This window comes from Streptomyces sp. NPDC005402 (assembly GCF_040606575.1).
Lineage (GTDB): Bacteria > Actinomycetota > Actinomycetes > Streptomycetales > Streptomycetaceae > Streptomyces.
Map to the genome: position 1 here is coordinate 170,937 of NZ_JBEXFB010000013.1, position 55,996 is coordinate 226,932.

General features: G+C 70.3%; 50 protein-coding genes and 5 pseudogenes (2 of these 55 only partly in view). 30 read left to right on the forward strand and 25 right to left on the reverse strand.

The window, feature by feature from the left end:
• Both ABZT02_RS25505 and ABZT02_RS25510 read left to right on the forward strand, forming a co-directional pair.
• Positions 1 to 194: the end of a SigE family RNA polymerase sigma factor gene (locus tag ABZT02_RS25505; RefSeq protein ID WP_356021045.1), read on the forward strand. The gene continues 313 nt to the left of window position 1, outside the view; the window shows 194 of its 507 coding nt (coding positions 314-507); its start codon lies off the left edge, out of view; the stop codon is at positions 192 to 194.
• Between the two features lie 65 nt (positions 195 to 259).
• Entirely contained in the window at positions 260 to 1,510 is a 1,251-nt protein-coding gene (locus ABZT02_RS25510; RefSeq protein WP_356021048.1) for a hypothetical protein, read from the forward strand.
• Here the strand turns inward: ABZT02_RS25510 and ABZT02_RS25515 are convergent.
• The 4 genes from ABZT02_RS25515 to ABZT02_RS25530 form a co-directional block, all read right to left on the reverse strand.
• Positions 1,507 to 2,823, reverse strand: coding sequence for an Nramp family divalent metal transporter (locus ABZT02_RS25515; protein ID WP_356021050.1), 1,317 nt, complete (start codon positions 2,821 to 2,823; stop codon positions 1,507 to 1,509). The two genes, ABZT02_RS25510 and ABZT02_RS25515, sit on opposite strands and share 4 nt — an antisense overlap.
• A gap of 57 nt (positions 2,824 to 2,880) precedes the next feature.
• Positions 2,881 to 3,303, reverse strand: coding sequence for an ATP-binding protein (locus ABZT02_RS25520; protein WP_356021221.1), 423 nt, complete (start codon positions 3,301 to 3,303; stop codon positions 2,881 to 2,883).
• A gap of 147 nt (positions 3,304 to 3,450) precedes the next feature.
• On the reverse strand, positions 3,451 to 4,341 hold the full coding sequence (locus tag ABZT02_RS25525) for an MEDS domain-containing protein (protein WP_356021053.1): 891 nt from the start codon (positions 4,339 to 4,341) through the stop codon (positions 3,451 to 3,453).
• Positions 4,342 to 4,384: 43 nt separating this feature from the next.
• Complete coding sequence (locus ABZT02_RS25530) at positions 4,385 to 6,985, reverse strand: LuxR C-terminal-related transcriptional regulator (protein ID WP_356021055.1); 2,601 nt, start codon at positions 6,983 to 6,985, stop codon at positions 4,385 to 4,387.
• A gap of 349 nt (positions 6,986 to 7,334) precedes the next feature.
• Here ABZT02_RS25530 and ABZT02_RS25535 point away from each other — a divergent pair, with 349 nt between their 5' ends.
• The gene (locus ABZT02_RS25535) at positions 7,335 to 8,678 is read left to right on the forward strand and encodes a M14 family zinc carboxypeptidase (RefSeq protein WP_356021057.1); all 1,344 of its coding nucleotides are present in this window, start codon (positions 7,335 to 7,337) and stop codon (positions 8,676 to 8,678) included.
• A gap of 3 nt (positions 8,679 to 8,681) precedes the next feature.
• Here ABZT02_RS25535 and ABZT02_RS25540 read toward each other — a convergent pair whose 3' ends face one another.
• The 5 genes from ABZT02_RS25540 to ABZT02_RS25560 all read right to left on the reverse strand — a co-directional run bounded on the left by ABZT02_RS25540 (position 8,682) and on the right by ABZT02_RS25560 (position 13,224).
• Positions 8,682 to 9,218, reverse strand: a complete 537-nt coding sequence (locus tag ABZT02_RS25540; RefSeq protein WP_356021061.1) for a hypothetical protein — start codon at positions 9,216 to 9,218, stop codon at positions 8,682 to 8,684.
• 83 nt (positions 9,219 to 9,301) lie between these two features.
• Complete coding sequence (locus tag ABZT02_RS25545) at positions 9,302 to 10,780, reverse strand: gluconate:H+ symporter (RefSeq protein ID WP_356021063.1); 1,479 nt, start codon at positions 10,778 to 10,780, stop codon at positions 9,302 to 9,304.
• A gap of 151 nt (positions 10,781 to 10,931) precedes the next feature.
• Positions 10,932 to 11,342: a RidA family protein gene (locus ABZT02_RS25550; protein WP_356021065.1), complete on the reverse strand. Its 411-nt coding sequence runs from the start codon at positions 11,340 to 11,342 to the stop codon at positions 10,932 to 10,934.
• The gene (locus tag ABZT02_RS25555) at positions 11,339 to 12,100 is read right to left on the reverse strand and encodes an IclR family transcriptional regulator (protein ID WP_356021067.1); all 762 of its coding nucleotides are present in this window, start codon (positions 12,098 to 12,100) and stop codon (positions 11,339 to 11,341) included. Before ABZT02_RS25555 ends, ABZT02_RS25550 begins: the two co-directional genes overlap by 4 nt.
• Positions 12,097 to 13,224 (reverse strand): sugar kinase, encoded by a 1,128-nt coding sequence (locus ABZT02_RS25560; RefSeq protein WP_356021069.1) that lies wholly within the window; start codon positions 13,222 to 13,224, stop codon positions 12,097 to 12,099. The genes ABZT02_RS25555 and ABZT02_RS25560 overlap by 4 nt, the downstream gene beginning before the upstream one ends.
• Before the next feature lie 112 nt (positions 13,225 to 13,336).
• Between ABZT02_RS25560 and ABZT02_RS25565 the strand changes: the two genes are divergently transcribed.
• Positions 13,337 to 14,620, forward strand: a complete 1,284-nt coding sequence (locus ABZT02_RS25565) for an amino acid deaminase (protein ID WP_356021073.1) — start codon at positions 13,337 to 13,339, stop codon at positions 14,618 to 14,620.
• Positions 14,621 to 14,640: 20 nt separating this feature from the next.
• A complete protein-coding gene (locus ABZT02_RS25570) occupies positions 14,641 to 16,251 on the forward strand; it encodes a D-aminoacylase (RefSeq protein ID WP_356021075.1) in 1,611 nt (536 codons plus the stop codon).
• 72 nt (positions 16,252 to 16,323) lie between these two features.
• Here ABZT02_RS25570 and ABZT02_RS25575 read toward each other — a convergent pair whose 3' ends face one another.
• Positions 16,324 to 17,256, reverse strand: a complete 933-nt coding sequence (locus ABZT02_RS25575) for a serine protease (RefSeq protein WP_356021077.1) — start codon at positions 17,254 to 17,256, stop codon at positions 16,324 to 16,326.
• 1,528 nt (positions 17,257 to 18,784) lie between these two features.
• Here ABZT02_RS25575 and ABZT02_RS25580 point away from each other — a divergent pair.
• Both ABZT02_RS25580 and ABZT02_RS25585 read left to right on the forward strand, forming a co-directional pair.
• Positions 18,785 to 19,996 carry a pyridoxal phosphate-dependent aminotransferase gene (locus ABZT02_RS25580; RefSeq protein ID WP_356021079.1) on the forward strand — a complete coding sequence of 404 codons (1,212 nt, stop codon included), beginning with the start codon at positions 18,785 to 18,787 and terminating at the stop codon, positions 19,994 to 19,996.
• A gap of 84 nt (positions 19,997 to 20,080) precedes the next feature.
• A complete protein-coding gene (locus ABZT02_RS25585) occupies positions 20,081 to 20,503 on the forward strand; it encodes a hypothetical protein (protein WP_356021081.1) in 423 nt (140 codons plus the stop codon).
• A gap of 332 nt (positions 20,504 to 20,835) precedes the next feature.
• On the opposite strand, the gene ABZT02_RS25590 is transcribed toward ABZT02_RS25585, so the two are convergent.
• A complete protein-coding gene (locus tag ABZT02_RS25590; RefSeq protein ID WP_356021083.1) occupies positions 20,836 to 22,677 on the reverse strand; it encodes a phosphoenolpyruvate carboxykinase (GTP) in 1,842 nt (613 codons plus the stop codon).
• Positions 22,678 to 23,016: 339 nt separating this feature from the next.
• On the opposite strand from ABZT02_RS25590, the gene ABZT02_RS25595 reads away from it, so the two are divergent.
• From ABZT02_RS25595 to ABZT02_RS25610, 4 genes are all read left to right on the forward strand, one after another.
• Positions 23,017 to 23,730 (forward strand): hemolysin III family protein, encoded by a 714-nt coding sequence (locus ABZT02_RS25595; RefSeq protein ID WP_356021085.1) that lies wholly within the window; start codon positions 23,017 to 23,019, stop codon positions 23,728 to 23,730.
• A 100-nt stretch (positions 23,731 to 23,830) separates the two neighbouring features.
• Positions 23,831 to 25,369: an MFS transporter gene (locus ABZT02_RS25600; protein WP_356021087.1), complete on the forward strand. Its 1,539-nt coding sequence runs from the start codon at positions 23,831 to 23,833 to the stop codon at positions 25,367 to 25,369.
• A gap of 11 nt (positions 25,370 to 25,380) precedes the next feature.
• Positions 25,381 to 26,007, forward strand: coding sequence for a TetR family transcriptional regulator (locus ABZT02_RS25605; protein WP_356021089.1), 627 nt, complete (start codon positions 25,381 to 25,383; stop codon positions 26,005 to 26,007).
• Positions 26,008 to 26,040: 33 nt separating this feature from the next.
• Entirely contained in the window at positions 26,041 to 26,799 is a 759-nt protein-coding gene (locus tag ABZT02_RS25610) for a Mut7-C RNAse domain-containing protein (RefSeq protein ID WP_356021091.1), read from the forward strand.
• Here ABZT02_RS25610 and ABZT02_RS25615 read toward each other — a convergent pair.
• Positions 26,756 to 28,786, reverse strand: a complete 2,031-nt coding sequence (locus ABZT02_RS25615) for a thioredoxin domain-containing protein (RefSeq protein WP_356021094.1) — start codon at positions 28,784 to 28,786, stop codon at positions 26,756 to 26,758. The genes ABZT02_RS25610 and ABZT02_RS25615 overlap by 44 nt on opposite strands.
• A gap of 87 nt (positions 28,787 to 28,873) precedes the next feature.
• Positions 28,874 to 30,193 (reverse strand): recombinase family protein, encoded by a 1,320-nt coding sequence (locus ABZT02_RS25620; RefSeq protein ID WP_356021096.1) that lies wholly within the window; start codon positions 30,191 to 30,193, stop codon positions 28,874 to 28,876.
• 129 nt (positions 30,194 to 30,322) lie between these two features.
• On the opposite strand from ABZT02_RS25620, the gene ABZT02_RS25625 reads away from it, so the two are divergent.
• On the forward strand, positions 30,323 to 33,526 hold the full coding sequence (locus ABZT02_RS25625) for a tetratricopeptide repeat protein (protein ID WP_356021098.1): 3,204 nt from the start codon (positions 30,323 to 30,325) through the stop codon (positions 33,524 to 33,526).
• A gap of 354 nt (positions 33,527 to 33,880) precedes the next feature.
• On the opposite strand, the gene ABZT02_RS25630 is transcribed toward ABZT02_RS25625, so the two are convergent.
• Complete coding sequence (locus ABZT02_RS25630) at positions 33,881 to 34,138, reverse strand: hypothetical protein (protein ID WP_356021100.1); 258 nt, start codon at positions 34,136 to 34,138, stop codon at positions 33,881 to 33,883.
• Positions 34,131 to 34,991 (reverse strand): mycothiol conjugate amidase Mca, encoded by an 861-nt coding sequence (mca, locus tag ABZT02_RS25635; protein ID WP_356021223.1) that lies wholly within the window; start codon positions 34,989 to 34,991, stop codon positions 34,131 to 34,133. Before mca ends, ABZT02_RS25630 begins: the two co-directional genes overlap by 8 nt.
• Positions 34,992 to 35,126: 135 nt before the next feature.
• Between mca and ABZT02_RS25640 the strand changes: the two genes are divergently transcribed.
• Together ABZT02_RS25640 and greA are read left to right on the forward strand one after the other, a co-directional pair.
• Positions 35,127 to 35,525, forward strand: a complete 399-nt coding sequence (locus ABZT02_RS25640) for a DUF4307 domain-containing protein (protein ID WP_356021102.1) — start codon at positions 35,127 to 35,129, stop codon at positions 35,523 to 35,525.
• A gap of 168 nt (positions 35,526 to 35,693) precedes the next feature.
• Positions 35,694 to 36,194, forward strand: a complete 501-nt coding sequence (gene greA, locus ABZT02_RS25645) for a transcription elongation factor GreA (protein ID WP_355743820.1) — start codon at positions 35,694 to 35,696, stop codon at positions 36,192 to 36,194.
• A gap of 60 nt (positions 36,195 to 36,254) precedes the next feature.
• On the opposite strand, the gene ABZT02_RS25650 is transcribed toward greA, so the two are convergent.
• From ABZT02_RS25650 to ilvA, 3 genes are all read right to left on the reverse strand, one after another.
• Positions 36,255 to 37,100 carry an ABC transporter permease gene (locus ABZT02_RS25650; RefSeq protein ID WP_356021105.1) on the reverse strand — a complete coding sequence of 282 codons (846 nt, stop codon included), beginning with the start codon at positions 37,098 to 37,100 and terminating at the stop codon, positions 36,255 to 36,257.
• On the reverse strand, positions 37,097 to 38,095 hold the full coding sequence (locus ABZT02_RS25655; RefSeq protein ID WP_356021107.1) for an ATP-binding cassette domain-containing protein: 999 nt from the start codon (positions 38,093 to 38,095) through the stop codon (positions 37,097 to 37,099). Before ABZT02_RS25655 ends, ABZT02_RS25650 begins: the two co-directional genes overlap by 4 nt.
• A 182-nt stretch (positions 38,096 to 38,277) precedes the next feature.
• Complete coding sequence (ilvA, locus tag ABZT02_RS25660) at positions 38,278 to 39,507, reverse strand: threonine ammonia-lyase (RefSeq protein WP_356021109.1); 1,230 nt, start codon at positions 39,505 to 39,507, stop codon at positions 38,278 to 38,280.
• 163 nt (positions 39,508 to 39,670) lie between these two features.
• Between ilvA and ABZT02_RS25665 the strand changes: the two genes are divergently transcribed.
• From ABZT02_RS25665 to ABZT02_RS25675, 3 genes are all read left to right on the forward strand, one after another.
• Positions 39,671 to 40,174, forward strand: coding sequence for a MarR family transcriptional regulator (locus ABZT02_RS25665; RefSeq protein WP_356021226.1), 504 nt, complete (start codon positions 39,671 to 39,673; stop codon positions 40,172 to 40,174).
• A 132-nt stretch (positions 40,175 to 40,306) separates the two neighbouring features.
• Complete coding sequence (locus ABZT02_RS25670; protein WP_356021111.1) at positions 40,307 to 40,810, forward strand: sigma factor-like helix-turn-helix DNA-binding protein; 504 nt, start codon at positions 40,307 to 40,309, stop codon at positions 40,808 to 40,810.
• A gap of 61 nt (positions 40,811 to 40,871) precedes the next feature.
• The gene (locus tag ABZT02_RS25675) at positions 40,872 to 41,120 is read left to right on the forward strand and encodes a hypothetical protein (protein WP_356021113.1); all 249 of its coding nucleotides are present in this window, start codon (positions 40,872 to 40,874) and stop codon (positions 41,118 to 41,120) included.
• Positions 41,121 to 41,127: 7 nt separating this feature from the next.
• On the opposite strand, the gene ABZT02_RS25680 is transcribed toward ABZT02_RS25675, so the two are convergent.
• Positions 41,128 to 42,285, reverse strand: coding sequence for a cystathionine gamma-synthase (locus tag ABZT02_RS25680; RefSeq protein WP_356021117.1), 1,158 nt, complete (start codon positions 42,283 to 42,285; stop codon positions 41,128 to 41,130).
• Positions 42,286 to 42,480: 195 nt separating this feature from the next.
• Here ABZT02_RS25680 and ABZT02_RS25685 point away from each other — a divergent pair, with 195 nt between their 5' ends.
• Both ABZT02_RS25685 and msrA (ABZT02_RS25690) read left to right on the forward strand, forming a co-directional pair.
• Complete coding sequence (locus ABZT02_RS25685) at positions 42,481 to 43,599, forward strand: hypothetical protein (RefSeq protein WP_356021119.1); 1,119 nt, start codon at positions 42,481 to 42,483, stop codon at positions 43,597 to 43,599.
• A 142-nt stretch (positions 43,600 to 43,741) separates the two neighbouring features.
• On the forward strand, positions 43,742 to 44,458 hold the full coding sequence (msrA, locus tag ABZT02_RS25690; RefSeq protein WP_356021122.1) for a peptide-methionine (S)-S-oxide reductase MsrA: 717 nt from the start codon (positions 43,742 to 43,744) through the stop codon (positions 44,456 to 44,458).
• 64 nt (positions 44,459 to 44,522) lie between these two features.
• On the opposite strand, the gene ABZT02_RS25695 is transcribed toward msrA (ABZT02_RS25690), so the two are convergent.
• Positions 44,523 to 45,185 carry a hypothetical protein gene (locus ABZT02_RS25695; protein ID WP_356021124.1) on the reverse strand — a complete coding sequence of 221 codons (663 nt, stop codon included), beginning with the start codon at positions 45,183 to 45,185 and terminating at the stop codon, positions 44,523 to 44,525.
• A 106-nt stretch (positions 45,186 to 45,291) separates the two neighbouring features.
• On the opposite strand from ABZT02_RS25695, the pseudogene ABZT02_RS25700 reads away from it, so the two are divergent.
• A pseudogene (locus ABZT02_RS25700) lies at positions 45,292 to 45,437 on the forward strand (DUF4291 family protein); the annotation flags it as partial.
• Positions 45,438 to 45,511: 74 nt separating this feature from the next.
• On the opposite strand, the gene ABZT02_RS25705 reads toward ABZT02_RS25700, so the two are convergent.
• Complete coding sequence (locus ABZT02_RS25705; RefSeq protein WP_356021126.1) at positions 45,512 to 46,105, reverse strand: DUF4291 domain-containing protein; 594 nt, start codon at positions 46,103 to 46,105, stop codon at positions 45,512 to 45,514.
• 125 nt (positions 46,106 to 46,230) lie between these two features.
• Here ABZT02_RS25705 and ABZT02_RS25710 point away from each other — a divergent pair, with 125 nt between their 5' ends.
• Both ABZT02_RS25710 and ABZT02_RS25715 read left to right on the forward strand, forming a co-directional pair.
• On the forward strand, positions 46,231 to 46,932 hold the full coding sequence (locus ABZT02_RS25710) for a hypothetical protein (RefSeq protein WP_356021129.1): 702 nt from the start codon (positions 46,231 to 46,233) through the stop codon (positions 46,930 to 46,932).
• On the forward strand, positions 46,863 to 47,387 hold the full coding sequence (locus ABZT02_RS25715) for a DUF4291 domain-containing protein (protein ID WP_356021229.1): 525 nt from the start codon (positions 46,863 to 46,865) through the stop codon (positions 47,385 to 47,387). Before ABZT02_RS25710 ends, ABZT02_RS25715 begins: the two co-directional genes overlap by 70 nt.
• 292 nt (positions 47,388 to 47,679) lie before the next feature.
• Here ABZT02_RS25715 and ABZT02_RS25720 read toward each other — a convergent pair whose 3' ends face one another.
• Positions 47,680 to 48,027, reverse strand: a complete 348-nt coding sequence (locus tag ABZT02_RS25720; RefSeq protein WP_352388994.1) for a hypothetical protein — start codon at positions 48,025 to 48,027, stop codon at positions 47,680 to 47,682.
• Between the two features lie 330 nt (positions 48,028 to 48,357).
• Here ABZT02_RS25720 and ABZT02_RS25725 point away from each other — a divergent pair.
• From ABZT02_RS25725 to ABZT02_RS25740, 4 genes and pseudogenes are all read left to right on the forward strand, one after another.
• Positions 48,358 to 48,453, forward strand: a pseudogene (locus ABZT02_RS25725) (DUF4839 domain-containing protein); the annotation flags it as partial.
• A gap of 269 nt (positions 48,454 to 48,722) precedes the next feature.
• Positions 48,723 to 49,015: pseudogene (locus ABZT02_RS25730) on the forward strand (SDR family NAD(P)-dependent oxidoreductase); the annotation flags it as partial.
• A 34-nt stretch (positions 49,016 to 49,049) separates the two neighbouring features.
• Entirely contained in the window at positions 49,050 to 49,643 is a 594-nt protein-coding gene (locus tag ABZT02_RS25735) for a hypothetical protein (protein WP_356021132.1), read from the forward strand.
• Between the two features lie 159 nt (positions 49,644 to 49,802).
• A pseudogene (locus tag ABZT02_RS25740) lies at positions 49,803 to 50,096 on the forward strand (SRPBCC domain-containing protein); the annotation flags it as partial.
• Between the two features lie 60 nt (positions 50,097 to 50,156).
• Here ABZT02_RS25740 and msrA (ABZT02_RS25745) read toward each other — a convergent pair.
• Complete coding sequence (msrA, locus tag ABZT02_RS25745; protein WP_007384349.1) at positions 50,157 to 50,669, reverse strand: peptide-methionine (S)-S-oxide reductase MsrA; 513 nt, start codon at positions 50,667 to 50,669, stop codon at positions 50,157 to 50,159.
• Positions 50,670 to 50,840: 171 nt separating this feature from the next.
• Here msrA (ABZT02_RS25745) and ABZT02_RS25750 point away from each other — a divergent pair, with 171 nt between their 5' ends.
• From ABZT02_RS25750 to ABZT02_RS25760, 3 genes are all read left to right on the forward strand, one after another.
• Positions 50,841 to 51,956, forward strand: a complete 1,116-nt coding sequence (locus ABZT02_RS25750) for an AI-2E family transporter (RefSeq protein ID WP_356021136.1) — start codon at positions 50,841 to 50,843, stop codon at positions 51,954 to 51,956.
• Positions 51,957 to 52,082: 126 nt separating this feature from the next.
• Entirely contained in the window at positions 52,083 to 53,003 is a 921-nt protein-coding gene (locus ABZT02_RS25755; protein ID WP_356021231.1) for a DUF5829 family protein, read from the forward strand.
• A 185-nt stretch (positions 53,004 to 53,188) separates the two neighbouring features.
• Positions 53,189 to 53,782, forward strand: coding sequence for a hypothetical protein (locus ABZT02_RS25760; RefSeq protein ID WP_356021138.1), 594 nt, complete (start codon positions 53,189 to 53,191; stop codon positions 53,780 to 53,782).
• A 47-nt stretch (positions 53,783 to 53,829) separates the two neighbouring features.
• Here the strand turns inward: ABZT02_RS25760 and ABZT02_RS25765 are convergent.
• Positions 53,830 to 54,113 (reverse strand): annotated as a pseudogene (locus ABZT02_RS25765) (hypothetical protein).
• A gap of 42 nt (positions 54,114 to 54,155) precedes the next feature.
• On the reverse strand, positions 54,156 to 55,196 hold the full coding sequence (locus tag ABZT02_RS25770) for an NAD(P)-dependent alcohol dehydrogenase (RefSeq protein ID WP_356021141.1): 1,041 nt from the start codon (positions 55,194 to 55,196) through the stop codon (positions 54,156 to 54,158).
• Positions 55,197 to 55,374: 178 nt separating this feature from the next.
• Between ABZT02_RS25770 and ABZT02_RS25775 the strand changes: the two genes are divergently transcribed.
• Positions 55,375 to 55,996, forward strand: the 5' portion of a protein-coding gene (locus ABZT02_RS25775) for a helix-turn-helix transcriptional regulator (protein WP_356021143.1). Its footprint extends 281 nt past the window's final position; 622 of the gene's 903 nt are visible here — the first part of the coding sequence; the start codon lies at positions 55,375 to 55,377; its stop codon lies beyond the right edge, outside the window.

The window sequence follows — 55,996 nt, forward strand, 5'->3', positions numbered from 1 at the left end:
TCGACGCCCTCGCGCGGCTGCCCGCCAAGGACCGGGCCGTGGTCGTCCTGCGCTACTGGGAGGACCGCTCCATCGAGGAGACCGCCGGTGTCCTGAACGCCAGCGCGGCAGCCGTCCGCACGCGCTGCACCCGAGCCCTCAAGCAGCTGCGTGGGCTCCTCGGCGAGGACATCGGCGCCTACGCCCGTCCCTGACCGGCGCCCTGACTTTCCCTTTCGTCCAACCAACCGACCGACCGACCCGGAACGGTGGCTGCCCCATGTTCGCAGACCAGCACAACGACCCCTTCGAGGAGCGGCTCGCCGCCGCCCTGCACGAGACGGGCGGCGGCTTCGACACCGACCGCACGGCCCTCGCCGCGCGCGGCGCGGTGCGGGGCCGGCGCAAGCGGTTCGTGCGGCGGGCCGCCGTCGCCGGGGGCACCGCGAGCGTCGTGCTCGCTTGCGTGGGCGGGGCGCTGGTCCTGCGGCCGGACGGTACGGCGACCGAGGCCGTGCCGTCGTCCGTGACGGCCTCCGCCAAGCCGAAGCCGAAGCCGAGCGCCACGGCCACGCCCGCGACCGACGAGCAGATGATCGAGACCCTCAAGAGCCTGTTGCCCCAGGGCGACTTCAGCGAGGAGCGCGGGCAGGGCACCGAGCCGACCAACGACCTGAAGGTGCCCGCGCCGTCCGCCGGGCTCGTCTTCGACGACGGCGACGGCGCCGCGGCCATCGGGGTCAGCGTGGGCCGGGTGCAGCCGGGCGGTACGCAGGCCCGGCAGGCGGCCCAGTGCCCGGACCGGGTGTACATCCCGTACGACGCCTGCAAAACGAGTCGGCTCGCCGACGGCTCCGTGGTCACCGTGCTCCAGGGGTACGAGTATCCCGACCGCCGGGTGGACACCAAGCTCTGGTCCGCCGAGCTGGTCACCCCGACCGGGCAGCACATCACCGTGAGCGAGTGGAACGCGGCCGCCGAGAAGGACAAGCCCGTCACCCGGACCGATCCTCCGCTGAGCCCGGCTCAGTTGACGCGGCTGGCGGCGGCGAAGGAGTGGCGCACCGTGGCGAACGCCCTGCCCGATCCCCTCCCCGAGCCGGAGGTCCCCGGCTCCGACCTGCACGCCCGCACCAACCTGCTGGCCCTGCTGCCGAAGGGGCTGAAGGTGACCGACAAGAGCAGCGACGACGGCGACTTCGCCTACGCCGTGGTCGACGACGGCAAGGGCAAAAGCATGGTCCAGGTCAATGTGCAGCCCGACATGCTGGACGTGGCCGACGACCTCTTCGACTCGAGCTCCGAGACCCTTCCCGACGGCACCCGGGTCGCCGTCAAGCAGGGCCCCGGGGACAGGAGCGACCAGATCATGTGGACCGTCGACACCATGCGCGCCGACGGCAGGCGCGTGGTGATCAGCGCCTTCAACGCCGGCACCCAGAACGAGCCCGCGACCCGCGAGACCCCCGCGCTGACCATCGCCCAGATGCGGGCGATGGCACTCGACGCCCGGTGGTGGAGCGGCAGTTAGAAGAACTCCGACCACGGCTGGTCCCAGATCTGCTTCACGCACAGGACCAGGAACAGCAGGCCCGCGATCGCCAGCATGGCGTTGCTCAGATGGCCGTTGCGCCACTGCGCGGGCGTGCGGGAGGTGTTCAGCAGCCACATCAGCGTGCCGGCCAGGAAGGGGAGGAAGGCCGCGCCGAGGACGCCGTAGATGATGACCAGGCGGAAGGGCTGGCCCTGGAAGAGGAGGACCATCGGCGGGAAGGTCAGCCAGAGCAGATACGCGCGGAAGGGCCAGGAGCGCTCGCGCGAGCCGGACGCGACCTGCTGACCGGAGGCCCCCGCACCCTCACGGTCGCGGTACCGCGCCACGAAGTCCGCGAACATCAGGCTCACCCCGTGCCAGACGCCGATCAGCGAGGTGAACGACGTGGCGAAGAAACCGATGAGGAAGAACTTGGCGGTCGCCGAGCCGTATTCGTCCTCCAGGATGTCGCTCAGCTGGATGAGCCCCTTGTCGCCGCTCGCGATCGCCACGTTGGCGGAGTGCAGCATCTCCGCGCCGACGAAGAGCATGGCGACGACGAAGATGCCGGTGGTGATGTAGGCGACCCGGTTGTCGAGGCGCATCACCTTCATCCAGCCGGTGTTGGTCCATCCCTTGGCGTTGACCCAGTAGCCGTACGCCGCGAGCGTGATCGTGCCGCCGACGCCGCCGATCAGGCCCAGGGTGTTGAGGATCGAGTCCTTCTCGTCGGGCAGGACGGGGAGCAGGCCCGCGAAGGCGTCGCCCAGGTTCGGGGTGACCCTGATCGCCAAATACACCGTCACCACGAACATGACGCCCACGAGGACCGTCATGACCTTCTCGAAGACCTCGTACTTGTTGAACCAGACGAAGACCAGGCCGACCAGGCCGCAGGCGATGGCCCACCATTCGAGGTCCATCACGTCCGGGAACAGCGCCTGGAGCGGGAGCGCGCTGGACGACATCGCCGCCGCGCCGTACACGAAGCCCCAGATCACCACGTAGACGGCGAAGAACCAGGTGGTCCAGCGGCCCAGGCTCGCCCAGCCGTCGAACAGGGTGCTGCCGGTGGACAGATGCCAGCGGCCCGCCGCCTCCGCGAGGGAGATCTTGACGAGGCAGCCGATCACCGCGGCCCACAGCAGGGTGTAGCCGAAGTTGCTGCCCGCGATGAGCGTGGCGACCAGGTCGCCGGCGCCGACGCCGGTCGCTGCGACGACGATCCCCGGGCCGATGTACCGCCAACTGGACTTGCGCGGTACGGAGTTCGTCTCACCGGTCACTGTGTTGTCCGTGGTGTCCGCCATGAAGGTCAAGAAACCCTAAAGATCGCGGCCCGGCAAGAGGGCGTGCGGTGAAGGAAGTCAGAGCTCGCCGGGGAGGCGTCCACCGCAGCCGCCGGCCCCGCAGGTGCCCAGTTCGAACCAGACCGTCTTACCGGCCCCGTCCTGGTGACAGCCCCAGCGCAGGGCGAGCGCCGCCACCAGGAACATCCCGCGGCCGCTCTCCGCGACCCCGGCGTCCAGCACCTGCGGGGTGTGGCGGCCGGAGTCGGCGACCTCGCAGCGCAGCACGCCGTGCGCGGCGGACAGGGTGAGCGTGAAGCGGCCGGCCGAGTGCAGGAGGGCGTTGGTGGCCAGTTCGCTGACGAGGAGTTCGGCGGTGTCCACCAGGTCGTCCCGTTCCGCGAGCCCCCACCCCTCCAACTGCTTGCGCACCTCGGCGCGGGCCTCGCGGACGGCGGACGGGCGGGGGTCGTACTCGACACTCAAGTGACCTGCTCCCATGGGGGGTTGGGGATAGGCGGCGTATCGAGGGTCGGGGTCCGGGAGGTGGCCCCCGGAGAGTTGCAGCATGGTCTCAGGGTGGCCCCTGCGGGGTCGGGGCACACGGGGAGTACTACCTGATTCCATACCTGCACCACACCTGTACGGCTACGCGTACCGCAGTCGTACGGTCGCCCCGTCCTGGTGGTCGCGTACGTCGACGTACGCACACACCTGACGCGCGTACCAGAGTCCCTGTCCGGGCTCCAGGTCGGTGGTGTCCGGCGGGACGAACCCGGCGAGGGGGTCGTCCACGCGCCGCTGCGCGCGCAGTTCGCAGACGCAGTGCGTGTCCTGGCCCCACAGCAGCGCGGTACCGCTCCGCTGTCCCACGGCCTCCGCCGCCTCGGCGACGGCCGTCGCGAACAGCTCCGCGTCGGCGGGCGGCAGACCACGGGCCTGCGCTTTGAGCCGTACGGCGTCGGCGGTCAGGTCGGTGAGGAGTTCCGCGTCCGCCGGGGGCGGCGCGAGGGGTACGGCGTCCAGCTCGGCGGCGAGGCGTACGGGGTCCTCGTACACGCCCGTGCCGGGGTGGGCCCTGCGGACCGCGTCGATGATCGCGGGGCCCGCGGTGCGGAGGTCGTAGGCGCACAGGGCGGTGGTGGCGAGCGGCGCGAAGAGGAGGTTGGCGAGGGCTTCGTAACGGATCCACTCGGTGGTCTCGCGCGGGGTGCTGCCGGCCCTGCCGTTCCAGACGGGCTCCATGAGCAGGTGGATACGGCCCCCGGGCCCGGCGTGCGCCGCGAGGTAGCCGGCTCCCTGCGCGACAGCGTTGGCGGCGGAGCCGGTGTACCAGTCGGTGTGGTCGATGAGGGTGACGCGCTCGGCGTCCGCGCCGAGGGTGTCCCGGAGCAGGGCGAGGTTGTGGGGGGAGGCGATGGCCGCGGGCGGGGGTTCCTCAGGGGCGTCGAGGGCTTCCGTGAGGAAGGGGAGGGCGGCGGCGAGGAATTCCTCGTCGGTGCCGTAGGCGGCCATGCGGTGGTCGAAGGCGGTGGTCATGGAGGGTCCTTCGGTGGGGTGGATGGTCGGGCGACGTACGTCCTCAGCGCTGAGCCGTCACCCATGTCGCGATCTGCGTTCTCGTGTGGAAGCCGAGCTTGTTGAGGATCCGTTCGACATGGCCCTCGGCGGTGCGGCGGGCGATGACGAGCCGATCGGCGATCTGCTGGTTGGCGAGCCCTTCGGCGACGAGCTCGGCGACCTGGGCCTCCCGGGGGGTGAGGCGGACCTGGGGCCGGTCCGGTGTCGTGGGGGGCGTCACGCAGGGAAGCCCCGGTTCCTGGAGCGCGTACCCGACGAGTTCGGTGAGGGTGAGGCCCGCGCCCCGGTCGTACCCGGCGCTGAACGCGCTCGCGCCCAGGGCGCGCCCCGCCCGGCCCTCCGTGTCCCGCCGCACGGCGGTGAGCGCCTCGGAACCCCACCTCCCCGCGTCGACGGCGGCCCAGGCCCGGTCGGCCCCGCCGAGGAGAACGGCCGCCCGCTCGTGCGCGGAGCGCTCGGTGGCGATACGCGCCGTGAGGTCCAGCGTGAGGGCGAGGCCGATGAGGTCGTTGACGGCGAGCTTGAGCCGCAGGGCCTCGCGGGCGTACTGCTCGGCGCGCGGCCAGTCCTGCTTGACGGTGTGGGCGAGGGCGAGCATGCGCAGCACGTAGGAGCGGACCCATTCCTCGCCGTGTTCCTCGCAGAGCCGCAGGGTCCTCTCGCAGACCTCGACGGCCCGGTCGGCGTGGCCCAGGAAGCCGAGGGCGCAGGCGAGTTCGACCTGGTCGAGGCCGACGAGACTGAGGTGCTGGCCGGGTACGGGGCCGCGGGCGACACCGGCCTCGAAGTGGGCGAGGGCGGCGGGGAGTTCACCGGCGAAGAGCCGGATGACGCCGATGACGTACTCGGCGTGGGCGGCTTCGGCGGCGTCCCCGAGACCGCGGGCCAGCTCGCGGGCGTCCTCGGCCCGGCGCAGCCCCCGGGTGAGGTCCTCGGGACACCCGGCCAGCAGCCCGGCCACCCACAGCCCGCGGGCCCGCTCGGAGGTCGGCTCCGGATTCGCCTCCAGGGCCCGTTCGACCCAGTGACGGCCCTCGCGGGGAGCACCGCAGGCGTGCCAGTAGAACCAGAGGGTGCCGGCGAGCCGCAGTCCGGCGAGGGCGTCGGCCGGAGTCGGCGTGCCGCACTCACGGGGCTCGAAAGGGGCGCCCGGCGCGGCGGGGTGGGCCGCGGGGCCGGACGCGGAGCAGGACGCTGAGCGAACTTCCGCGACGGGTGTTCCGGCGAGCCGTGGCCCGGCGAGGGCGTCGGTAAGGGGGCGGCGCACCGCGGCGGAGTGAGCCGTGGGGCCGGGCGCGGAGCAGGACTCGGAGACCTCGGAGGGAGCGTACGAGGCGGGCTCTGCTGTCGTGCGGGCCGTTCCGGCCGGCGCGTCCTCGTCGTGAGCTGCTCCGAGGCCCGACGCGGCGGCCCCCCGCAGGCTGAAGTCCAGTGCCGCCCGCAGATTGTCCTGGTCCGCGCGGAGCCGGGCGACGATCTCCCGCTGGCCGGGACCGAACCAGGCCCGTTCGCAGGCGGCGGCCCGCCGCAGTATCCAGTCCCGGTGCCGGCGCCGGGTGGCGAGCTCCTCGCCCGCCATGCCCCGCAGCCGCTCCAGGCCGTACTGCCGCAAGGTGTCCAGGAGCCGGTACCGCACCCCTTCCGGCCCGGGCTCCCGGGACAGTACGGACTTGTCCACGAGCCCGGCGACCGCTTCGAGGACGTCGGCGCCGTGGACGAGGTCGCCGTCCGCGCACACCGCCTCCGCCGTCTCGAGGTCGAAGCCGCCGGCCGGGACGGAGAGACGGGCCCAGACCACCTGTTCGCGTCCGGTGCACAGTTCATGGCTCCAGTCGACGGCGGCCCGCAGGGTCCGGTGGCGCGGGAGGGCCGCGGGGCTGCCGGAGGTGAGGAGGCGGTAGCGGTCGTCGAGGCGTGCCAGGAGCTGTTCCGCACCGAGCACGCGCATGCGTACCGCGGCGAGTTCGATGGCGAGCGGCAGTCCGTCGAGCCGCCGGCACAGACGGGCGACAGCGGCCCGATTGTCGGCGGTGAGCGCGAAACCGGGGACGACCGCGGCCGCCCGGTCGGCGAACAGGGCCAGCGCCGGGTAGCCGTCGGCCGCGGACAGGTCGCCGTCCGGATCGGGGACCGGCAGCGGTCGTACGTCGAGGAGGTTCTCCTCGGTGAGACCGAGCCGGTGCCGACTGGTCGCGAGGATCCGGACCCCCGTGGTGCCGTGCAGCAGCGCCGCCGCGAGGTGGGCGCAGGCGCGCAGCAGGTGTTCGCAGTTGTCGAGGACCAACAGCACTCTGCGGTCCCGTACATGGGCGACGAGGGCCTCGGACGGCGGCCTCGCGGAGTGGTCGTGGAGTCCGAGCGCGTCGGCGACGGCGAGCGGGACCAGTTCGGGCTCACGCAGCCCGGCGAGGTGGACGAAGCGGACGCCGTCGGGGAAGGTGCGTTCCGCGCGGGCCGCGATGCGGGCGGCGAGGCGGGTCTTGCCGACGCCGCCGGGGCCGGTCAGCGTGACCAGGCGGGCGCGGGTGAGGAGTTCGCGGCCCGCGGCCTGCTCATGGCGCCGGTCGACGAAACTGGTCGTCTCGACCGGCAGGTGCCGCATGATCAGCCAGTCCTCCGGGGGTGGGGTCGGAGCTCCCACTGTGGTCCCGGCTCTCACATATATGCACGCACGGCTCACACCCGCGGGTGCACTTCTTGCGGGATCACGCCGTGGCACACCGATCCGCGTACACTGCGCGGCCTTCGCGGCCCGTCAAGGCCCCACAGCGGACGCACAGTTCACGCCATCACGTCTTTATTCGCTCTTGACCTGCTCATGCCACAAGCCCACGATGAGCAAGCCCTCGCTGAGCGGCACACCCGCACCGGCAGCACGTCGCAGAACCACCCCCCGCTCCACTCCCCCACTTCCGGAGATCCCGGAAACCCCGGAGAACACAGGAGACTTCATGCGACTTCGCACACGCGGTTCCGGCGCCCGCGGCGGCCCCCGCTACGCCGCCCTCGCCGCCGTCGCCTCCCTCATGGCCTTCGCCCTCGCGGCCCCGCTCTCCGCGAACGCCGACAGCGCCCCGAAGGCGGTACCGAGCGCCGAGGACGTCCGCCAGTACGAGATCCATCAGCACTCGACACCCGTGACCCGTACGGCGATCCAGCAGACGGGCGTGACGGTGGACGAGGCCGACGAGGAGACCGTCGTGGTCTCGGGGCGCGCCGACCAGATCAGGAGACTGCGTCAACTCGGGTACGAGGTCACCTCGTTGGGGTCCGCCCCGGCACGGGCCGCGGAGGGCGGGGCCCGGCTCTACGACTTCCCCTCGGCCGACGCGCGCTACCACAACTACGCCGAGATGAACGCCGAGATCGACCAGCGCCTCGCCGCCTACCCGAACATCATGAGCAAGCGGGTCATCGGCACGTCGTACCAGGGCCGGGACATCGTCGCCATCAAGATCAGCGACAACGTGGCGACCGACGAGGCCGAGCCCGAGGTGCTGTTCACCCACCACCAGCACGCCCGCGAACACCTCACGGTGGAGATGGCCCTGTACCTGCTGCGTGAACTCGGCGCGGGCTACGGCTCCGACTCCCGGGTCACGAACATGGTGAACAGCCGCGAGATCTGGATCATCCCCGACCTCAACCCGGACGGCGGCGAGTACGACATCGCCACCGGCTCCTACCGCTCCTGGCGCAAGAACCGGCAACCCAACTCCGGTTCCTCGGCCGTCGGCACCGACCTCAACCGCAACTGGGCCTACCGCTGGGGCTGCTGCGGCGGCTCGTCCGGCTCCACGTCCTCCGAGACCTACCGGGGTCCGGCCGCCGAGTCGGCGCCCGAGGTCAAGGTGGTCGCGAACTTCGTGCGCAGTCGGGTCGTCGGCGGGGTCCAGCAGATCAAAACGAACATCGACTTCCACACGTACAGCGAACTGGTGCTGTGGCCCTTCGGGTACACGTACTCCGACACGGCGACCGGGATGACGGCGGACGACAACGCCGTGTTCAGGGCGGTCGGGCAGAAGATGGCCGCGAGCAACGGGTACACGGCGGAGCAGGCGAGCGATCTGTACATCACCGACGGGTCGATCGACGACTACCTCTGGGGCACGCACAAGATCTTCTCGTACACCTTCGAGATGTACCCGTCGTCGAGTTCCGGTGGCGGTTTCTACCCGCCCGACGAGGTCATCGAGCGGGAGACGTCGCGCAACCGGGACGCGGTGCTGCAACTGCTGGAGAACTCGGACTGCATGTACCGGTCCATCGGGAAGCAGGCGCAGTACTGCTAGGGGCTAGAGGTCGGACTCCTCTTCCACCGTCTGAGGGGATTCGTCCTCGAAGTACTTGTCCATGACCGCGTCGAGCTGTTCGTCCCACTCGGCGAAACTCGCCCTCGACGTGGCCTCGATCTCGATGGGGTACCAGCGGCGGTCGGGCGTGTGCACCGTGATGGTGAACCGCTTGCCGAAGCGCGGGGACTCCGTCTCCACGGCGCCGATCTCGTCCCAGCGGAACTCGCAGGCCTGGTCGTCGAGGGAGAGCCGGACGCCCCGGTGGTCGGCGACGATCCTCGCGCGCCGGTCGGACGCCTCGAAGACGGGACCGTCGGGGATTTCCTCCCCGGCGGTCTCCTCGGCCTCCTCGGCCTCTTCGGCCTCTTCGGAAGCCTCCGCCGGGACCGTGGGCTCGTCGGCGTCGGCGGCCTCGACGTCCGCCGGCTTGGCGTCCTCCGCCTCGCCTGACCCGGGTGAGGTGAGCCCGGGGACGTAGGCCGGGTCGAATCCGGCGCCTTCCAGGGGCTGGCTGCTCGAACCTATGCGCTGCTCCACAGCGGGCAGTATGGTCGACGATCCTGTGCCCGGCACAGTCGGCCCCTACATCGTTATCGGACGCCTACATGGGGCTACAACGCCTACAGGAAGACACTCAGTACCGCGGCCATCACGAACCCCGCGACCGACAGCACCGTCTCCAGCACGGTCCACGTCTTCAGCGTGTCCCGCTCGCTGATGCCGAAGTACTTGGCCACCATCCAGAAGCCCCCGTCGTTGACGTGCGAGGCGAAGATGGAACCGGCCGAGATCGCCATGATGACGAGCGCGACGAAGGCCTGGGAGTGGTGCCCCTCCGACAGCAGAGGCGCCACGATGCCCGCCGTGGTGACGATGGCGACCGTCGCCGAGCCCTGGGCCACCCGCAGGACCACCGAGATCAGGTACGACAGCACGATCACCGGCAGGCCGACGTCGTTGAAGGTGTCGGAGAGCGCCTGGGCGACCCCGCTGGCCTTGAGGATGGCGCCGAAGACCCCGCCCGCGCCGACGACGAGGAGGATGTTGCCGACCGGCTTGAGGGACGCGGTCGACACCGTCTCCAGGGATTTGCGGGACCAGCCGCGGCGGATGCCGAGCAGGTAGTACGCGAGGACCAGCGCGATGGTCAGCGCCACGAAGGGGCTGCCGAAGAACTCGATCACCGAGCGGCCCGTGGAGGGGTCGAGCGCGATCGAGGAGAAGGTGGCGGCGAGGATCAGGACCAGGGGCGTACCGATGATGCCGAGGACCGTGCCGAGGGGGACGGGGTCCTCGCGCGGCTCGACGCCCTGCGACCGCTGCTCGTCGATCACCGCCTGCTTGGCCTCCGCGGCCGCCTCCACCATGTCCTGCGGCACGGCGACGAAGATGCGGCGGCCGACCCACGCGGAGTACGCCCACGCGGCCAGCACCGCGGGGATGCCGCAGACGATGCCCATAAGGATCACCCAGCCGAGGTCCACGTGGAGCAGTCCTGCGGCCGCGACCGGGCCGGGGTGCGGGGGCAGGAAGGCGTGGGTCATGGAGAGGCCCGCCAGCAGCGGCAGACAGTAGAGCAGGATCGACTTGCCGCTGCGCTTGGCCGCCGCGTACACGATCGGCGCGAGCACGAAGATGCCGACGTCGAAGAAGACCGGGACACCGAAGATCAGGCCGGTCAGGCCCATGGCGAGGGGCGCCCGCTTCTCCCCGAAGAGATGGAGCAGCCGGGATGCCAACACCTCGGCCCCGCCGCTGACTTCGAGGATGGCCCCGAGCATGGTGCCCAGGCCGATGATGATCGCGACATGGCCGAGGATGCCGCCCATGCCGGACTCGATGGTCGACACCGCGTCCGACCGCTGGACCGTGCCGAAGAGTTCGGTGACCGACAGGCCGGCGAGCAGGCCGACGGCTATGGAGACGCCGAGCAGGGCGACGAAGGGCTGGAGTCTCGCCTTGATGATCAGGAAGAGCAGCAGGGCGATACCGATGGCGGCGACGGTCAGCAGACCCCCGGTGCCGTCGATCAGGAGGAGCAGGCCACCGGTGTGGGGTGGGGCCTCGGGAGCGGTGGCGGCGAGCGGAAAGGACGACATGGGGGTCCTCTGGGTAGGTGCATCCGGCTTTCGGGCAGGGGAGATCGCGGCATGACCGCCCGTGAGGGGGCCATGCCGGTTACGTCGTACGGGAGTTGCGGGATTGCGGAGTTGTGGAGTTGCGGGAGCCGAAGAGCCGTCGGCCGCTGTGTCAGCCGAGCACGGCCAGCGCGTCGATCTCGATGAGGAGCCCGGCGGGCAGGCCGACGTAGACCGTCGTGCGGGCGGCCGGGGGCGCGGTGAGGCCCTGCTCCTCGAAGTAGGTGTTGTAGATCGAGTTCATCTCGGCGAAGTGGTCCACGTCCGTCAGATAGACGCGGATCATCATCACGTCGTCCCAGGAGGCGCCGCCCTCCTCCAGGATCGCCTTGACGTTGGCGAGGGTCTGGAGGGTCTGCTCGCGCAGGGTGGGCCCGGCGGGCGTGGGCGGCTTGCCCTCCTCGGCCGGCAGGAAGCCGACCTGCCCGGCGACCTGGAGCAGGTTGCCCTTCTTCACGCCGTGGGAGAACTTCGCGGGCGGGGTGGTGTGGGTGCTGGGGGTGAGCGCGATCTTGTCCGTCATACGGGGTCCTTTGCTGTGGTTCTGCCGGAGTACTCGCCGCTGATGGCATCGGCCGTACGGCGGACCTGCGGGAGGAGGGTGAGGAGTTCCTCGGCGGTGACGACGACGTTGGGCGCGGAGACCGACATCGCGGCGACGACCCTCCCGTCGGCGCCGCGGACGGGGGCCGCGACGCAGTTGATGGACTCCTCGTGGCCACCGAGGTCGGTGGCCCAGCCCTGTTCGCGCACCCGCTCCAACTCCTGGAGGAACGCGGGGGCGTTGGGTGTCGAACGGGCCGTGTACAGGGGGTATTCGAGCTTGTCCGCGAGGGCCTGCCGCTCGGCCTCGGGAAGGTCGGCGAGCAGCAGCTTCGCGACCGCGGCGACGGTGATGGCGACCGGTTTGCCGATCCGCGAGTACATCCGGACCGGGTAGCGGCTCTCGACCTTGTCGATGTACAGCACCTCGTCCTCCTCGTACACGGCGAGGTGGACGGTGTGACCGCACTGCTCGTTCAGCCGTACGAGGTGGGGGTGGGCGATCTCGCGGATGTCGAGGTTCTCCATCGCCTCCTGGGCGAGGGCGATGAGGCGGGCGCCGAGGCGGTAGCGCTGGTCGGACTGCCGGTAGACCATGCCGTGTTCGTGGAGGGTGCGCAGCAGTCGCAGCGCGGTGGACTTGTGGACACCGAGGCGCTCGGCGACCTGGCCGAGGTCGGCGGGGCCCTCGGCGAGCAGCGGCAGGATGCTCAGTGCGCGGTCGACGGTCTGGCTCATGGGGTGCGTACCTCCTCCGGGGCCGTGTCGGCTTGCGTCCAGCCGGGGCCGAGTCGAAGTCTCCCCCACGTGTCGTCCCCGACGGCGGCGAGGCGGTCGGCGTGTGGGCGGGAGGGGGGTACCGCCAGGTCACCGGGGGCGGTGAGGGCGGCGGCGGCCCAGAGGTGGCCGTGGCGGAGGCGGTCACGGAGGGGCAGGTCCCGGAGGGTCGCGGAGAGGAACCCCGCGGCGAAGGCGTCACCGGCGCCGGTGGTCGCCACGACGTCGACCGCGAGGGCGGGGACGAAGGTGCTCGACGGCCGCGTATCGGCCGGCGGCGACTGGGACCTCCCCAGGGGCGCGGGGCTGCATCGATATGCGGCTCCGCCGCGGGGCGCGCCCAGCCCACGGCTGCCCGCACCCGACACCCATGCGGTAGCCCCTTTCCCTCCTTGCTTCACCACCAGCACCGAAGGCTCGGGCAGCACCGCACGAACAGCCGCCGGACCGCCCACGACCCCCCACGCCTCCTCCGCCTCGTCCTCCCCCACGAACACGATGTCGGCCTCGCGGGCCAGCTCGAGGAGCACCCGCGGACCATCCGCGTCCCGCCACAACCCGGCCCGGTGATTGACGTCGAAGGACACGAGCGGCCGATCCGCACCAGGAGCCGTCAACTCCCTCAGCAACTCGAGACAGGTGTCCGACAACGCCGCCGTGATCCCCGAAAGGTGCAGCACCCGCCCCGCCCGCACCGCCGCCATGTCCACCGTCTCGACCGACATCGCCGACGCGGCCGACCCCTCCCGGTAGTAAGCGACCTCGTGCGCATCCGTGGCCCGGTCCCCCGCCGTACGGAAGTACACCCCCGTGGGCCGCGAAGGATCACGCCCCACCGAGGAGACATCGACCCCGTACCCCCCGATCGCCTCGACCAGGTGATCCCCGAACCCATCGGCCCCGACCCGGCTGACCCACCGGACCGCGAAGCCGGCGGCAGCCAACCCGCACACCACGTTCGACTCCGCCCCACCGATCGCCCGGTCGAAAGACGGCACGTCGGCGAGCCGCCCGGGCCGGCTGGGCAGGAACGTGACCATGGACTCGCCGAGCGCGACGACGTCCACGGCGTCGGGGGCATTCACGATGGTCCTGGCTCCTTCGTTGACCCGGCGTTGGCCTGGATGTTAGACAGCAGTAAGCGACATACGCAATGGCTGTTGCAGATACTGCAACCGACCTGATCAGGGAGGTCCCGTGTCCCTCGGCACAGGCACCGAAGCGCTCGCCCGCCTCGCGGAGGACCGCGTCGACCACCGCTTCAAGGGCCTCCCCCCGGACGCGGACGGCCTGACCGTCGCCGAGCTGACCGCCCAGCGCCGCAACCTCTTCACCGACGGCTTCACGACCCCCGTGCTCGCCCTCTCCGCCGAGCGCCTGGAGCACAACCTCGCGCTCATGGAGACGTACGCCGCCCGCCACGGTCTGGCCTTCGCCCCGCACGGCAAGACGACCATGGCCCCCCAGCTCTTCCAGCGGCAGATCGAGCACGGCGCCTGGGGCATCACCCTGGCCGTCCCCCACCAGGTGCGGGTCGCGCGGGCGTACGGCGTCCAGCGGGTCTTCCTCGCGAACGAACTGGTGGACCCGGCGGCCCTGAGGTGGATCGCCGGCGAGCTGGCGAGTGACGAGACCTTCCGCTTCGTCTGCTACGTCGACTCCGTCCGCGGGGTCGAGCTGATGGACGCGGCCCTCCGGGGCACCACCCGCCCTCTGGACGTGGTCGTCGAACTCGCCGCCGGGGAGGGCGCCCGCACCGGCGCCCGCACGGAGGCGGAGTGCGCGGCCGTCGCCGAAGCGGTCGCGGCCACCGGGACGCTACGGCTCGTCGGCGTCGCCGGCTACGAGGGCGAGGTGCCCGGGGCCGACCCGGAGCGCGTCCGCACCTGGCTGCGCCGACTCGTCGCGCTGGCCGCCGACTTCGACAAGGCGGGACGGTTCGCCGCGGCGGCACCGGACGAGATCGTGATCAGCGCCGGCGGCAGCGCCTGGTTCGACGCGGTCGCCGACGTCTTCGCCGAGATCCCCGAACTCTCCCGCCCCGTGCTGAAGTTGCTCCGCTCCGGTGCCTACGTCTCGCACGACGACGGCCACTACCGCAGGGTGACCCCCTTCAACCGGATCCCCGAGGAGGGCGCCCTGGAGCCCGCGTTCCGGCTGTGGACGCAGATCGTCTCCCGCCCCTCCCCCGACCAGGCCTTCGCCAACGCGGGCAAGCGCGACGCGGCCCACGACCTCGACCTCCCCTTCCCCCAGGTGGTCCGCCGGGGCGGCACCGAGCGCCCGGCCACCGGCATCGAGGTGACCTCGCTCTCCGACCAGCACGCCTGGCTGGCCACGGCCCCCGGCGCCGACCTGGAGATCGGCGACTGGCTGGGTCTCGGCCTCTCCCACCCGTGCACGTCCTTCGACAAGTGGCAGCTGATCCCGGTGGCCGAGGCCGACGGCACGGTCGTCGCATACATCCGCACGTTCTTCTGAGACCCGAAGGGAGCCCGGCGATGGAAGAGCTCGTCATCCGGGACGCGGACGTCGTCGACGGCAGCGGCGCCCCCTGGTACCGCGCCGACGTGGTGGTCGACCGCGGCCGGATCGTGTCGATCGTCAAGGAGGCGGCCGACGCCGGCTGCCAACGCCCCAAGGCCCGTCGGGAGTTGGACGCCGAGGGACTGGTCCTGGCCCCCGGTTTCATCGACATGCACGCCCACAGCGACCTGGCCCTGCTCCGCGACCCCGATCACAGCGCCAAGGCCGCGCAAGGCGTCACGCTCGAAGTGCTGGGCCAGGACGGGCTGTCGTACGCCCCGGTCGACGACCGCACCCTGGAGGAGGTGCGCCGCGCCATCACCGGGTGGAACGGCCACGGCGACGACATCGACTTCGACTGGCGGTCGGTGGGCGAGTACCTGGACCGCCTGGACCGCGGGATCGCCGTCAACGCGGCCTATCTGATCCCCCAGGGCACGCTCCGCGCGCTCGTCGTCGGCTGGGAGGACCGCGAGGCGACTCCGCAAGAGCTCGACCGCATGCGCGAGTTGGTCGCACAGGGCATGGAACAGGGCGCGCTCGGCATGTCCTCGGGGCTGACCTACACCCCCGGCATGTACGCCGAGGACGCCGAACTCACCGAGCTGTGCCGCGTGGTGGCCGAGTACGGCGGCTACTACTGCCCGCACCACCGCTCGTACGGGGCGGGCGCCCTTGAGGCGTACGAGGAGATGATCGCCCTGGCCCGGGAGGCCGGCTGCGCCCTCCATCTCGCCCACGCCACCATGAACTTCGGCGTGAACAAGGGCCGGGCCCCCGAGCTGCTCGCCCTCCTGGACGAGGCGCTGGCCGCGGGCGCCGACATCAGCCTGGACACCTACCCCTACACGCCCGGCGCCACGACCCTCGCGGCCCTGCTGCCGAGCTGGGCGAGCGAGGGCGGTCCGGAGGCGGTGCTGAAACGGCTGGCGGACGACGACACGGCCGAGCGGATCCGGCACCACATGGAGGTCGTGGGGGCGGACGGCTGCCACGGCGTGCCGGTCGAGTGGGACACCATCGAGATCTCGGGCGTCGGCGACGCGGCCCTCACGGACTTCGTCGGCCGTACGGTCGCGGAGTCGGCCCGGTCGCGCGGCGAGAGCCCCTGGACGACCGCCCGCGGGCTTCTGCTCGCCGACCGGCTCGCCCCGTCGATCCTCCAGCACGTCGGCCACGAGGAGAACGTCCGCACGATCATGCGGCACCCGGTGCACACCGGCGGCTCCGACGGGATCCTGCAGGGCGCCAAGCCGCATCCGCGGGCGTACGGCACGTTCCCGCGGTATCTCGGCACGTACGTGCGGGAGTTGGGGGTCCTGTCCCTGGAGGAGTGCGTCGCGCATCTCACCTCGCGCCCGGCGTCCCGGCTGCGCCTGCCGGACCGCGGTCTGGTCCGCGAGGGGTACCGGGCGGACCTCGTGCTGTTCGACCCCGCCACCGTGGCGGCGGGTTCGACCTTCGCCGACCCGCGCCGGCTGCCGACCGGCATCCCGCACGTCCTGGTCGACGGCCGCTTCGTGATCGAGGACGGCCGGCGCACGGACGTGCTGGCGGGGCGGGCGGTCCGTCGCAGTCCCATGTGACGGAACGCCTCGCGCCTTACTGGTCGCGCCTTACGGAAGGGGCCTTACGGACGGTGCCCTACGGCTTGGGCCCTACGGCTTGGGCAGGGTGCACGTGCTCGCGTTCAGGTTGAGCTGGTTGCCGGTCGCGAAGCAGGCCGGGATGTTGTAGATCTCCTGGGCGTAGTTGATGCCCTCGCGGACGGTGACGTTGCCGTTCGCGTCGACCTCGCACGGGTTGTTCTCCGTGCAGCGCTCGCCGTCCTCGTTGCCGGTGTTGTTGACGGCGACGACCTTGCCGGTGGCCTGGTCGATGACCGGCGAGCCCGAGGTGCCGCCGATGGTCTGGCAGGCGGAGGTGTAGCGGACCGAGTCCTTCCAGGTCCAGTCGCCCTCCTTCAGGCGGTACGCGAACCCGTCGATGTTGCAGCTGTAGAGCCGCTTCCAGTAGCCGGAGGCCACGGTGATGGCGGTCCCGGCGGTCGGGTGCGTGTCCTGCACGGTGAGCGCGGAGATGCCGTACGAGCTCTTGATCGACGCGTACGTGCTGGTGAGCTGGTAGATCGAGACGTCCGTGTCGGTCATCGTCCCGTAGGCGAGCTTGCTGGCGCGCAGCGTGGCGACCCGGGTGCCGGAGGAGTTGAGCAGCCCGAAGGTCCGGCTGGAGGCCTGGTTGGTGAGCACCTCGCCCGGCTCGGGGAAGCCGGTGGTGAGGCAGTGCCCGTTGCTGAGCACCAGCGCCGGGTCGGTGTCCTTGGAGTTCGGGAACCGGATGACCGAGCCGGAGCAGTTGCTGAGCGAGACGGTCCCGGCGAGGGTCACGGCCTTGAGCTTCGGCGACGGTGACGTGAGCTGGGACAGGGTGGACGTGGCGGACGTGACCACGTCGTGGACCACGGAGACGGGGGTGTCCGTGTCCACGCTCTTGCCGACACCCGATGCGGTGGGCTCGGCGGCGACCGCGGGTGCCGCGCCCATCCCGGCCAGGGCCAGGACGCTGACTGCGGCGACGAGAGGCTTTCTCATGTGGGGGTCCCCTCTTGCGACTTGGGCGACCGGAAATCTTCCGGCCGCCCGTGAGTTTGACATGGACATTGTGAAGAAGGGTGGTCACTTGGGCAAGAAGTTGTGCCGAGCCCGCACCTCTCGACGGACGACACCTGCACATCCGGGACAGCAGGAACACCCCACTTCCCGTTCAGCGAGGTCAACTTACCCAGCCCTACGGCTACTTGCGCGTCTTGGCGCCACCCTGCGCGCGCCGCTTTCCGTGGGGCTTCCCCGACCGTCGGCGGTGGCCGTGGCGGCGCTCGCGAAAGGGGCGTCGGAGAAGGTCCGGGCTGCCGCAATTGCCGCCCGGGCCGGTTGTGAGGGAGTCCACCACGTTGCCGGTGGCGTCAAGGAGCGTCCCGCGCGCGTCCTCACAGGACCACCGCCACCGGCCCGTACGGCTCCGCGCCGCTCACGACTTCGACCGCCGCGAGGGCCTCCTGGGAAGCCCGGACGGTGACGGGGAGCGCGGGTGCGCCGACGGGGAGGGTGTGTACTCCCCCGCGACCAGTTCGGTGACGGCGCGGACTCGCCCGCGGGCCTGCGGACGCGTCCGCGGGACTGTCAGCGCAGGATGGCGCCGCCGCCGGGTCGCCGACCCACCGGAGGCCGTCACGGCCGAGGCCGCCGGGCGAGCAGACGCCGTCACGGCCGAGGCCGCCGGGCGAGCAGACGCCGTCACGACCGAGGCCGCCGGGCGAGCAGACGCCGTCACGACCGAGGCCGCCGGGCGAGCAGACGCCGTCACGACCGAGGCCGCCGGGCGAGCGGAGGGGAGACCCCGGGGGGCGGTAGCACCGCTCTCTCCGCGGAGGCCGCGGCGGCACCGCACCCCGGGCGCCGCTCGGGTGCGGAGGAGGAGCCCGACAGGAGCAGCCCTGCGATGCACCTCGCCCCTACAGCCCCGACGGCCACGACGACCCGATGCGAGCGCCGACCGCTCCCGTCGACGGGCAGCCCCTCGGCAGGCATCCCCTCGCCAGACACCCAGCCCCGCAAGGCGGCCCGTCGGCAGACGGCCCGTCACAGGGCGGCACCGTCGCAGACACCCGCCGCGGAGCGGCCCGTCGTCAGACAGGCCCTCACAGCGCGCCACCGTCGCCAGACACCTGGCCGCAAGACCGCCCCACGGCAGACAGCCCGTCACAGGGCGCCCCTCGGCAGACGGCCCGTCACCGGGTGACCCGGCCGACGCAGTCCGGGTCGCGCTCGGCCTCCGTCGCCGGACTCTGGGCCAGTGGGTTCGGTCCGTGGCAGTTCGGCCGTCGCGTCGTACGTGTTCCGTCAGCCGCGCCTGGCCGCCGGATCCGTGCACTCCCCGTACGCCGCGGCCGACAATCGTTCAGCGCCCCGAACTCGTACCGAACGGCCTCGACCGGACGAGGGATCGCAGGGACGGAAGAGGCAGGTGGGACAGCTGCCGGCGATAACAGCCCAAACCCCCGCGTCTCAAGTGGCGGAAAACACGAGCCACCCGCCGTTACCGGGCCGTAAGCTCCCAGACATGCAGGTGATCCAGTCGACCAAGCTCGCCAATGTCTGTTACGAGATCCGGGGCCCGGTGCTCGAGGAGGCAATGCGCCTGGAAGCGGCCGGGCACCGCATCCTCAAGCTGAACACGGGCAACCCCGCGGCCTTCGGGTTCGAGGCGCCGCCGGAGATTCTCGAGGACGTCCTCAGGAACGTCTCGACGGCCCATGGATACGGCGACGCGAAGGGACTGCTCGCCGCGCGCCGGGCCGTCGTCATGCACAACCAGACCATAGGCATCGAGACCGACGTCGAGCACGTCTTCATCGGCAACGGCGTCTCCGAGCTGATCGTGATGGCGATGCAGGGCCTGCTCGACGACGGCGACGAGGTCCTCGTACCCGCTCCCGACTACCCGCTGTGGACCGCCGCCGTCTCGCTCTCGGGCGGCACCGCCGTGCACTACCGGTGCGACGAGCAGTCGGACTGGATGCCCGACCTCGCGGACGTCGAGCGCAAGGTCACCGACCGCACCAAGGCGATCGTCATCATCAACCCCAACAACCCCACCGGCGCGGTCTACGACGAGACCATGCTCAAGGGGCTGACCGACATCGCCCGCCGGCACAACCTGCTGGTCTGCTCGGACGAGATCTACGACAAGATCCTCTACGACGGCGCCACGCACACGCCGACGGCGTCGATCGCCCCGGATCTGCTCACCCTCACCTTCAACGGCATGTCGAAGGCGTACCGGGTGGCCGGCTACCGAGTGGGCTGGATGGCCATCTCCGGTCCGCGCGCGCACGCCGACTCCTACATCGAGGGCCTGACCATCCTGGCCAACATGCGCCTGTGCGCGAACATGCCGGGCCAGCACGGGGTGGTCGCCGCGCTCAGCGGACGGCAGTCGATCAAGGACCTGGTGCTGCCGGGCGGCCGGCTCGTCGAGCAGCGGGACGTGGCGTACGAGCTGCTGACCCAGATCCCCGGGGTGAGCTGCGTGAAGCCGAAGGGGGCGCTGTATCTCTTCCCGCGCCTCGACCCCAAGGTCTTCAAGATCAAGGACGACCGGCGGATGGTCCTGGACCTGCTGCGCCAGGAGAAGATCATGGTCGTCCAGGGCTCCGGCTTCAACTGGCCCGAGCCCGACCACTTCCGGGTGGTGACGCTGCCCACGGTCGGCGACCTGCGGGACGCGGTGGGGCGGATCGGGAACTTCCTGGACGGGTACGGGCAGCCGTAAGCCCTGGATACGGTGTTTCGACCCGCTCAACTTTAGACGGAATCCAAGCTAGGATGGTTTCCTGACAGCACAGGAGGCCATCCCATGTACGAGCCGATCCGCACCAAGTCGGTCCACTCCACGATGGCCGACGCCCCCACCGACTTCCCCCACCGCTCCCGTGAGGAAGAGCTGGACATCCAGCTCGCGGGCCATCTCGCCGCACTGCTCGCCGTCACGGACGAGCTGCGTGCGCTGGCACCGTCCGCCGACCTGGACACCGCGGCCGAGCGACTCGCCGAGCAGGTGGCCCGACTGCGGGGCGGAGGCGCGCCGGCCCGCGCGTCGCTGACCTCGGTCACCTCGGAACCGCACCTCACCGACCTGCACCGCCGCGCCCACGCGGTGGCCGGGCGCGCGCTGCTCGTGGCGGCGTCCCGTGCGGACACGGCGGCGGCGATCCTGGCGGCGGAGCGGATGGACGCCCACGCGGCGGCCCTGGAGCCCCGCGAACTCGCCACCCACTGAGCCGCACGGCTCCTTGAACGGCCCCGGTCCGCGCGCACCCAAGCGACGTGCGGACCGGGTGCCACACACTGCGTTCGCTTGAGCCGGACGCCTGTTCGCCGAGCGGGTTCTTGTCTTCTTTGCGGGTGCGGGTTCGTTGTGGCTTGTCGCGCCGTTCCCCGCGCCCTGGCGGGGACAAAAGGCAGCACGCCCCGCACGCCGTTGTGCGGGGCCGGTTCGTGACTCAGGGCCTGTCCGGTGGACATGCCCTCGTGCCGCCACCCGCGGCCGGCCCGTGACGATCACGGGTCAGGGCTCCCATCGGGGCCGGCCGCGGGGGTTCTCGGGGGACCTCAGCCCAGGCGCTGCACCAGCGCCCGGTACTCGTCCCACAGCTCCTTCGGCGTGTGGTCGCCGAAGGTGTTGAGGTGCTCGGGAATCAGGGACGCCTCCTCCCGCCACACCTCCTTGTCGACCGTGAGCAGGAACTCCAGGTCGGAGTCGGCCAGTTCGAGGCCCTTGGTGTCGAGGGCGTCCTTGGTCGGCAGGACACCGATCGGCGTCTCGACGCCCTCGGCCCTGCCTTCGAGCCGCTCCACGATCCACTTCAGGACGCGGCTGTTCTCGCCGAAGCCGGGCCAGACGAACTTGCCGTCGTCGTTCTTGCGGAACCAGTTGACGTAGTAGATCTTCGGCAGCTTCGACTGGTCCTTGTCCTTGGCCACGTCGATCCAGTGCCCCATGTAGTCGCCCATGTTGTAGCCGCAGAACGGCAGCATGGCGAAGGGGTCGCGGCGCAGCTCGCCGACCTTGCCCTCGGCGGCGGCGGTCTTCTCGGAGGCCACGTTGGCGCCGAGGAAGACGCCGTGGTTCCAGTCGAAGGACTCGGTGACCAGGGGTACGGCGCTGGCGCGGCGTCCGCCGAAGAGGATCGCCGAGATCGGCACGCCCTTGGGGTCCTCCCACTCGGGCGCGATGATCGGGCACTGCGCGGCGGGGGTGGTGAAGCGGGCGTTGGGGTGGGCGGCCGGACGGTATCCATTAGCTTCGCGGGCGGACTCGGGCGTCCAGTCGTTGCCCTTCCAGTCGGTGAGGTGGGCCGGGGTCTCCTCCGTCATGCCCTCCCACCAGATGTCGTTGTCGTCGGTGAGGGCGACGTTGGTGAAGACGGAGTTGCCCCACAGCGTCTTCATCGCGTTGGCGTTGGTGTGCTCACCGGTGCCGGGCGCGACGCCGAAGAAGCCGGCCTCGGGGTTGATCGCGTAGAGGCGGCCGTCCTCGCCGAACCGCATCCAGGCGATGTCGTCGCCGATGGTCTCGACGGTCCAGCCGGAGATCGTGGGCTCCAGCATGGCGAGGTTGGTCTTGCCGCAGGCGGACGGGAACGCGGCGGCGACGTACTTGGACTCGCCCTGCGGCGGCGTGAGTTTGAGGATCAGCATGTGTTCGGCGAGCCAGCCCTCGTCGCGGGCCATCACCGACGCGATGCGCAGGGCGTAGCACTTCTTGCCGAGCAGGGCGTTGCCGCCGTAGCCGGAGCCGTAGGACCAGATCTCGCGGGCCTCCGGGAAGTGCGAGATGTACTTGGTGGAGTTGCACGGCCAGGGAACGTCCTGCTGGCCCTCCTCCAACGGCGCCCCGAGGGTGTGGACGGCCTTGACGAAGAAGCCGTCGTCACCGAGCTCGTCGAGGACGGGCTGTCCCATGCGGGTCATGGTGCGCATGGAGACCGCGACGTAGGCGGAGTCGGTGATCTCGACGCCGATCGCGGAAAGGTCCGAGCCGAGCGGGCCCATGCAGAAGGGGACGACGTACATCGTCCGGCCCTTCATCGAACCGCGGAAGACGCCCTTTTCCCCGGTGAAGATGTCCCGCATCTCCCCCGGTGCCTTCCAGTGGTTCGTCGGCCCCGCGTCCTCCTCCTTCTCCGAGCAGATGAAGGTGCGGTCCTCGACACGCGCGACGTCGGTCGGGTGGGAGGCCGCGTAGTAGGAGTTGGGGCGCTTGATGGGGTCGAGCTTCTTGAAGGTGCCCTTCGCGACGAGCTCCCCGCACAGGCGCTCGTACTCCGCTTCGGATCCGTCACACCAGACCACGCTGTCCGGCTGGGTCAGTTCGGCGATCTCGTTCACCCACGAGATCAGTTCCTTGTGCTGGGTGGGGATGACCGGGGGAGCCGCGATGTCGCGCGCCACGATTGCTCCTAGATGAGGGATTTTTTGTTTGGAGGCCCCGTGGGGGCTGCGACCCGGATGCTTTTCGTGCCTTTTCGGTGGTGACCTTGGCGCTCATCCGGTGCCGACCGCACTCATTTGATCATCCGACTTGAGCGCCCATCTGTCCAGAGGTCATCACAGGTGAGCGGAGTGAGGATCGCCACGCTTTCTCTGTACACAGTGCGTTTATTTGCGTGCACATAGCGTTCAGCCAACCGTTTCTTTACTGGTCAACACCCGTGAGATGATGGCCACTCCGGACCGTGGCGCCCGCTGTACTCATGCGTAACTTACGGGTCCGTAGGTACGATGCCGGGCATGACGCCGCCCGCCCACGACGCCGATGCGCCCTCCCTGCCCCACCAGATCAAGCAGCACGCCCACGACCTGGCCGAGCCCATCAAGCCGAAACTGCGCGGCTGGCTGCACCTCGGCATGTTCCCGGCCGCCCTGGTCGCGGGACTGGTGCTCACCGCCCTCGCGGACTCCACCAGAGGCCGGATCGCCTGCGGGATCTTCGCCCTGACCGCCTGCCTGCTGTTCGGCGTCAGCGCGCTGTACCACCGCGGCACCTGGAGCCCCCGCATGGACGGCGTCCTGCGACGACTGGACCACGCCAACATCTTCCTGATCATCGCGGGCACCTACACCCCACTGACCATGCTGCTCCTGCCGGACAGCAAGGGGCGGTGGCTGCTGTGGGGCATCTGGGGCGCCGCCGTGGCCGGCATCCTCTTCCGGGTCTTCTGGGTCGGCGCCCCGCGCTGGCTCTACACCCCCTGCTACATCGCGATGGGCTGGGCCGCCGTCTTCTTCCTGCCCGACTTCATGCGGGCCGGCGGCGTCGCGGTCCTGGTCCTGGTCGTCGTCGGCGGTCTGCTCTACAGCGCGGGCGGCGTGATCTACGGCATCAAGCGGCCGAACCCGTCACCGCGCTGGTTCGGCTTCCACGAGGTCTTCCACTCCCTCACCGTGGCGGCGTTCGTCGTCCACTACATCGGCATCTCGCTGGTGGCGTACCAGCACACGTAGACCGCCCCCGCCTTCGAGGGCCACGGCTGCCGAGCCGTGGCCCTTTTTGCATGCCTGATTCGATTGACAGTAGCTGGCTTTTGAGAGCTACTCTCATTTCATGGAAACTCTCACACCGGATCCCCGCCGCTGGTGGGCCCTGGCCGCCCTCGTCGCGAGCATGCTGACGCTCGGCTTCGACCTGACGATCCTCAACGTGGCGCTGCCGACGATGGCCGCCGATCTCGACGCCGGCACCGGCGCCCAACAGTGGATGGCGGACGCCTACGTCGTCGTCTTCGCGGCCCTGATGCTCCCCGCGGGCCTCCTCGGCGACCGGTTCGGGCGGCGCCGGATGCTGATCACCGGACTCGGCATCTTCCTCGCCGGCTCCCTGGTCGGCGCACTGGCCGGTGAGGTGAACGCGGTGATCGCCGCACGCGCGGTGATGGGAATCGGCGGCGCCCTCGTCACCCCGCTCGCGCTCTCCGTGCTGCCCACGCTCTTCGCCCCCGACGAGCGCACCAAGGCCGTCGGCATCGTCTCCGCCGCCTCCGCGCTCGGCCTGCCGCTCGGCCCGATCATCGGCGGCTGGCTGCTGAACCACTTCTGGTGGGGCTCGGTCTTCCTGGTCAACGTCCCGATGGCCGCCATCGGCATCGCCGCCTGCGTCTTCCTGCTCCCCGAAACCCGCGACCCCTCCTCCCCCAAGGTCGACACCCTCTCCACCGCACTCACCGTCACCGGCCTCGGCGCCCTGGTCTACGCGATCATCGAGGCACCCACCCGCGGCTGGGGCGACCCGCTCGTACTCGGCACGCTCGCGGCGTCCGTCCTCCTGATCGCCACGCTGGTACTGCGCGAACGCCAGGTCGAAGCCCCGATGCTCGACATGACCCTGCTCACCCACCGCGGCTTCCTCCTCAACACGATCGCCGCGACCCTGGTGAACTTCATCCTCACCGGCCTGCTCTTCGTGCTCCCGCCCTACCTCCAGGCCGTCCTCGGCCACGACGCCCTCGGCACCGGCGTCCGGCTGCTGCCGATGATGGGCGGACTACTGCTCGCCTCCCGCCTCGCCCCCAAGGTCGTCACCCGCTTCGGCCCACGCGCCACGGTCAGCGCCGGCCTGGTGGTGCTGGCCTTCGCCGGGCTCCTGGGCAGCCGTACGACGGTCGAGTCCGGCTACGGATTCGTCGCCCTGTGGCTCACCCTCACCGGCTTCGGCTTCGGCCTCTCCCTCATCCCCGCCATGAACGGCGGCCTCAGCGCCCTGCCCCGCGACCGCGCCGGCATCGGCTCCGGACTCCTGATGACCATGCGCCAGGTCGGCGGCGCCATCGGCATCGCCCTCCTCGGCAGCCTGCTCGCCGGCACCTTCCGGGACCGCCTCGACGTCACCGGACTGCCCGCCCGGGCCGCCGACACCGCCGGGGAATCCGTGGTCGCCGCGCACATGGTCGCCCAGCACACCGGCTCCGCCGACCTCCTGGCCTCCGCCAACAGCGCCTACGTCCACGGCATGGGCGTCGTCCTGCTGGTCTGCGGAATCGCGGCCCTCGTCGCCGCCCTGCTCGCCGCCGCCTTCCTGCCGGGCACGCCCCGCCCGACCAAGACCTCCACGGACCCGGACATGGCTGCCGAGGATGCCCATGCCTGAGAATGGCACCCATGACGCCCGTACACTCCTCTCCCCCCGCTGACGTCTCCCAGCTGGGACTTCGCGAGCGGAAGAAGATCAAGACCCGGACGGCGATCCGCGACGCCACCTACGCGCTGATCGAGGAGCAGGGCTACGACGCCACCACGGTCGAGCAGATCGCCGAGCGCGCCGAGGTGTCGCCGTCCACGGTCTTCCGCTACTTCCCCACGAAGGAGGACATCGTCCTCACGGACGAGTACGACGCCGTCATGCTGGACGAACTGCGGGCCCGGCCGACGGACGAGCCGTGGATGGAGTCCGTGCGGCACATCCTGCACCGCGCCCTCGATTTCTCCGACGTGGACTACGAGGTCACCCGGCTGCGCGCCCATCTGATGATCCAGGTGCCCGCGGTGCGCGCCCGCATGATGGAGAGCATGTCCGTCACCGGCCGGCTGCTCGCCGGCGCCATCGCGGAACGCACCGGCCGGGACGCGGACGACCTGGAGGTCCGGGTCCACACCATGTCCCTGATCGGCGGTCTCACCGAGGTCTACCAGTACTGGGCGGAGAACGGCATGCAGGACGACCTGCACCGCCTAGTCGACCGCGCCCTGCCCGTCCTGGAACACGGGCTCCCGGCGAAAAAGCCCTGAGCCCACCACCCGCCCGCATGCCATCCTGACCCGGTGAGCGCACCCGAGATCCACGTCGAATTCGCCCCCGAACTGGCCCTGTTCGTCCCGCAGGGACGCCGCCTCGGCGCCACCCCGGTCACCACCGACGGCGCCTCCTCCCTCGGCCATGTCGTGGAGTCCCTCGGCGTCCCGCTCACCGAGGTCGGGGCACTGCGCGTCGGCGGCCACGAGGTGCCGAGGTCGTACGTCCCCGCCGCGGGCGACACCGTGCACGTCCTCCCGGTCGCCCGCCCCCAACAGGTCCCCGGCGCCCCGCTCCGCTTCCTCCTCGACGTCCACCTCGGCACCCTCGCCCGCCGCCTGCGCCTGCTCGGCGTGGACACGGCGTACGAGTCGACGGACATCGGCGACCCCGCCCTCGCCACCCGCTCGGCCACCGAGAAACGGGTCCTGCTCAGCCGCGACCGGGGCCTGCTGCACCGCAGGGAGCTCTGGGCCGGCGCCTTCGTCTACAGCACCCGCCCCGAGGACCAGCTCCGCGACATCCTGGACCGCTTCCGCCCCGCCCTGAAGCCCTGGACCCGCTGCACGGCCTGCAACGGCCTGCTGCGCGAGGCCACCAAGGAACAGGTGGCCGACCGGCTGGAGGGCGGCACGGAACGGTCGTACGACGTCTTCGCCCAGTGCGAGGAGTGCGGCCGCGCCTACTGGAAGGGCGCCCACCACGAACAGCTGGAGGCGATCGTGGCGAACGCCCTCGCGGAGACTAACCGCCCAACGCCACCCGCAACGCCTCCGCGTCCGTCGTAGGCGCGTCACAGGTGAAGTGCCGGCAGACGTACGCGGTGGGTTCGCCGTCGACGAGGATCCGGTCGGCCAGCAGCGGAAGCTCGTCACTGTCCGGGGTCCCGAAGGCGACGACCGCCCCCGGCGCGGTACCCAGAAGCGCCGTCCGGTGCAACGCCTTCGTGGCCTCGTCGGTCAGCGCGGGCCCCACGACCGCGACCTCCCTCGGACCGTCGAGCTGCGCCTCCGCCACCGCGAGCCCCCACCCGACGAACCGCGGCACCCGGGGCCCGAGCGCCTTCACCACCCCGAGCGCCTTCTCCGCAGCGGCACGATGGGGCTCGGCCCCGGTCTGCGCGGCGTAGGACAACAGCGCCCCCGCAGCGGCCGTCCACCCGGAGGGCACCGCGTTGTCGGTCGGATCCTGCGGCCGCCGGATCAGCCGCTCGGCGTCGGCGGCCGTGTCGAACAGCGCCCCCTCGGGCCCGGTGAACCGCGTCAGCACATGGTCGAGCAGGAACCCGGCGAAGTCGAGCCAGACCCCCTCGCCGGTCACCGACGCCAGCGCGAGGAAACCCTCCGCCACATCGGCGTAGTCCTCCAGCACACCGGCGTTGGCCCCGACCTGACCGTCCTTGCTGGTACGGGACAGACGGGCCTGCTCGTCCAGATGCAGCCGTACGAGCAGATCAGCGGCCCCGAGCGCGGCCTCGACCAGGTCGGGCCGGTCGAAGTAGGCGCCCGTCTCGGCGAGCGCGGCGATCGCCAGCCCGTTCCACGCGGCGACGACCTTGTCGTCCCGGCCGGGGGCGGGCCGCTCCGCGCGGGCGTCGAGGAGCCGCCGCCTGATCGGCTCGATCCTCTCGGCGTCGAACACGGTGTCCTGCTGCGGCAGTTGCAGCACGGACTGCCCGTGCTCGAAGGTGCCCTCCTCGGTAACGCCGAAGTACTGCGCGGCCAGCTCGGCGTCCTGCTCCCCGAGCACCTCACGCAACTGCTCCGGCGTCCACACGTAGTACGCGCCCTCGACGTGCTTCCCCGTCCCGTCGTCACTGTCGGCGTCCAACGCGGAGGCGAACCCGCCCTCGGCGGTACGCAGTTCACGGACCATGAAGTCGGCGGTGTCGAGCGCGACCCGGCGGGCGAGATCGGAGCCGGTGGCGCGCCAGAGGTGGGCGTAGACGCGGCACAGCAGTGCGTTGTCATAGAGCATCTTCTCGAAGTGCGGCACGATCCAGTCGCGGTCCACGGAGTAGCGGGCGAAGCCGCCGCCGAGCTGGTCGTGGATGCCGCCGCGGGCCATGCGCTCGCAGGTGTCCTGGGCCATCTGGAGAGCGCCCTCGGCGCCGGTGCGGGCGTGGTGCCGCAGCAGGAACTCCACGACCATGGACGGCGGGAACTTCGGCGCCCCGCCAAAGCCACCGCGCTGCGCGTCGTACTCCCTCGTCAGCCCGAGCAGGGCCGCGGCGAGCTGCTCCTCGCCGGGGGCCTGCGAGTCGCCGTAGGAGATCTCCCGCCCGGCAAGGTCCCGCACGATCTTCCCGGCGACCTCGGCGACCTCGTCCCGCCGGTCGGTCCAGGCGGCCCGGACCCCCTCCAGGACCTGCCGGAAGGAAGGCATGCCCTGGCGGGGCGAGGGCGGGAAGTAGGTGCCGAAGTAGAAGGGCTCGGCGTCCGGGGTCAGGAACACGGTCATGGGCCAGCCGCCCTGCCCGGTGGCGGCCTGCACGGCCTCCATGTAGACGGCGTCGACGTCGGGGCGTTCCTCGCGGTCGACCTTGATGTTGACGAAGTGCTCGTTCATGAAGGCGGCGACCACTTCGTCCTCAAAGCTTTCCCGGGCGAGGACATGGCACCAGTGGCAGCTCGAATACCCGACGCTCAGCAGCACGGGTTTGTTCGACTTCCGCGCCTCCTCGAAGGCCTCGGCCGACCAGGGCCACCAGTCGACGGGGTTGTCCGCGTGCTGAAGGAGGTAGGGGGACGTCTCGTGGGCCAGTCGGTTCGGCATATCCCCATCGTGCCCGACCGGCACCGACAGGGGCCATCGCGGCCTACCACTCAGGTTGTGCCGCCTTCGCGCGGCCACCCGATCCGCTCAACGCCAGACAGGCTTGATACGTGAGAAGTCCCAGGAGTGATCCGCCTTCACACCGGGGTGGACGAGACAGTGAACGACGGCCGATGCCACGATCTTCCGCTTCTCCTCGAGGGACATGTCGCCGCTCTGCCAGTGCTGCCGCGTGTCCTCAAGTAGCCGGCCGTGGCTTCGCCCATCGGCCAAGAGCAGGTTCTCGAGGGCCATGTCGGCCAGTGGTCCACTCATGCTGCACCGTCCGCAGTCACGGCATGAGTACACATACGGGCTCTGTTTGCTCCGCCCCTTCTGAGCACACATGGCGCCGCGGCACACCGTGCCGTCAGGGCTCTGCGCCCCGCATCGGAGGAAACCCGTTCCGAGATGACGAGGTGCCGGTCGAGGCGTGCCGGTGCGTCTCGGGGCACCGCTGCCTCGATGCATGAACAGACTCCCCGGTGAGAATGTCGCACACACCGCCTGCCAGTCCTCGGGGGTTGCGATGGGTTCCCACCGCCCGAGCACCGGCGCTCCTGTCCCGGGATCAAGCAGCAGGGCGCCTCTGTTTGCCCGGTAGCCGCACACCCTGGGCGCGGTGATGATCTGCGTGACCGTCTGCCCGTTGGGTCTGCCGCCACGAGTGCCGGTGACCCCGAGCTCACACCAATTGCGCGCAATGGCCCGGACCGCCTTCCCGGAGACCCGCTCACCGATTGCCCGTGCGACGAGCTCCGCCTCCTCGGGGTGGAGGCTGATTCGGTCCTCCAGCCAGCCGAAGGGCCGGGGTCCACTGTGAGGCACGCCCTCGACAGCACGGGCCCAATGCCAGTTCGTCAGCCGTCGGCTCCTGACCCGTGTCTCGGTGACGGCCGCGTTCAACGACCGCACAGCCTGCACCAACCCTTCCTGCGAGTACGGATCCCGAACTCCTTCCTGATCAAGGTGGATCCGTCCCGGCGAACTGGTCAGGGCGGCCAGGAACCGAGTCAGATCCTCGGCCCTGCGGTACAGCCGGTCGTCCGCGACACAGACGACGCCAGCGATGCGCTGCCCGCCATCGGTGCGCCCGCGCACCAGGTCCGTGATCAGACGCTCGAACCCGGGCCTCACCACTCCCTCCTTGGATGCGCTGCGGCCGTTGTCGCTGTGTGCGGCGACCACCGCGCAGCCGTGGCCCTGCGCGGTCCGTTCGTTGATCCGTAGCTGGAAACGCACCCCGTGTCCGTCGCGTTGCCGGTCGTCCTCCGACGTACGCGCGTAGGACAGAACCGGAATCAGCTCGCGCGGATCGTCCGCTTCACAACCAGTCACGACGGCCCCCAATTCGACTACCAGCGCCACATCCGTGAAAACGAGCGAATGATCCGAAGGTCACATCGGCCGAACCGGATGATCGCCGCCCCCTCGCGCTCACGCCCGCCTCGAAGGACACTCATAGGCGAAGCCGTTGCCGCCGGAGGGGGACGTGACATGCGGGACAGCCATCGGGCGGAAGCCGAACGGCTGTTGGGGCGGGCCGTGGAGGAGGAGGTGCGGCGGTCGGGCGGGCGGGTCGACGGTGCCGTACTGCTCACGCGGGCCCGTGGATCGCTGGACGCGATGGCGCGGACGGCCGTCGAGGAGTACGAGGCCTACACGCGCGCGCTGGACGAGGCGCAGGCGGGGCAGCTCACCTTCGGGCAGCGGTATGCCAAGGAGGCGTCCGGGACTCCCCTGCTGGTGGCCGCGGTCGCCGCCCTGGCCGCCGCCGTCGCCGACCTGGCGCTCGGCACCGGCACGGGCACCGCGCTGGGCGCGGGCGTGGTCGTGGGGGTCGTGGGTGCGGCGGCGACCGTCGTGAAGGTGGCGGGCTCGCATCTGCCGGCCGCGCACCACCGGGCGGGTGCCATCGGCCAGCCCGGCGGCCCGGAGCAGCTCCGGCTGCAGTGGCTGACAGCGCTCGAGGTTCGGGGGATCCGGCCCTTCCTCGACCAGCAGCGGGTGCTGAGCGCGTCGACGGGCCCGAAGAAAGGGGGCCCGCGACTGCGCGGGACGGACAAGAGCGCGGCGGCCCGCGGCCGGAGTGTGCTGGAGCAGTCGTTCGGTCAACTGCCCGAGCCGATCAGTGAGTTCGCGGACCGGCGGACGGAGATGGGGCGCATCCGGCAGTGGGTGCAGGCCTCGCGCGCCACCACCGAGACCCGTCCCACGGTGGTCGTCCTGCACGGACCGCCCGGCAGCGGCCGTACGGCACTGGCCGTACGGGCGGCGCACGACCTCAAGGACTACTTCCGCGGCGCCTGCGTCGTGGACCTGCGCGGCGACAACCCGCAGGAGTCCCCGCTCTCCACCCGGGACGCGCTGCTGCATCTGCTGAACCGGCTCGGTGCCCCGCGCGAACAGCTGCTGTTCCGTGAGCGTTCCTCACCGGACCAGCAGGTCAAGCGGCTGAGCGAGCTGTACCACCAGCATCTGACCGGCCTGCCGGTGACGATCGTGCTGGACGACGCCTCGGACCCCGAGCAGGTCCGCGCCCTCGTCCCCGAGCGTTCTGACAGCCTGATCCTGGTCACCGCGTGCGAGCCGCTCCGCCTGCCGCCGGACCTCGCGGCCCAGGTGCACGAACTCCCGGTCGACGCCCTGGACGCGGCGGGCGCCGAGGAGCTCCTGGACGCGGCCGCGCAGTCCGCCACCGGCCCCTACGACGCCCAGTCGGCCGATCGGATCAGGGAACTGTGCGGCGGTCTGCCCCTGGCCCTGCGCATCGCGGGTTCCTCCCTCGGCCCCCGCTCGCCGCGCCAACTCGCCGCGGATCTGGGCGCGTACGGTCCGGTCGGGCCCGTCGAGCGCGCCCTGTGGCTGCGCTACACCGACCAGTCGGAGCCGGCCCGCCGGCTGCTGCGCCGGCTCGCGCTGGCCGGCCGGTCCTCGCTCGGCGCCGCCGCGGCCGCCGCGCTGCTGGCCACCGACGAGACGGAGGCGACCCGGCACCTGACGGCGCTGGCCCGCGCGGGCCTGATCGACCACGTCCGCGGCAGTCGTTACCGCGTCCACGACGTGGTCCGTGCCTTCGCCCAGGCCAGACTGCTGGACGAGGAGGAGCCGGCCGAGCGCACGGCCGCGCAGGAACGCCTCATCGTCAACTACGCCGACCTCGCCGACTCCGTGCTGCGTCTGGTCGACGGCAACATGTCGACCCGCTCGGACCGCTTCAGCCCGCACGGTTTCACCTCCCTCGACGAGGCGCTGCGCTGGCTGGACGACGAGTCGAGCTTCATCACGGCGGCGCTGCGGCACGCGGAGGGCGTCAACCAGGGGGCGGTCCTCAACCTGCTGGGCGCGCTGTGCGACTACTGCCTGCTGCGCGGTGACCTCTACCGGCTGGGCGAGATCAGCGAGTTGGCGCAGGCGGTGGACCAGGGGCTGCTGGTCCGCTCGGTGCAGTGGCGCACGGGTATCGCCGCCCGCCAGCTGGGCGAGCTGGACAAGGCGCGTGCGACCCTGACGTCGGTGGTCGACCTCTACAGGGAGGCCCATCACGACGCGGGCGCCGCGCGCGCCCTGTGTTCGCTGGGCATCACCCTCCATCATCAGGGCCATCTGACCGAGGCGGCGGCGAAGCTCCAGGAGGCACTGGCCCTGCAGTCACCTCCCGAACTGGCCACGGACCGTGCCTGGACCATGCACGCCCTGGCGGCGGTCGAGCGCGATCGCGGCCGCGTGGCCGAGTCCCTGGACCTCCTCACGCGCTCCCTGGTCCTGCACCGGGCGGGCGAGTCCGTGCACGGCGAGGCCTGGGCGCACTTCCAGCTCGGCCAGCTGGCCCTGCGTATGGGTGACGTGCCGCGCGCGGAGTCGGAGCTCAGAACGGCCCTCGACCTGTACGGCCGTACCCGTGACGCCCGTGGCGAGGCGTGGGCGCTGACCCAGTTGGCGCGGGCCCGGCTGGTGGCCGGGGATCCGTCGGCCGCGGTGGACGGTCTGCGCCAGGCGGCCTCCCGCCATCGCGACAACGAGGACGCGCGCGGTGAGGCGTGGACGGTGTACTACCTGGGCCAGGCGTTGGAGGAGACGGGCAACCTGGACCTCGCGGTCCGGGAGCTGGAACGCTCGCGGACGATGTTCTCCCGGATGCGGGACGTCTACGGTCTGGCCTGCGCCCGCCATCACTCGGCTCGCGCCACCCGCGACCAGCGTGCCGCGCAGACCGGCTCGTTGCGCAACTCGGGCTTCGCCCGCCAGCTTCTGGTCGACGCCCGCGCCGACTTCCAGCGCATCGGCGTCGCGCACGGCGAGGCGTGGACCTGCCTCGAACTGGCGGTGGTGGACGCGGGCAACGGCCGTACCCCGCAGGCACTCGCCCTGTGCGACGAGGCGGTGGCGCTGTTCGACTCCTACGGTGACCAGCGCGGCGAGGACTGGGCCCGCTTCCTGCGCTGCACGCTGCTGCCGTACGCGGCACCGGGCGGCGTGGAGATCGGCGCGGCGGTGGCCCAGGAGGAGCTGGCGGAACTGGGCCGCCGGGAGCACGGGACGCGGGACGACAAGCTGGACGACTACGTGGGGGCGTACGGGCTGCTCCTGGAGCGGGGCGTGAACCTGGACGCGGGCTGGCAGGCGTGGCGCCTGGGCATGGTCCCGAACCGTCATGCCCGTGAGGTGATGGGGGTGGGGGTGGCTCCGGCGCGGGGGTGAGGTGCGGGGCGTCTGGCCGACAGCTGATCGGGGACGGCATCGAGGGCCCGTGCCGCTACGGGTCGGTGCCGGTGTGAGGCGGTGCGGTCGGCCGCCGACCGGCCGCCCAGGACGGGCCGCTCCTGCGCGGGCCGTCCTGGGCGGGGCGGTGTGCTGGGTCGGATACGTCGCTGTGGGCACGGCGCCCGCAGCGGTGTCGGCAATCGGGAAGCCGGACCGAGCCGGGGCGCGTCCGGCCGGCCGTCGACGCCTTTGCGTGCGGACACGACGTACGAGGTCTCTGCTGCCGTCCCCGACCGGGCAGGGCGACGTCGATGACGGGAAGGACCCCCCTCCCGTCATCGACCGTGGGGCTCAGCCCTTGGCCGGTGAGGCCTTGCCGGACGGGCTCTCGGCGGTGTCCTTGCCGGAGGTCTCGTCCGGGGACTCCTTGAAGTCGACCTTGTTCATGTGCTTGCTCATGGACTTCATCAGGGCCCACACCGCCAGGGCCATCGCCGCGAAGACGATGAAGCCGAGGACGCCGGGGGTGACCTTGTCCTCGTCGACCTCCTTGGCGAAGGTCACGAGGTGCGTCATTGCCAGGCTTGCGCTTGCGCTCATGTCAGGCATTGTCGCGGATGCCCGCAAAGAGGTCGTCCTCGGGGAGGGAGGTATCGACGAGGGACTTCGCGAGCTCGTACTCCTCGGTCGGCCAGACCTCCTTCTGGAGCTCCAGCGGAACGCGGAACCAGCCGCCGTCGGGGTCGATCTGGGTGGCGTGCGCGATCAGGGCCTTGTCGCGGATCTCGAAGAACTCCGCGCACGGGATGTGCGTGGTCAGGGTGCGGTCGCGCATCGGCGAGTCGTCCCAGCGCTTGAGCCAGTCCCCGTACGGCGACTCCATGCCCCGCTCGAGCAGCGCGTGGTGCAGCGCCTCGGTGCGGGGGCGGTTGAAGCCCTGGTTGTAGTACAGCTTGAGCGGCTGGTACGCCGGGCCGAACTCGGACTCGGGGAACTTCTCGGCGTCCGCCGCGCCCTCGAACGCCACCATCGAGATCTTGTGGGTCATGATGTGGTCGGGGTGCGGGTAGCCGCCGTTCTCGTCGTAGGTGGTGATCACCTGGGGACGGAAGGTGCGGATCTGCCTCACCAGCTCGCCGGCCGCCTTGTCGACGTCCTCCAGGGCGAAGCAGCCCTCGGGCAGCGGCGGCAGCGGATCGCCCTCGGGCAGGCCGGAGTCGACGAAGCCGAGCCACTCCTGGCGGACGCCGAGGATCTCGCGGGCCTCGTCCATCTCCTTCTTGCGTACCTCGTGGATGTGCTCCTCGATGTACGTGTCGCCCTGGAGCTTCGGGTTGAGGATGGAGCCGCGCTCCCCGCCCGTGCAGGTCACGACCAGCACGTCCACCCCCTCGGACACGTACTTCGCCATGGTGGCCGCGCCCTTGCTCGACTCGTCGTCGGGGTGGGCGTGCACGGCCATCAGTCGCAGCTGGTCAGTCAAGACTCAATCCTCGTAAGTCGGCGCCCCCGGTGTCTTCGGGTGCGAACGGCGGCTTCTATAGTGACCGAATCGGGGGGCGATTAATTCCGCGGCCTGGTTTCCAGGGAGACGATCATGAGCACGGCGAGCACACGGCTGCCCGAGGGCCGCTACGGCCGCTCCTCGGACGAGCGTGCCGACCACAAGCTCAAGATCGCCGGTGCCGTGCTCGGAGCCTTCCTGCTCGCATTGATCGGTTACTTCGCGTATCACTACGTCTTCGAGAACAAGATCAGCGCCGAGGTGATCACGTTCGACGCGCAGAAGTCCGCGGTGCAGGTGCATCTGGAGGTCCGCAAGGACTCCGGCACCTCCGGTTACTGCACGATCCGCTCCCAGGCGGCGAACGGCTCCGAGGTGGGCCGGGCCGACTTCCGCTTCGGCGGTGACGCCACCCGCATCGACAAGGTCGTCACGCTCCGTACGACGGCCCCGGGCACCACGGCCGAGCTGCTGGGCTGTCACGCCGACTGACGTCACCCTCGATACGTGACCGCTGACCTGCGTCGACGTATTTCTGATGGCTTATGTCCTCCCCCTTCGGCTCCTGAATTGTTAGGCTCGTGGTTTCGCCCTTCCGTGGAGGAACATTCTTCTGGGTAGGGCGATGCTTTGTATTCCCAGTACCTACGAGGAGCACCTGTGACCCAGACCAGCGAAGACGTCACCTGGCTGACCCAGGAGGCGTACACCAAGCTCAAGGAAGAGCTGGCGTACCTGTCTGGTCCCGCGCGCGAGGAAGTCACCGCGAAGATCGCGGCAGCGCGCGAGGAGGGCGACCTGCGCGAGAACGGCGGGTACCACGCGGCCAAGGAAGAGCAGGGCAAGCAGGAGCTCCGCATCCGCCAGCTGACCCAGCTCCTGGAGAAGGCCAAGGTCGGCGAGGCTCCGGTGTCCGCGGACGGAACCGTGGCGCCCGGCATGGTGGTGACCATCGCCTTCGACGGTGACGAGGACGACACCATGACGTTCCTGCTCGCCTCGCGCGAGTACGCGAGCGCGGACGTCGAGACCTACTCGCCGCAGTCCCCGCTGGGCTCCGGTGTGATCGGCCACAAGGTCGGCGAGGACGCGCAGTACGAACTGCCGAACGGCAAGAAGGCCTCCGTGACCATCCTCAAGGCCGAGCCCTACAACGGCTGAGCCCGGCCGGCCCCCTGTTCTTGGCGGGCCCCCGGCGTCCTCGCGGCGCCGGGGGCTCTGTCATGCCGCGGCCGAGCGGTACTTGCGGACCGCGAGGGTTCTGAACACGACGACGATCAGGACCGAGTAGATCAGCGACGCCCAGACCGGGTGTTGCATGGGCCAGGCGTCCGAGGGCGACACACCGGGGTTGCCGAACAGCTTGCGGCAGGCCTGGACCGTGGCACTGAACGGGTTCCAGTCGGCGACGTGCCGCAGCCAGGGGGTCATGCGGCTGGAGTCCACGAAGGCGTTCGAGATGAACGTCACCGGGAAGAGCCAGATCAGCCCTCCCGAGGTGGCCGCCTCCGGTGTGCGCACGGACAGGCCGATCAGGGCGCCGACCCAGGTGAACGCGTACCCGAGCAGGAGCAGCAGGCCGAAGGCGCCGAGGACCTCGCCGATGGTGGTGTGGGTGCGCCAGCCGACCAGCAGGGCGACCATGGCCAGCACGAACAGGGTCAGGGCCGTCTGCACCAGGTCGGCGAGCGTGCGTCCGGTGAGCACCGCGCCGCGGGCCATGGGCAGTGAGCGGAAGCGGTCGATGAGCCCTTTGTGCATGTCGTCGGCGATCCCCGCACCGGCGCCCGCGGTGGCGAAGGTGACGGTCTGCGCGAAGATGCCGGCCATCAGGAACTCGCGGTAGACGGAGGAGTCCGTGGTGCCGCCGATGTTCATGGAGCCGCCGAAGACGTAGCTGAACAGCACCACGAACATGATCGGCTGGATGAGGCCGAAGATGACCATCTCCGGGATCCGGGACATCCGGATCAGGTTGCGCTTGGCGACGACCAGCGAGTCCCGGACGGACTGGCTGAGGGGGTTGCCGGGAGCCGCGACCCGCGCGGTGTCGGTGACGGCGCTCACTTGGCGGCCTCCTTCTTGTCGGTCTTGTCGGTCTTGTCGTTGTCCTCGTCCTTCGCTTCGGCCACGTGTCCCGTCAAGGACAGGAAGACGTCGTCGAGGGTGGGGCGGCGCAGGCCGATGTCGTCTATCTCGATGCCCCGGGTGTCGAGCTCGCGGATGACCTCGGCGAGCAGCTTGGCGCCGCCGGTGACGGGCACGGTGAGCTTGCGCATGTGGTCCTCGACCGTGGTGTCGCCCTTGCCGAAGCCGCGCAGGATCTCCGAGGCGGTCTGGATGTGCTCGCGCTCGTGCACGACGACCTCGACACGCTCGCCGCCGGTGCGGGCCTTGAGCTGGTCGGAGGTGCCCGTGGCGATGACATGGCCGTGGTCGACGACGGCGATGTCGTGGGCGAGGTGGTCGGCCTCTTCCAGGTACTGGGTGGTCAGCAGGAGGGTCGTGCCCCCGGAGACCAGCTGTTTGATGACCTCCCACAGCATTTGGCGGTTGCGCGGGTCGAGGCCGGTCGTCGGCTCGTCCATGAACATCACGGGCGGTGAGACCACCAGGGCGGCCGCGAGGTCGAGGCGGCGGCGCATCCCGCCGGAGTAGGTCTTGGTGGGGCGGTCGGCCGCGTCGGCGAGGTCGAACTGCTCCAGCAGTTCGGTCGCGCGGGCCTTCGCCGGCTTGGCCTTCATCTGGTAGAGCTGGCCGACCATCTGGAGGTTCTCGCGGCCGGTGAGGTATTCGTCGACCGCCGCGAACTGGCCGGAGAGACCGATGGAGCGGCGCACGGCGTCGGGGTGCTTGAGGACGTCGATGCCGGCGACGACCGCCGAACCGCGGTCGGGCTTGAGCAGGGTCGTCAGGCAGCGGACGGTCGTCGTCTTGCCCGCGCCGTTCGGTCCGAGGAGGCCCAGGACGGTGCCTTCCGGGACATCGAGGTCGACGCCGTCCAGAGCCGTTACGTCTCCGAAGGTCTTGACCAGGCCTTCGGCATAGATGGCGCCTGGCATATCAGTCTCCACGTCGTCGGGGATTCTTGGGAAAGCCTAGGTTTGTACGGTTTCTTGCGCCCTTTGTTTTCTTCCGCGGGCGCCCTGAGCAGCGGCACGAGACACACCATAACGCGATGTATCGCGTCTCTCAATGGACTTACCCGAAAGAGTGACGCCGGTGTCCTGAAGGGGTCCTGACCTCAGTCGATGACCGTGTAGCCCGCCTCGCGCAGCGCTCGGCCGACCTCGGCGCAGTGCTCGGGCCCCTTCGTCTCCAGGTGCAGCTCGACCTCCGCCTCCGCGAGCCCGAGCCGTGGATCGGTCCGGACGTGGCTCACGTCCAGGACATTAGCGTCGACCACTGACAACACCCCGAGAAGCGTCGCGAGGGCACCGGGCCGGTCCGTCAGCCGCAGCCGGACGGCCAGGTAACGGCCCTGCGCGGCCATGCCGTGCCGCAGGACCCGCTGGAGCAGCACCGGGTCGACGTTGCCGCCGGACAGCACGGCGACGACCGGCCCCTCGAAGGCGCCCGGGTCGCTCAACAGGGCGGCGACCGGGCTCGCCCCGGCGGGCTCGACGACCAGCTTGGCCCGCTCCAGACACAGCAGCAGCGCGGCGGACAGTTCGTCCTCGGTCACCGTGCGGACCTCGTCCACGAGTTCGCCCACGATCCCGAACGGCACGTCCCCGGGCCGCCCCACCTTCATGCCGTCGGCCATGGTCGCCGGATTCTCGATCGACACCGGGTGCCCGGCCGCCAGCGAGGGCGGATACGCGGCCGCGCCCGCCGCCTGCACACCCACGATCCGCACGTCGGGCCGCAGGGTCTTCACCGCGATCGCGACGCCGGCCGCGAGTCCGCCGCCGCCGATCCCGAGGACGACCGTGCGCACCTCCGGGCACTGCTCCAGGATCTCCAGGCCGACCGTGCCCTGGCCCGCGATGACGTCCGGGTGGTCGAAGGGGTGGATGAACACCGCGCCCGTCTCGGCCGCGTACTCCTGCGCGGCGGCCAGCGTCTCGTCGACCACCTGGCCGTGCAGGCGCACCTCGGCTCCGTAGTGCCTGGTGGCGCTGATCTTCGGCAGCGGGGCGCCCTTGGGCATGAACACCGTGGAGCGCACACCGAGCAGCGTCGACGCCAGCGCGACGCCCTGCGCGTGGTTTCCGGCGCTCGCGGCCACGACGCCCGCGGCCCGCTCCTCGGGCAGCAGTCCGGCGATCCGGACGTAGGCGCCGCGGAGTTTGAACGACCCCGTCCGCTGGAGGTTCTCGCACTTGAAGTGCACCGGCGCACCCACCAGCCGGGTCAGATGGCGGCTGCCCTCCATGGCGGTCGTCCGCGCCACGCCCGACAGCATCTTCTGCGCGCCGCGCACGTCGTCCAGCGTCACCGGCGGCACGGGGTGGGCCTTGCGGTAGTTCATGGCTCAAGTCTCGCAGTTCACACGCGCGTGCTCGCGCTGTGACCAACGTCCGAGACGGGTTTGCGCAGCGCTGGTACGGCCTGCCTCCCAGCCGCGTACTCTGTCCCCCAATCCAGCTCCCCCTTCATGAAGTGAGCCTCCGGCCATGCCCACAACACCTGGAATGTCGATGGACATGACGACCGTCGGTGACACCGGTCTTCTCGACAGCCTGCAGCACGAGGTGGCGGTCTTCGCCCGTCGTGCCGAACAGACCCGGCTCGGCGGGGTGGGGCAGGTGCGCAACTCCATGGACCGCGCCGCGTACCTGCTGCTCAACCGGCTCGACAAGGAAGGCCCGATGGGCGTCAAGGCGCTCGCGGCGAGCATGGGTATCGACTCGTCGACGGTCACCCGGCAGGTGGCGCCGCTCGTCGACACCGGCCTGGTCAAGCGCACCTCGCATCCCGAGGACGGACGCGCGGTGGTCCTCCAGCTGTCCCCGCGCGGACAGGCCCGGCTGGAGGAAGTGCGCTCCTCCCGGCGTCAGTTGATGGCCGAGCTCACACACGACTGGGCGCCGGAGGAGCGCGAGGCGTTCTGCACGCTCCTCACGCGCTTCAACACCGCGCTCTCCTCCCGGATGGCGCCCCAGGGCGTTCCTGGACCGGAGGCGCAGCCCTCCTAGGCACGCGCACACGCGTGTACCGCCCCGCCTCTTGACCGGACGGCCGCGCCGGGCCTCATATGAGAGCGGGTCCTCTGGGTCCTCGTGGTCGTACGAAGCCGTCGTACGGCCATCCGCAGGCGGGGAGGTGCGGTGCGGCAACGGCAGGCGTCCCAGGGCATGCGTCGGGCTCGGGAGTTCGAGGCGTTCGTCGCGGGCGCGGCCGGGCGGCTGCTGCACACCGCGACACTCCTCACGGCGGAGTCGCCGGACGACAACCCGCGGGCGCGACGCCTGCTGACGCTGGCGCTCGCCCACACGTACGCGTGCTGGGACCGACTGCGCGGTGAGGACCCCTACGACCGGGCCCGCCAGTACCTCGCCCTGCGCTTCGCACACGGGGCGTGGCGCCGTCACGGCGTCCTGCTCCGCGGCCGCACGCATCCCTCCAGCCCGTTGTCCCGGCTGGCCCCGCAGGAGCGGCTGATCCTGGTGCTGCGCCTCTACGAGGGTGTGGCCGAGGAACAGGCGGCGGCCCTGCTCGGCCTGCCGACGGAACGCGTCCGCACGATCTGCGACCGGGCCACGGCAACGCTGCTGCACCCCCCGCGTGAGCTCGCACCGCCCGTGGTGAAGGCGAAGGTGGTGGCGTCATGAGAGGGCGGGCCGGAAGTGGTGGCCGGGTCATGGGACATCCGGATCGTCCCGGGAGGTGCGCGTGAACCGGACCCAGCGCGAGGCCGCCGTGCGGCAGCTCATGGAGCGGGGGGCGCCCCAGGTGCCGGCGGATCTGTACGGAGACGCCGTGCGGCGGGGGTCGCGCATGCTGCGGCGCAGGTCCATTGCGCGCCGGCTCATGTGGCTGCTGTTGTTCGCCGCGAGTGTGGCGTTCGTGGTCTGGGCGCTGACCGCGCGCCCCTGGGTGGAGCCGCCGTCCACGACGACTCCACCGATGACGGGCTGGTGAGCCCGGACTACTTGCCCAGCGCCTGCTGGAGGTCCTCCAGCAGGTCGTCGACGTTCTCGATGCCCACGGACAGGCGTACGAGGTCGGCGGGGACCTCGAGAGCCGAGCCCGCCACGGACGCGTGCGTCATCCGGCCGGGGTGCTCGATCAGCGACTCGACGCCGCCCAGGGACTCCCCCAGCGTGAAGATTTTGGCCCGGTTGCAGACCTCGACGGCCGCCTCCTCGCCGCCTTCCACACGGAAGGAGACCATGCCGCCGAAGGACCGCATCTGCTTGGCCGCGACCTCGTGGCCGGGGTGCTCCGCCAGGCCCGGGTAGAGCACCTGCGTCACGCGCGCGTGCCGGGTCAGCATGTCGGCGACCTTCGTGGCGTTCTCGCTGTGCCGGTCCATCCGCACGGACAGTGTCTTCGCGCCGCGCAGCACCAGCCAGGAGTCGAAGGGCCCGGCGACCGCGCCCATCGCGTTCTGGTGGTACGCCAGCTCCTCGCCGAGCGTCTCGTCGGCGGTGACCAGTGCGCCGCCCACGACGTCGGAGTGGCCGCCCATGTACTTGGTCAGGGAGTGCACCACGACGTCGGCGCCGAGCGCCAGCGGCTGCTGGAGGTAGGGCGTCGCGAAGGTGTTGTCGACGACGAGCTTGGCGCCCGCGTCCCGGGAGACCTGGGCGACGGCGGCGATGTCGGTGATGCCGAGCAGCGGGTTGGAGGGGGTCTCCACCCACACGGCCTTGGTCTTCGGGGTGATCGCGGCCCGTACGGCGGCCGGGTCGCTGGTGTCGGCGACCGACCACTCGACGCCCCAGCGGGCGACGACCTTCGCGAAGAGGCGGAACGTGCCGCCGTACGCGTCGTTGGGGATGACCACGTGGTCGCCGGGGCTGAGCAGCGTACGCAGCAGGCAGTCCTCGGCCGCCAGTCCGGACGCGAACGCGAGGCCCCGGCGGCCGCCTTCGAGGGCGGCGAGGTTCTCCTCCAGGGCGGTGCGGGTCGGGTTGGCGCTGCGGCTGTACTCGTAGCCGCCGCGCAGACCGCCCACGCCGTCCTGCTTGTAGGTCGAGACCTGGTAGATCGGCGGGACCACCGCCCCGGTGAGGGGGTCCGCGGTGTTGCCCGCGTGGATCGCGAGGGTCTCGAAGTGCTGACTGATGTGCCTGTCGCTCATGGGCTCCGAGGGTAGTCCGCCCGGGGGACCGATGAGGGACGACGGGCTCCGCACGGCCGCACGGCAGGGTTTTCCCCAGGCGTTCGGGCCGGTCCCGGAGCGTTTTCCCCAGGGTGTTCGGGCCGGTCCGGGCAGTTTTCCACAGGGCGCGGACCGGGTTGGGCAATTGTCGGCGGCGTCTGGAACTCTTGGGGCATGGAGATTCTCTGGGTCCTGATGGCGGCGGTCCTGCTGGGCTTCGTGCTGCTTCCGTTCCTGCGGCGCAGGCGGGGCGGGATCGAGCAGGTCCCGGCGGGCCACCCGGACGCCGCGGACCCGGCGGACTACGGATTCGTACGGCAGGAGGAGCTGGACATCCGCATGCCCGGCCCCGACCAGGACCTGCTGGACGTCCTGGACCTGGTGCAGCGCACGCAGGACTACAAGGCCGCCTCCCAACTCCTGGCGGGCACCGAGCGGGAGGGCGAGCTGCGCTGGCAGCGTGTGCAGGCCTTCGCCGGGGCCGCCTCGCTGGAGCTGCGGCAGCGGCCGGGCGGGGTCAGCGAGACGCCGGGTGGACAGTGGCTGCGGGTGTGGCGGATCGAGCAGCCCAAGGACGCCGGCGGCGCGGCCGTGCACGCGGAGTTCCTGGTGCAGCAGGCGTGGCGGACGTCGACCCCGGGCACGGACGAGTTCCGGATCATCATGGAGGAGGCGAGGGCGGCGTGCGGTGAGGCGGCGCTGCTGGCCCCCGGCGATCCGGTCCCGTACATCGTCGAGCTCTCCGTGGCGCGCGGACTGGCCTATTCGCAGGCGGAGTTCGAGCAGCTGTGGCTGAAGATCCTGGACCGTGCGCCGGCCCACATGGGGGCGCATCTGGCCGCGCTGCACTACTGGTGCGAGAAGTGGCACGGTTCGCGGGAGCTGGCGTACAGCTTCGCGGAGGCGGCGGCCGCCCGGGCCCCGCACGGCTCGCTGCTCGCCGCGATGCCGTTGTTCGCGGTCTTCGAGCACCTGCCCGAGGTCAACCTGGTCAGCGGTTTCTACCGCAGCGAGGTCGTGACCAAGGCGATCCACGGCGCGCTGCACGCGGTGCACTCGGCCCGCGCGGACGATCCGATGCTGGCCCACGTCCGTCACCTGCTGGTCTTCTTCCTGGTGCGCGGCGAACGCTGGTCGGAGGCCATGAACCAGCTCGTGCACATCGACGGCCACGTCGGAGCCCTGCCCTGGACCCTGTCCGCCGACCCGGCCGCGGAGTTCGCGATATACCGGGCGCTGGCGGTGGCGGGGTACGAGGCGAACGGGGGGAGCCCGGCGACGCTGGCGCAGTGACCGCGCCGCCCTGGTGGTACCGGGGCCCTGCGGGCACGGCACCTTCGGACCGACGGCGGGCTTGTCGGAATGCGGCCCGGCACGGAAACGTTCCCGGTGCGGACATCCCTGTGTGACGCGCACGAACGAAGGAGCCCACGCCATGCTGTTCGGCCGTACGCCCGTCCTGCCCACTCCCGAGCAGGCGCTGAAGGGCCGCTCCGAGCCGGCGTTCACGGTCCCCGACCGCCACACCGTCCTCGGCACCCCGCTGCTCGGCCCCTACCCCGAGGGCTACGGGATCGCCGACTTCGGTATGGGCTGCTTCTGGGGCGCCGAACGCAAGTTCTGGCAACTTCCGGCGGGTGTCTGGACGACTCTGGTCGGCTACCAGGGCGGCCACACCGAGCACCCCATGTACGAGGAGGTCTGCTCGGGTCTCACCGGCCACACCGAGGCGGTCCGCGTGGTCTTCGACCCGGCCCTGATCTCGTACGAGCGCCTCCTGAAGACCTTCTGGGAGTCCCACGACCCCACCCAGGGCTTCCGCCAGGGCAACGACGTCGGCACCCAGTACCGTTCGGCGATCCACACCCACACCCCCGAGCAGGCAGCGGCGGCCGAAGCGTCCCGCGCCGCCTACCAGCGGGTCCTCACGGCCTCGGGCCACCGCCGCACGATCACCACCGAGATCCTGCCCGCGCAGGGCCGACCCTTCTATCCGGCGGAGGGCTACCACCAGCAGTACCTCGACAAGAACCCGGCGGGCTACTGCGGAATCGGCGGGACGGGGGTCAAGCTAAGTACCCCGTTCGAAACGAACTGGGGGGCGTCGTGCCCGACGGGCATCGCGTCGGCGCCCGAGGTAACCGACAAGTAGCCGGCGGGGCGAGCCCTGGCACTCGATGATGAGAGCGAGCCGTGACACAGCGTTTCGTTCAGTGCTACGGCTCGACTCCCCCGCGCAGCCCCCACTCGTCCAGACCCGAGTAGACGAGCGCTGTGCGACCCCGGGGAAACGACAAGGCCTCGGCTTCCCCTGAATAGATCGCCACCAACGAGTCAGATCCCCGCCACCAGGTGTCCACCAGCCCTCTGACCTCGCGCACCGGCTCGAAGGCGTCCAGGGCGATCCGGTCGACGTCATCACCGGTGACCTTGGCGACCTGCTTCGCCCACGTGGCTGCGTGGTGGGCCAGTGCGAGCGACTCCACCCAGCCCTCGACGGTCACGTGAAGGGGCACCCACCGATCTGTGTGGATGCCGAACTCACCGCCCGGTCCGATCATGAACGAGTAGGGGACGGCGGTCCGCTGCATACCTGCTTCGAACCACCATCCTTCGGCCGGTGAGCCTTCGGGCGAGTCGGGATCGAAGTACTTGGGCCCTCCGTCGTACTGCGGAGCAGGCGGCAGGAGCAGTCCGCCCCACCGCTCCTGAAAGGCCGTCATCCGGTCGATCACCGGAGAGGGGACTTCCCGGTCAAGCCACCACTGCCTGTGCTCCGCAACCGGCCGGACGTCGACCCTGATGCCGTGCACGCTGACAAAGGTCCGGGCTCTTCGCGTTAGCCCGTCGGGCACGTCGTTGATGAGGTTGAGGTTCACCGAGAGGACGGTAGCCGGTACGGCAATACGCCTGGCAACTGTCCCCTTTCCGATGCGCACCGTAAATCAGTGGCCGCCCGTGCCGGCTGACTCCACCCTGTACGCCATGGAACAACCGCAACGCGAGATCCGTGCGGCCTACGCCGACTCCACGATCACCGTCTACCAGGCATACGCCCCGGAGAGCGGCCTGCCCGCCGCCCAGGAGGGCCGTTTCCCGCCGCGTGGAAGCGCGACAGGATGACGTGGGTCGTCAAGAGGCGTTCACAAACCTGCGCCGCCATGTGACCCGTGCATGATGGCCCCAGTCGTGCCCTGATCGCAGGTCAGGGACACAGGCGGGCCAGGAGTTCTGCGCTGGTGGGGTATCCCTGCTCCTGGGGGAGCAGTCCGGTGGCTGACTCCAGTTCACCGTTCCTGACGAGTGCGTGGATCTCGTTGGCGAGCGGAGTCACGTCGCTGATGGACACGATCCACTCGTCCGCGTAGCGCGACGATGCCTCACCCGAGAGCCCCAGTTGCAGCGAGCGGTGCGGCAGGGGACGCAGGTGCAGATCGCGTTCGGGATCCCACTGGACACGGGCCGGTGCGCGCTTGAGGTCACGCTGCCAGGCGTCGCGGTCGGAATGCAGTCCGCGGACGTAACTCGACAGGCAGGCATGGCGCAGTGCCCAGTCGAAGCCGTCGCGGGTGATCTCGACGGCGAGGACGGTCTCCTGCCCCTCCTTCGTACCCCAGCCGGACCGGTACATCATCCACATGAAACTGGGTTTGATCCACGTCATGCGGCCAGGCTTCCACACCGCCGGAAAACGGCCATCTCGGATGGCGGGCAGTCCGATCTCAGGGGAGTACGCCTGGTAGACGGTGATCGTGGACGCCGTGTGGAGCGCGCGAATCCTGCGGAGCGGTTCTTCCATGGCGTACAGCGTGGGCTCGGTCAGCTCAGGTGACCATCGATTTTTGACCCGTTGCCCGATCCGACGGAGCACGTCCGGCGGAAACGACAGGCAGTTGCCCGTGCTTGCCAAGTAGCGTCCGGCACATGGAGCGACATCTCAGCAAAGCCGTACTCGATGGACTGACGCGTCGGGCGCGGTCGTTCGTCGCCGCGCACAGCATCAGGATCAACGTGCCGCCGGTCGGCCGGCTTGCGGAGCAGTGGCTTGCGCTCGGCGTCCCGCCGGTGGAGATCAACCGTGTGAAGGAGTATCAGGAGCGCTGGGGAGGTCTCGTGCTGCCTCCGGCTCCGCACTATGACGGTGGACCCAAATATCTGGACTCCGATCTTCCAGAGGGTTCGCCGAACGAGGGATGGTTGTACCCGGCAGGGACCGATCGGACTGCAACCCCCTACTCGTTCATGATCGGACCCGGTGGGGAGTTCGGGGTGTACGGCTATCGCTGGACGCCCCTGCACCGAACCGTCGAGGGGTGGGTGGAGTCCGTCGCTCTCGCCCACCATGCGTCGATGTGGGCGCAGCAGGTCACCAGAGTCACCGGCGATCGCGTCGATGAGATCGCTCTGGACGGCTTCGAGCCAGTCGCGGAGGTCAAGGGAATGACGGACAACTGGTGGAGAGGCAACGACTCCTTGGTCGCCCTGTACGCAGGAGAGGCCGAGTCCCTCTCTGCCCCCTCGTGCCGCACTGTGTTGATTTACTCCGGTCTGGATGACTGGGGGCTGTACGGAGGCGTAGGGAGCCCTGGACACCGCCATGCGAAAGGGTCTGCGAACACGCCTTGACATGGATCAAGCCGTCGTTTCTTTGGATGATGTACCGATGCGGCTGGGGCGCCAAGGAGGGGCAGGAGACCGTTCTCGCGGTCGAGATCAGCGGTGACGGCTTCAACTGGGCGCTGCGCCACGCGTGCCTGTCGAGCTACGTCCGCGGAGTACACCCCGACCGGGCCGCCTGGCAGCGTCAATTGAAGCGCGCGCCCGCTCGCGTGCAGTGGGACCCTGAGCGGGATCTGCACCTGCAACCCCTGCCGTACCGGTCTCTGCAACTCGGCCTCTCCGGTGAGGCCGCACGACTCTACGCAGACGAGTGGACGGTCGCCATCCGCGACGTAACCCCACTTGCCCACCACATCCACGCCCTGGTCAACGCTGGCGATCTGGACTCCGCCGCCCGACTGCTGCCCCAGGAACGCGCCTACCCCGTTGAAGACGAACTTCTTGCCCACCTACGCGGATGACAGACCGGTGCACCCGACAGCCGGCTCCGGCCATGGGCCACATGACAGCACAGGCTCGCCGGGACGGGGGTCAAGCTAAGTGACCCGTCCGGGACGAACTGGGGAACGTCTTGCCCGACGGGCATTGCTCCTGCTGGGGAGTAGGCGAGACACTGCTATCAGGTGCAGGCCACGAGGGTTCCAGGTATGGCCCATCGCGCTGCCCTGTGGGCGGCCACGGGGATATGGCCCATCGTCACAGATGGTCCGTGAGCGCGGCTTCACGTGTTCGTCAAGCCGCATTGGCAACCTCTTAGCTCTCCTCAGGTGACTCTTCCTGTACAGGTGCGCCATGGCCGATGGTCATGGACCAACGCACGGCCGAGGGTGCTTCGACCGAGGCCACGCCGTTTCGATCTGCCCCTGTCAGGTCAACCTGGTTGTGGTTGGTGCTGTTCTTGTCGGCGACGCATGGTTGTGAGAAGGAGACGTGTACGGACCGCACGACAACCTTGATCTTCCCTTCGCCCTGGCAGCTCACTGCCACGATGAGGGCGTCGCCTTTCCTGCCCTTGCTGTAGGCGATGCTGGCATTCCCGCTGGTCATTTCCTGTCGGCCGGCGAGAGTCTCGTCGGCGTCCAGTTCCGGCGGCTTCAACACGAAGGGTCGTGCAGTGTTCGCGGCGGTTGCCGTTGCCGGGCTGGGCGAGGGGGATCGCCGAGGCTGCGGAGCCTGCCTGGTGTCCGAATGGTCTGTTGTGCACGCGGCGACGAGGAAGGCCATCGCAGCGCACAGGAAGCTCAGTCCTGCTGCACGGGTGCGGCGAGGCATATCAGTCCTTCCAAAGGCGGCGGGTAAAGGGTGGGTGTGGATTGCTGCCCTTGCAGTTCTTCGGGACATGCGGGCAACTGAGGCGATCATGCCAGCGCTGGGGATGGGCTACCGGCTTCCTCACATGTCCTGAGGAAGACGAGAGGTTCACCTACGTCCATGAGCATCGTCGGCGCAGGCGACAAGTTCCGATTCGTCGCCGAGGCAGGCGAGTTCAACGCCGACCAGTGCGTCTTCTACCTCGACCCGGTCTCAGCGGAAGGTCGGGCGACGCCAGACCCACGGGTCATGGCAGCACAGGCCCGGCGGGACCGGGGTGTCCTGCCCGATCGGCGTGGCCAAGGCCGGAGGCTGACGCTGAGGCTCAGGCTGACGCCGAGGTTTTCACGCCGGGCGGCGCCGCGAGACCCGCGCTGTTCAGCGGACGGTGACGGCGGTGACGGCGACTGCGACTGCGACAGGGACACCAGCGGCCTCAAGCCCCCCGTGTACCGCACGGGATCGGTGCCGCGCTGCTGGTCTCCGCGCTGCCGGTCTTCCGGGCGCAGGGCGGCGGCCACTTCGTCACCGTCGCGTCCACCCGTCCACGACCGCGTTCCGTGTCGTCCCGACCATGGCGGTCTACGCCGGTACGAGGTTCGCGGTCCGGGCCATCTGCGAGGGGCTGCGCCAGGAGGCCGGCGAGTCGGTGCGGGTGACCACCGTCTCGCCGGGTCCGATCACGACCGAGTGCGTCGAGGCATCCTCCGACAGCCGGGTCAGGGCGGAGATCACGAGGATGTGGGACGAGATCGCTGTACGGCCCACAGCGCAGAGCTGAGCCCGCCCCGCCGCAGGGGGATCATGGTGGGGTGACGGAACTCTCTCCCTACCAGCGGGACTTGCGGGATCGGCTGTCGTCGGTCCCCGTGCTTCCCGCGCCCGCTCCCTGGCGGCCCGTGTTCGCGTCCTGTGCCGCGGTCGGAGGGCTGCTCGGGATCGGGTTCGCGACGCATCCGGACAGTGGCGACGACATGGTGATGGTCGTCTCGCACGACGGTCATGGTCTCTTCGACGCCGTCACCGGCGAGAAGATCGCGCGGGACCGGGATCCGGATCCGGAGAGCAGTACGCCGGACGCGGCCGCTGATCTGACCTGCCCGGGCCTCGGACCGGTCGCCGGCCGCCGGGTGCACATCGCCGGGCTGTACGGCGGCGGGCTCCACACCACCGCCGCCGGCGGCTGGCACGTGGAGGTCGTCGCCCCGGCCTGGCCGAACGAACGTGTCCTGCTCTCCCACGGCAGCGGCATGCCCTACCGCAACCCGCACGGCGAACGGTGGTGGCACATCTTCGACTCCCGCTACTCCGAACTCCGGGCCGTCGGCTTCTCCCCCTCCGGCCGCACCCTCGCCGTCGCGACGAGCAGCGACGTGACCCTGTGGACGCGCCCGCCGGGTGCGTAAGGCGCGAGCAGGGGTACTGCCTGCGCCGTCCTCACCGCTACAGCCTTCCGGAGCCGAACTCCGTCCGGACAAAAGAAGCCGGGCAGACCGATGGCTCTTCGCGCCCGCGGGCGTCTACGGGGCGACAGTCCCGCGAGGCACGAAACGAGGCGACGAAGCATGAGCACCGAGCAGACCACCCCGGCCGACGACTTCTCCTACCGGCTGACCCGAACGCTGGCCGTTCCGGCGGCGCGGGTGTCGCGGGCGTGGACCACCGCCGACCAGTACGCACAGTGGGCCTACGCCGTTCCCGGCTCGGTCGAGATGGACCTGCGGCCGGGCGGGGCGTGGAAGGCCATCATGGCCACGCTCCACGGCGGGCAGTTCCCGCTGACCGGTTCCTGTCCCGAGGTCGACGAGAACCGCCTGTTGGTAGTCGGTATGGATGTACCCGGCAAGCCCACGCCCGCAGTCGGTCTTCGGTTACCGCCGCACGGTGACGGATCGCCCCGGCCGCGGAGCCTCTGCCGGTCAGCCCTCCGCGCGCGCGGGCAGCCGCCATCCCGGCCGCGGGAAGTGGCAGGTGTAACCGTCCGGGTAGCGCTGGAGGTAGTCCTGGTGCTCGGGCTCGGCCTCCCAGAAGGGACCGACCGGCTCCACCTCGGTGACGACCTTGCCGGGCCACAGGCCGGAGGCATCCACGTCCGCGATGGTGTCCTCGGCGATCCGCTTCTGCTCGTCGTCCACGTAGTAGATCGCCGAGCGGTAGCTGAGGCCGATGTCGTTGCCCTGGCGGTTCTTGGTGCTCGGGTCGTGGATCTGGAAGAAGAACTCCAGGAGTGTGCGGTAGTCGGTCTGCTCGGGGTCGAAGAGGATCTCGATGGCCTCCGCGTGCGTGCCGTGGTTGCGGTACGTGGCGTTCGGCACGTCACCGCCGGTGTATCCCACCCGGGTCGCCGTGACACCCGGAAGCCGGCGGATCAGCTCCTCCATGCCCCAGAAGCATCCGCCCGCCAGCACGGCCCTCTGTGTCTGCGCAGCCATCGCTGTCCTCCCATATCTGCTCGCTCGGGCCGCTCGGCCGGCCGACTGCCGGCATCCCCTGCCCACTCCCCCTCAACGCGCGAGGGCGCCGGGCGATTCCACGGCCGACCGCTGACAACCGCTGACGCAGCCATGGTGCCGGTGTGACATGAGTACCCATAGGGTGCCTCCGTGACTGCGAACTTGAGTTCTACGAGAACCCGCGCAGCGCTGCGCACGTCGGCGCGGGCCTCCGCGGAGCTGCTGCTCATCTTGCTGATGCTCGCGGTGAGCCTGTGGGTGCTGGGCCGGATGTGGTCGGTGGTGTGGCCGCTCGTGATCGGTCTGCTGCTGACCACGCTGACCTGGCCGCCGACCCGCTTCCTGCTACGCCGCGGTTGGAAGCCCGCTCTTGCCGCGTCGACGGTGACCGTGCTGTTCCTGCTGGTCGCCGCGGGGATCGTGGCACTGATCGCGGTGCCGGTGGCGTCCCAGTCCGGCCAGTTGACCGACGGGGTGGTGGACGGCGTCCAGAAGGTGCGCGAGTGGGCCGCCGGGCCGCCGTTGAACATCGGTGACGCCCAGATCGACAAGGCCTTCGACTCCGCGGTCTCCCGAGCGCAGGACGGTCTCGGCAGCATGGTCGGCGCTGTTGTCACAGGCGTGAGCACCGTAGTGAATGGCCTGGTCACCGCCGTACTGGCGCTGTTCTTGATGTTCTTCTTCCTCAAGGACGGCCCGCGGTTCCTGCCGTGGCTCGCCCGTCAGCTGCCCGGCCGGCTCTCCACCGACGTCCCGACCGTGGCCGCGCGTGGCTGGGACACGCTGGGCTCCTTCGTGCGTTCCCAGGCGGCCGTCGGCCTGATCGACGCCGTCCTGATCGGCCTGGGTCTGTGGATCCTGGGGGTACCGCTGGTGCTCCCGCTGGCGGTGCTGACCTTCGTCTCCGCGTTCGTGCCGATCATCGGTGCCTTCTTCGCCGGTTTCGTCGCGGTTCTCATCGCGCTGGTCTCCAACGGCCTGACGGACGCGCTGATCGTGCTGGCCATCATCGTGGTGGTGCAGCAGCTCGAGGGCAATGTGTTCCAGCCCATGATCCAGAGCCGGGGGCTCGGCCTGCACGCGGCGGTGGTCCTGCTGACGGTGACGTTGGGCGGCAACCTCGCCGGAATCGTGGGGAGTCTGCTCGCGGTACCGGTCTCCGCGCTGATCGCGGTGATCTGGGACTACGTGCGCGAGCAGCTCCAGGAGCCGTCACAAGATCCGGGCGGCGACGAGCCGGAGACCGGTGTCGCCGCCCCGTCCTGACGAGGGTCCCGTACCCCACCCCGCCGAACCCCGGGTGTCAAGCATTTCGACCCCGTTGGAAAAGAACCGCGCCCGCCGTCTTCCCGCCCTACGATCGCCCGCATGATGATTCCGCGGATATTACGGATGATCGTCGTGCTCGCTGTGGCCCTCGCCGGAGCGATCGGGGGTGCTGTGGGGACGGCACAGGCCGAGGACAGCCCGTCCTCGTCCGACCGGCAGCTGTTGTTCTACAACCATTCCTACGGGGTTTTCGACCGGCAGACCGCCGACGCCATCGAACACTCCGACTACCTCAGGGACTTCGCCAACTTCCAGGTCCGCACCACGACCGGGACCGGCGGACAGACCTGGACCGGCCGCTACCTGATGGGCCGCGAGACCTATCTCGAACTGTTCGGAGTCGGTGACATCGGCGGCCAGGACGGCACCCTCGGCTCCGCCGGGCTGGGTCTGTCCACCGAACGGGACGGCGACCTGGCGACGGTCACCGAACGACTGAAGAGAGAGGGGGTCGCCGACCCCATCGAGTTCCTCCAGACCCGGGACCTCGGTGACGGGGTGCCCGTGCCCTGGTTCGACGCCATCCTCACCACCACCGAGTACGACGCCTTCGGTGCCTGGGCGATGGAGTACCGTCCGGAGTACTTCGCCGATCCCCGCAGCAACACCGAGCCGGCGAGCTTCCCCGGTGACGTCGGCCGGGAGCGCGTCCTGTCCGACGACTACCGCAACCACCTGATGCGTGACGTGACCTCCGTGCGCATCGCGGTCACCGAGGGCGACCTCGCCGACACCGTGCCGCTGTTGCGGGCGGGCGGGTTCGCCGTCAAGACCGTGACGGGCGGTGGCGTCATCGCGCAGGGCGGCGGCACCACGATCCGGCTCGACGCCGTCCCGCGCGAACAAGCGGGCTTCCAGCGGGTCGAGATGTCGCTCAACCGGCCCGTGAGGGACCGCCACGTGGAGCAGCTCGGCCACTCGACCCTCACGGTCGGCCCCGGCAGCCGCGCGGTGTGGACGTTCGCGGCGAACGGCACTCGGTAGGCCTCTGGACAGTGGGTGCGCCCTCTCGCCCGAGGGGGCGCAGCCCCACGCCTCGCGCCGAGCCGGGGCGGCATTCGGATCACTCCAAGTCCGCATGTCTGCCAGGCTGGTTCGATGATGTGCACCTCGACGCAGAGCAGATCCAACCCCGGCCTTTCCGGCGACCTCCCTGCCCACCTGTGCCGATGACTCCCGCTGTCGACGCCGAGCACCTCTCCGCGCTGTGGCAACGACAGTGGCCCCAAGGCCCGCCCGTCGCTCATGAGTTGCGGGGCTCCTACCCCGACCGCTGGGTCCGTTTCCACAGCCTTCCCGGGTCCAAGCGCTACCCCGGGACGGAGGAGGAGTACGGCGTCGTACTGCACCGGTACAACGCCGTGCTGGAGGAGCTCTTCGCCGGAGGCGAGGTGTACGTCGTGACCGTGGGGTGGTCCTGGGAGCCCGACGGGCCCGAACTTGCGGAGCGGCGGCCCGAGGTGCACCCGGACGGGACACGGTGGATGACCTTGGCCGACGAGGACGTCCCCGACCCCGAGTTGCGTTCCTACACGCATCTCTACGTGGATCGCCGACCCTGGCGGCCAGGCTGTGCCGACGCGATCCTCCGTGAGGTCGCCGACGACGTGCTCGCCGGGGTATTCGTGACGGACACCGGGATGCGGCGCATCCATCATCCCTACGACGGTGGCGCGGACGTCGTCCTCGCGTCGGCCGGTGAACGGGACCGGCTGCGCGAGCGGTTCGGCGGATGGGTGTCCCCGGACGCGTCCGGACTGTGAAGCCGCGTGCTCAGCGCGCATGCGGGTGGAGGTCCTGGCCCGGAACGTCAGCCCCCGCTGCCGTACGGCCGCGTCAGGATTTCCAGTCGGTGGCCGTCCGGATCGTCGAAGTAGGCGCCCCGGCCCCCGTCGTTGCGGTTGGTCTCGCCGGGGCGGTGGTGGAAGGGGTCCGCCCAGTACGTCAGGCCCGCCTTCCGGATCCGGGCGAGGATCGTGTCGAACTCGTCACGAAGGGCCCGTAGCGGGGACCCACCCTCAGTCCCAGGATGTCGGCCAGGAAGCGGGGACCCCGTCCCACCGACCAACCGCACACCAAAAGGCCCCGGCACAAGACCGGGGCCCTTCGTTCACATCATCGTTCACACCGCGCGGGTCAGATCGTCGCCGTGTCGATCACGAACCGGTAGCGGACGTCGCTGTTGACGACCCGCTCGTACGCCTCGTTGATCTCGGATGCGGCGATCAGCTCGATCTCGGCGCCGATGCCGTGCTCGGCGCAGAAGTCGAGCATCTCCTGGGTCTCGGCGATGCCGCCGATCATCGAACCGGCGAGGGTCTTGTTGCCGCCGATGAGGGAGAACAGGTTCAGCGCGATCGGCTCCTCGGGGGCGCCGACGTTGACCAGCGCGCCGCCCGTCTTGAGCAGGCTGAGGTACGCGCCGAAGTCCAGCGGGGCCGACACCGTGGAGAGGATCAGGTCGAAGGTGCCCGCCAGTTCCTTGAAGGTGTTCTCGTCGCTGGTCGCGTAGTAGTGGTCGGCGCCCAGCTTGAGGCCGTCGTCCTTCTTGCGCAGGGACTGGGAGAGGACCGTCACCTCGGCGCCGAGCGCGTGCGCGATCTTGACGCCCATGTGGCCGAGACCGCCCAGGCCGATCACGGCGACCTTCTTGCCGGGGCCCGCGCCCCACTTCTTGAGCGGGGAGTAGGTGGTGATGCCGGCGCACAGCAGCGGGGCGGCCTCGTCGAGGGACAGGCCCTCGGGGATGCGGACGACGTAGTTCTCGTCGACGACGACCTTCTCGGAGTAGCCGCCGTAGGTGGGCTCGCCGTCCTTGCCGATGCCGTTGTACGTGGGGACGTTGCCCTTGACGCAGTGCTGCTCGATGCCGGCCTTGCAGTTCTCGCACTCACCGCACGAGTCGACCATGCAGCCGACGCCCACGCGGTCGCCGACCTTGTACTTGGTGACGCCGGGGCCGACCTCGGAGACGATGCCCGCGATCTCGTGGCCCGGGACCATCGGGAAGATGGCCTCGCCCCAGCCCTCACGGGCCTGGTGGATGTCGGAGTGGCAGATGCCGGCGAACTTGATGTCGATCAGGACGTCGTGCTCGCGGACCGCCCGGCGCTCGATGGTGGTGCGCTCCAGGGGAGCCTTCGAGGCGGGGGCGGCGTATGCGGCGACAGTGGTCATGCCGGGGTTTCTCCTAGCGAGGGGGTGCGTGCCCGGCTGCCTTCTGTCCATCCGCCGGGCACGCTTTCAGCCTGCCCGACGAATCGCGATCCACCCAGACCACAGCTCTGCGTACGTCCAGTGTTCCTACTACTGGCGGGGACAGGATGCTGAGCGTACGACCGTGAATACTTGACGTATGGACGACATGGCCGAGGAACTGCCCGGAAGCGGCTCACTGGACCGGCGCGCCGAGCTCAGCGAGTTTCTGCGCACCCGGCGGGCCCGGCTGAAGCCGGAGGACGTGGGGCTGCCGGACTTCGGACGGCACCGCAGGGTGCCGGGACTGCGCCGCGAGGAGCTGGCCCAGCTGGCGGGCGTCTCCGTGGCGTACTACACCCGCCTGGAGCAGGGCAACGGGCGGAACGTCTCGGCGGAGGTCCTCGGCTCGATCGCCCGCGCGCTCCGGCTGACCGACGCCGAGCACGCCCACCTCACGCACCTGGCGAAGCCCAAGCAGCACAAGAAGAAGTCGGCCGCACGGACCGAGCAGGTGCGCGGGGCGATCCGCCAGCTGCTGGACTCGATGGACGTCCCGGCGTACGTCTCGGGGCGGCGCTCGGACATCCTCGCCTGGAACCGGATGGCCGCGGCGGTCTTCGGGGACTGGTCGGAGCTGCCGGCGCGGGACCGCAACTGGGCCCGGCTGGTGTTCCTGCGGCCGGAGTACCGCGAGCTGTTCGTGCCGTGGGAGCAGAAGGCGACCGACGTGGTCAGCTATCTGCGCATGGACGCCGGCTGCCATCCGGACGATCCGCTGC

Bases quoted from the DNA above. Each gene is read 5' to 3' on its own strand.
- ABZT02_RS25680 (WP_356021117.1), bottom strand. From the start codon at position 42,285: ATGAGCGACAGGCACATCAGTCAGCACTTCGAGACCCTCGCGATCCAC.
- ABZT02_RS25550 (WP_356021065.1), bottom strand. From the start codon at position 11,342: ATGACGGACAAGATCGCGCTCACCCCCAGCACCCACACCACCCCGCCC.
- ABZT02_RS25710 (WP_356021129.1), top strand. From the start codon at position 46,231: ATGGAGCGACATCTCAGCAAAGCCGTACTCGATGGACTGACGCGTCGG.
- ABZT02_RS25600 (WP_356021087.1), top strand. From the start codon at position 23,831: ATGGAAACTCTCACACCGGATCCCCGCCGCTGGTGGGCCCTGGCCGCC.
- ABZT02_RS25615 (WP_356021094.1), bottom strand. From the start codon at position 28,786: ATGCCGAACCGACTGGCCCACGAGACGTCCCCCTACCTCCTTCAGCAC.
- ABZT02_RS25760 (WP_356021138.1), top strand. From the start codon at position 53,189: ATGACTCCCGCTGTCGACGCCGAGCACCTCTCCGCGCTGTGGCAACGA.
- ABZT02_RS25570 (WP_356021075.1), top strand. From the start codon at position 14,641: ATGGAAGAGCTCGTCATCCGGGACGCGGACGTCGTCGACGGCAGCGGC.
- ABZT02_RS25520 (WP_356021221.1), bottom strand. From the start codon at position 3,303: ATGGGAGCAGGTCACTTGAGTGTCGAGTACGACCCCCGCCCGTCCGCC.
- ABZT02_RS25640 (WP_356021102.1), top strand. From the start codon at position 35,127: ATGAGCACGGCGAGCACACGGCTGCCCGAGGGCCGCTACGGCCGCTCC.
- msrA (WP_356021122.1), top strand. From the start codon at position 43,742: ATGCTGTTCGGCCGTACGCCCGTCCTGCCCACTCCCGAGCAGGCGCTG.
- ABZT02_RS25515 (WP_356021050.1), bottom strand. From the start codon at position 2,823: ATGGCGGACACCACGGACAACACAGTGACCGGTGAGACGAACTCCGTA.
- ABZT02_RS25580 (WP_356021079.1), top strand. From the start codon at position 18,785: ATGCAGGTGATCCAGTCGACCAAGCTCGCCAATGTCTGTTACGAGATC.
- ABZT02_RS25655 (WP_356021107.1), bottom strand. From the start codon at position 38,095: ATGCCAGGCGCCATCTATGCCGAAGGCCTGGTCAAGACCTTCGGAGAC.
- ABZT02_RS25755 (WP_356021231.1), top strand. From the start codon at position 52,083: ATGATCGTCGTGCTCGCTGTGGCCCTCGCCGGAGCGATCGGGGGTGCT.
- ABZT02_RS25545 (WP_356021063.1), bottom strand. From the start codon at position 10,780: ATGTCGTCCTTTCCGCTCGCCGCCACCGCTCCCGAGGCCCCACCCCAC.
- ABZT02_RS25525 (WP_356021053.1), bottom strand. From the start codon at position 4,341: ATGACCACCGCCTTCGACCACCGCATGGCCGCCTACGGCACCGACGAG.
- ABZT02_RS25595 (WP_356021085.1), top strand. From the start codon at position 23,017: ATGACGCCGCCCGCCCACGACGCCGATGCGCCCTCCCTGCCCCACCAG.
- ilvA (WP_356021109.1), bottom strand. From the start codon at position 39,507: ATGAACTACCGCAAGGCCCACCCCGTGCCGCCGGTGACGCTGGACGAC.
- ABZT02_RS25665 (WP_356021226.1), top strand. From the start codon at position 39,671: ATGTCGATGGACATGACGACCGTCGGTGACACCGGTCTTCTCGACAGC.
- ABZT02_RS25530 (WP_356021055.1), bottom strand. From the start codon at position 6,985: ATGCGGCACCTGCCGGTCGAGACGACCAGTTTCGTCGACCGGCGCCAT.
- ABZT02_RS25630 (WP_356021100.1), bottom strand. From the start codon at position 34,138: ATGCCTGACATGAGCGCAAGCGCAAGCCTGGCAATGACGCACCTCGTG.
- ABZT02_RS25770 (WP_356021141.1), bottom strand. From the start codon at position 55,196: ATGACCACTGTCGCCGCATACGCCGCCCCCGCCTCGAAGGCTCCCCTG.
- ABZT02_RS25605 (WP_356021089.1), top strand. From the start codon at position 25,381: ATGACGCCCGTACACTCCTCTCCCCCCGCTGACGTCTCCCAGCTGGGA.
- ABZT02_RS25575 (WP_356021077.1), bottom strand. From the start codon at position 17,256: ATGAGAAAGCCTCTCGTCGCCGCAGTCAGCGTCCTGGCCCTGGCCGGG.
- msrA (WP_007384349.1), bottom strand. From the start codon at position 50,669: ATGGCTGCGCAGACACAGAGGGCCGTGCTGGCGGGCGGATGCTTCTGG.
- ABZT02_RS25585 (WP_356021081.1), top strand. From the start codon at position 20,081: ATGTACGAGCCGATCCGCACCAAGTCGGTCCACTCCACGATGGCCGAC.
- ABZT02_RS25555 (WP_356021067.1), bottom strand. From the start codon at position 12,100: ATGAGCCAGACCGTCGACCGCGCACTGAGCATCCTGCCGCTGCTCGCC.
- ABZT02_RS25705 (WP_356021126.1), bottom strand. From the start codon at position 46,105: ATGGAAGAACCGCTCCGCAGGATTCGCGCGCTCCACACGGCGTCCACG.
- ABZT02_RS25535 (WP_356021057.1), top strand. From the start codon at position 7,335: ATGCGACTTCGCACACGCGGTTCCGGCGCCCGCGGCGGCCCCCGCTAC.
- mca (WP_356021223.1), bottom strand. From the start codon at position 34,991: ATGGCCGTGCACGCCCACCCCGACGACGAGTCGAGCAAGGGCGCGGCC.
- ABZT02_RS25625 (WP_356021098.1), top strand. From the start codon at position 30,323: ATGCGGGACAGCCATCGGGCGGAAGCCGAACGGCTGTTGGGGCGGGCC.
- ABZT02_RS25685 (WP_356021119.1), top strand. From the start codon at position 42,481: ATGGAGATTCTCTGGGTCCTGATGGCGGCGGTCCTGCTGGGCTTCGTG.
- ABZT02_RS25510 (WP_356021048.1), top strand. From the start codon at position 260: ATGTTCGCAGACCAGCACAACGACCCCTTCGAGGAGCGGCTCGCCGCC.